This window comes from Streptomyces sp. NPDC048172, from assembly GCF_043202595.1.
GTDB lineage: Bacteria > Actinomycetota > Actinomycetes > Streptomycetales > Streptomycetaceae > Streptomyces.
In genome coordinates this window covers 1,178,261-1,218,798 of sequence record NZ_JBIDAT010000001.1, presented here as the reverse complement: position 1 = coordinate 1,218,798, position 40,538 = coordinate 1,178,261, and the positions used below count along the sequence as shown (strand labels likewise).

Sequence of the window (40,538 nt, the reverse complement as noted above, 5' to 3'; positions counted from 1 at the left end):
GGGGGGGCCGGCCGGGGGGGGGGGGTGGGGGGCCCGCCCGCTCTGGGGCCCCCCCGCGCCCGGGGCCCCCGGCGGGGCCGGGCGGTGGGGGGGGTGCGCGCCCCCCGCCGCAACGGCACCTACGGATACCTGTACGGGATACCTGTACGGCTACCTGCGGACACCTGCGCCCTAGCAGTCCCGCAGCTCGGGCGACTGGTTCAGCAACTGCCCACGGACAGAGGTGAAGCGCGTCAGACGCTCGTCCACCGAGGGGTCGAGCGGGAAGACCGCCACCCGGTGACAGTTCTGGAACGCGAGCCGCACCCCGAAATGGCGCTGCAGGGCGCCGCGAATGGCGTCACTCGCAAGCGCCCGCAGGAGCTGGCCACGGGCCTGCTCGTCCGGGGGCGGTGTCTGATTGTCGGCGAACTCCCCGCCGTCCACCTTCAATTGCGCGACGAGCGAGCTGATCATCTCCCACGCGTACGGGAGAGAGGTGCGGACGCAGTCGACGAACGCCGCCTCATCCACCTCGCCACGCTCAGCTTGCTCCAGAAGCGCAGGTGGGACGTCGAGCGACATGGGTTCTCCTCTCGCAGACCCGGCCCGGAGGCCGGGGTCTCTAGGGGGTATCGCCCTCTCTGCGGGCCCCGCGACCCGGGAGGTTCCCCAAGCCGGAGGACCGTGGGGAGGGCCCTGGGGACACCACCGCGTAATCGCGCAACCTCGGACGGCGACGCCCCCGCCTTAACCGTAAGGGTCGAGGGCGTCACTCAGCATGAGAATCGAAATACTCGCTGCACGTGCCGCAACGGGCGTTCCGGGGGCGAATCGCGCCGAAGCCGCCGGGTCCAGTAGCGTGACCGACCATGCGTCTCGTCATCGCCCGCTGCTCGGTCGACTACGCCGGCAGGCTCACCGCACATCTCCCCTCGGCCCCGAGGCTCATCCTCGTCAAAGCCGACGGCTCCGTCTCCGTCCACGCGGACGACCGCGCGTACAAGCCGCTCAACTGGATGTCCCCGCCCTGCACGCTGAAGGAGCAGGACGAGGGCGACGGCGCCCGCTGGACGGTGGAGAACAAGGCGGGCGAGAAGCTCATCATCACGATGGAGGAGGTCCTGCACGACTCCTCGCACGAGCTGGGCGTGGACCCGGGCCTCATCAAGGACGGCGTGGAGGCGCACCTCCAGGAGCTGCTGGCCGACCGGATGGAGACCCTGGGCGAGGGCTGGACGCTGATCCGGCGCGAGTTCCCCACGGCGATCGGGCCCGTGGACATCCTCGGGCGGGACGCCGACGGGACGACGATCGCCGTCGAGATCAAGCGGCGCGGCGAGATCGACGGGGTCGAGCAGCTCACGCGCTACCTCGAGCTTTTGAACCGGGACCCTCATCTGGCTCCCGTCGAGGGGGTGTTCGCGGCGCAGGAGATCAAGCCGCAGGCTCGTGTCCTCGCCACTGACCGTGGCATCCGGTGCGTCACCCTCGACTACGACGCCCTCAGGGGTATCGAGGACGACAAACTCCGCCTCTTCTGACCCCGCATCCGGAGAAGAGGGCCGCGCCCGGGGAGCCCCGGGCCGTGCTTCGCGGGGCGCGCCTGCGTCGTGGCTGGCCGCGCAGTTCCCCGCGCCCCTGGCTCTCCCTGCAGCGCTTGGGAAGTCTGCGCAAGGCGCAGGGTTGGCAAGCGCAGCCCCCCACGCCGGGTGCCCCGGTGCAAGGGCCGGGTTCGGGGTGCCCCGGGCTGTGCTTCGCGGGCTGCGAGTGCGTCGTGGCTTGTCGCGCAGTTCCCCGCGCCCCTTAACGGGCAAGCCCAGAAGTCTTGAACCGGGCGAGCGCCGACGTGTCGTGGCCCGGCGTGCACGTGGCGGGGCCGCAAGTGGGGCAGCCCTCATGCGTTCTCGGCGCCCACCGCGTTCAGCACCGGCAGGTTCGCCGCGCGGCGGGCGGGGAGGAGGGAGGCCAGGACTCCCAGGGCGACCGTCGCGAGCAGGGCCAGCGTCAGGTGGGGCCAGGGGATGACGGGGGTCGCGCCCGGCTGGGTGGCCACCGCCGTGAGGGCCGTGGCCGTGCCCGCCGCGAGGCCGAGGACCGCGCCGAGGGCGCAGATGAGCAGGGACTCCAGGCGGATCACCGAGGCGATGCCCCGGCGGTCCATGCCGATCGCGCGGAGGACGCCGATCTCGCGTGTCCGTTCGTGCACGGCCATCGCCATCGTGCCGACCACGCCGAGCGTGCCGATCAGGACGGCGATGCTGAGCAGCGCCGAGACGAGGTTCAGGAGCGTCTCGTACGGCCGTGCCGCCTCCCGTGCCGCGTCCGCGCGGTCCTGGACGAGCAGTGCGGGGTTGTCGAGCGTGTCCCGGATCCGGTCGCGGACGGCCTCGGCCTGGCCGGAGGCGGCGCGTACGACGATCTCGTCGGGCCGTTCGCCGGGGCGCGCGGCGGTGAGGGGGACGAGCGCGGAGCCGAGCCGCTCGGGGCCCTCGTACGTCGCGACTACGCGGCGCTCGCCGACCTTCGAACCGACCTTCCAGCCCCGGGAGTCGGCCTCCTCCTGGCTGACCGCGACCCCGTGGCGACCCAGGCGGTCCAGCGTGCCGTCGATGAGCGTGAGGTCCGCCGCGCGGGCGGCCGTACGGGGGTCCACCGCGGTCGCCGCGAGCTCACGGTCGCCGCCGAGCGGGACGCCCGTGGACACCGTCGGGGTGACGGCCTCGGCGCCGGGGACGCGGGCGACGCGGCGCGCCGTGCCGTCGCCGACCTCGGCGAAGTCGACGGCGGTGACGCGCAGGTCGGACACCATCTCGCGGGCCGCGTCGCGTTCCGCCATGCCGCTCAGCGAGGACGTGCCGATGCCCGCGGCCGTGATGAGCCCGAGGCCGATCATGAGGGCCGAGGCGGTCGCGGCCGTACGGCGTGGGCTGCGGCGGGCGTTCTCGACGGCGAGCGTGCCGCGTACGCCCGCGATGCGGCGCAGCGGGCCGCGCAGCACGGCGCCGAGGCCGACGGCGAGCCACGGGGTGAGGATGATCAGGCCCGCCATGAGCACCGCCCCGGCGACCGTGACCATGTCGAGGTCGGGGGTGTCGCTGAGGTACCACAGGAGCAGCGCGCCGAGGCCGGTGACGGCGCAGCCCAGGACGTTGCGGCGGCGCAGCGCGGCGGGCGTGGCCGGGACGTCGGTCCGGAGCGCGGCCATGGGCGAGACGCGTGCGGCCCGGCGCGCCGGGACGTACGCCGCGAGCGCGGTGACGCCGACGCCGACCGCGAGCGCGGCCAGCCCGGCCGGGAGGGAGACGAAGGACAGCGGCACGTCCACGGCGCCCTCGTTGACGGGGAACCAGGCCTTCATCGCCGTCGCGAGCGCGGCGCCGAGCGGGTAGCCGAGGACGGAGGCGGCGGTGCCGACGAGCAGCGCCTCGCCGAGGACGAGCCGCAGGACGTGGGCGCGGGTGGCGCCGACGACGCGGAGCAGGGCGTGCTCGCGGGCGCGTGCCGCGGTGAGCATGGCGAAGGTGTTGGCGACGAGGAAGCCGGCGACGAGCAGCACGACGGAGGCGAAGCTCAGCAGCAGCCCCGTCGTCTTGTCGCCCTCGGCGCCCGCCTCCGCCGCGGCCGTGGCGCGTGCCTCGGTGCGGGTGACGGCCTCGGCGTCGCGCGGCAGCACCTTCTGCGCGCCCGCCGCGAGCCGCTCCTCCCCCGCCTGCCCGGTGCCGGGCGTGGCGGCCAGGGAGATCGCGGTGAGGCCGAACTGGCGGCGCGCCGTGGCCTCGTCGAAGGCGGTCAGCGCGCCGCCGGAGGCGACGCGCGCGTCGTCGTCCGCGGTGAGGAGGCCGACGAGCCGGACGTCGCGCGCGTCCCCGTCGACGACGACGCGGATCCGGTCGCCGACCCGGTGGCCCGCGCGCTCGGCGGTGCGCCGGTCGAGCGCGACCTCCCCGGCGGCGTGCGGGCCCCGGCCCTCGGCGAGCGGGTAGCGCGGGTCCGAACCGTTCCTCCCCGGCGCGTAGTTGACGCCCACGCTGTCCATGCGGGAGCCGACGAGCGTGCCGTCGGTCCCGGCCACGAACGTGCTGCCCTCCGCCGTGGCGCGCACCCCGGTGGCGCCCGGGAGCGCGCGCAGCCGCTCCGGCAGCCGGGCGTCGAGCTGCGGCTTCCCGTTGCCGCCTGCGGGGGCCTCGGCGTCGGAGGACGGGGTGATCGTGACGGCCGTGTCGGGCGGTACGGTGCCGCGGGCCCGCTCGACGGCGGTCCGCGCGGACTCGCCGTACAGCAGCGAGCCGGTGACGAACGCGACGCCGAGCAGGACGGCGAGGGCGGGCAGCGCGAAGCGGGACGCGTGCGCCCGCAGGGAGCGCAGGGGGCGCGCCACGGCGCGCAGCGGGCGTGGGGCAGCGGGCATGGGGGCCTCGGCGGGACGCGGGTCGGGCGGTGGACCCCTCGATCCTGTGCGGCGGCGGCCCCGCGGCGGATCAGCCGTCCAGCCGACCGGACGGCGGGGCCGGGGCCCCGTGTCGTCCGAAAGTTCGAGGTGGGCGCCGCGGCCCGCCCGTAACGTGAGGCAGCATGATCCCCGCCCAACCGCTCCGCTCCCCACTCCGCCGGGCGCTGCTCGCCGTGGCGGCTCTCCTGGTGCTGGCCCTGCTCGTCGCCGAGGGATCGGCCACGGGGTACGTGCCCACGGCCGTCGCGACCGTCGTCACGGGCGCGCTGTGCGTGGCGGCGCTCGTGGTCCCCGTCGAGCGCTTCTCCTGGACCGCCGCCGTCGCCGTGACGGCGTCCGGCGTGCTGTCCGTGGTCACCATGCGGCTCAGCCACCGTCCCGAGGTCACGTTCGGCGCGGTGGAGCTGGGCGCGCTGCTCTTCATCGTGACCCGTGCCGTACGGCGCGCGCGCCTGGTGACCGCGGCACTGCTGTCGGCCGCGAGCGGGCTCGCCGCCGGTCTGCAGCCGCTGCGGCTGCCGCGCACCGAGTACGGCGACGTGGGCCAGATCGCCGAGCCCGTGATCTTCTTCGCGCTGGTGCTCGCGTTCGTCCTCGGCCTCTACCTGCGACTGCTGGACACCTTCCGCTCCCGCGAGCGCGAGGCGGACCGGCAGGCGCAGCGCCTGGAGTACGCGCGGGAGCTGCACGACTTCGTGGCGCACCACGTCACCGCGATCGTCGCGCAGACCAAGGCCGTGCGGTACGCCACCGCGAAGGGCCACGCGCCCGCGCCCGACGACCTCGACCGGATGATGGCGGGCATCGAACGGGCGGGCTCCCAGGCCATCGAGTCGATGCGCGGCATGGTCTCGGTGCTCCGCGCGCCCGGCGAGGGCCCGGCCACCACCCGCCCCTCGGGGGACCTGGACGGGACGCTGCGGGCCCTCACCGAGGAGTTCACGGCGGCGGGGCCCGCGAGAGCCGAGCTGACTCTCGCCCCGGAGGTGACGGAGCCCGGTCGCGGACTGCCGCCCGCGCTGACCACGGCGGCGCACCGGCTGGTGCGCGAGTCGCTGACCAACATCCGCAAGCACGGCGAGGGCGTGGGACGGGTCTCCGTGGACGTACGGCCGACGCCCGAGGGCACCTTGGCCGTGACCGTCACGGACGACGGCCACGCGCCGCCGTCCGAGAAGGCGGGGAAGGCGGGGTCCGGGCGTTCCGGATTCGGGCTGACGGGGCTGGCCGAGCGCGTGGAGGCGCTGGGCGGGACCTTCGCCGCGGGGCCGCGCGAGGACGGAACGCCGGGATGGCGGGTCGGCGCCGAACTGCCTCTGGGATCATGGGAACGGTGAACGCCAAGACGATCCGCGTGCTCCTCGCCGACGACCAGGAAATGGTCCGGGCCGCCTTCCGGATGATCCTGGAGGCGCAGCCCGACATCCAGGTCGTCGCGGAGGCCGCCGACGGCGCCACCGCGGTCGCCGAGGCCCGCCGCCTGCGCCCCGACGTCTGCCTGCTCGACATCCGGATGCCGGAGCTGGACGGGCTGGAGGCCACCCGGCAGCTCGCGGGCCCCGAGGCGCGCGACCCGCTGAACGTGCTGATCGCGACCACCTTCGACCTCGACGAGTACGTGTACCGGGCGCTGCGCGACGGGGCGTGCGGCTTCCTGCTGAAGGACGGCTCGCCCGCGCTGCTCGCCGAGGCCGTGCGCGCGGCGGCGCACGGCGACTCGATGATCTCCCCGTCGATCACGGTGCGGCTGCTGCGCCACATGACCCCGCCGGAGCCCGCACCCACCCCGGCGCCCGCTCCCCCGCCCGCGCGCGGCCCCGTGGAGCCGCTGACGGAGCGGGAGTTGGACGTCGTACGCCTCGTGGCGCGCGGGCGGACGAACGAGGAGGTCGCGGCGGAGCTGTACGTCACCCTGTCCACGGTCAAGACGCACCTGGGCAACGTGCAGCGCAAGCTCGACGCGCGCAACCGCGTCGAGATCGCCGCGTGGGCGTGGGAGTCGGGTCTCTGCGGCTAACCGCGGAGACCCGCTGTCAGACCGCCGCCGAACCGGAGCCGGAACCCGAGCCGGACCCCGGGCCCGAGCCCGAGGGGCTGCCCTCGGTCGGCGGGTCGTCCGTGTCGCTCGGCGACGGGTCGTCCGTGGGCTTCGTCGGCGGATCGGTCGGCTTCGTCGGCGGGTCCGTGGGCTTGGTCGGGGGGTCCGTCGGTTTGGTCGGCGGGTCCGTGGGCTTCGTCGGCGGGTCGGTCGGCCGCGACGGCGAGGCGTCGGAGGAGCTGGGGGGCTGCTCCGGCGACTCGGAGGTCTCCCGCGTCGCGGACGGGCGCTCCGGGCTGGCCGGGGGCGTCGTCCCCGCGGCGGGCTGCTGCGAGCGGGTCGTGGACCCGCCGGTGGTGGAGGCGGGCTTGTCCGCGTTCAGCCCGTCCCCGCCCTCGCCCTGGGACGCGGACTGCTCGGGCTTGACGGTGTCCGGCTCGCCGCCGTCGCCCGAGGTGGTGCCGAGCGTGACGATGGTGCCGAGGACGGCGGCGAGGAGCGCGCCCGCGCTCGCCGCGAGGACGTTCCGCTTGCTGCCGTGGAAGGCGAGCCTGCGGCGGGAGGACGACGCCCCCGGCACCGAGGCCGTCACCGCGGCGGACGAGGAGGTCGTCGCGGGCGGCGAGATCACCGTCTGCGGGATCGCGGGCGCGGGCGGCGGCGTCGACTCCTCGGCGGCCTCGGGCGGCCGTACGGCGCCGGTCTGCGACTGCGAGAGCCCCGAGGGCGCCGGCGGCACCACGGCCGTCTCGTGCTCTCCCAGCCGGTCGGAGACGAGGGTGAGCGCCCGGCGCCCGGCGACGACGCCGCGCTGCTCGGCGAGCGTGCCGCGCAGCCCGAGCGAGGCCTCCAGCTCGGCGCGGGCCCGCTCCGGCTGGCCGGTGCTGAGCGCGAGGACGCCCAACTCGTGGTGGAAGTAGGCCTCTTCGGCGACCTCTCCGGAGAGCCGCGCGGCCTCCTGCCCGGCGCGCAGCACCCGCTCCCAGGCGGACCAGCGCAGCCCGGCCGCGAGGACGGGCGCCGCGGTACGGGCGAGGAGCACGGCGGTGCTGGCGTGCCCGGCGCGCTGCGCGCCGCGCACGGCGGCGAGGATCGCGTCGGACTCGGCGGCGGCGCGCTCGGGCGAGACCGAGGGGTGCCCGGTCCACCAGGCGTAGTGCTGGGCGGCCGCGAGCGCGCAGGCGGCGGTGCCGTCGGCGGCGCTGTCGGAGGGACCGGCGTCTCCGCCGGAGCCCGTGCTTCGCGCGTCGGCCGCCGCGTCGCTCTCGGCGAGCTGCTCGGCGACCCCGGCGGCCAGCCGGTGGTGGGCGCCCGCGAGGGTGATCAGCCCGGCGTCGGCCAGTTCGGCGACGGCCTCGTCGGCGTGCGGGTCGCCGGTGAGCGCGGGCAGGTGGCTGTGGTGCGGGAGTTCGCCGTCGAGCGCGAGGGCGAAGCGGAGCGCCTGGCGGGCGTTCCCGGAGAGCCCGGCGACGGCGGCCGGGACGAGCGCGGCCCCGGTGGAGGCGGCGGGCGGGCGGCCCTGGTCGCGCAGCAGCGCCCCGGCCTGGACGAAGCGCAGCGCCAGCCCCTCGGAGTCGAACCACAGGTCCGCGGCCCAGTCGGCCTCCTCGTCGGTGAGGGGCCGGTTGACGGCGTGCTCCAGGAGTTCGAGGCAGGCGGTGCGGCTGATCCCGGCGAGGAAGACCTCCTCGACGTGCGCGTCCGCGGACGGCGCGGCGATGTCCGGGGTGGTGGCGAGGAGGAAGGCGCACTCGGGGGTGGCCTGGAGGAGCTCGTCGAGCGCGGCGCCGCCGAACTCCAGGTCGTCCACGACGACGACGGCACCGACCGTGGCGAGCGCCTCGTCCAGCTCGGCGCGCCCGGGGCGGTGCAGCGGGGCGTGGTGGACGGCGGAGAAGAGGTCGTGGAGCAGGTCGGACGGGGTGCGGTGGTAGCCGCTGAGGCGGACGACGCCGTCGGGCGCGAGCTCGTCGACGTCCTCGGCGACCGCGTCGAGCAGGGCGCTGCGTCCGGCCCCGGAGGGCCCCGTCAGGCGTACGGAACGGCCGCGGGAGAGCAGGCGGCCCAGCCGCTCACGCTCCTCCTCGCGCTCCAGCAACGGTATGTGCACGGCCGCGCGGGCCCCCGGAAGCCGGGGCGGTACGTGGGGCGCGGGGCGTTCGTCGGGGTCGAGTTTCTCGGGTCTGCCCGGCCGTTCGACCGGCGGGCAGGGTTCTATCTCGCTGCCGTCGACGGGATTGACCGTCAGCAGGTATTCGGCCGCGACCAGTTGCGCCGTGCGCGCGAGTCCGCCGCTCCCCTGCTCGTACGCCTTTCCGCCCTCGTACTGATCCATCGTCGGTTGCCCCCCAGTTACGGTGCCGCGCCCGGCCTCGGTACTGCGTGACCGCCAGGGCGGCCACGTCGGCACGGCACACGGCCCAGTATCCCGAAGCCGCAGCGGCGTCGCGCGGGCCGGGACGTCATGGCTTTGTGAGGATTTGGACGCCGGACTCCCCGGAAGGGGCAGCTCCGGCCGCTCCTCCCTCGATCGCGAGAATCCTGTGCAGTCGCGTGGCCACGAGCAGGCGCTGCATCTGCGGAGGGACCTCCCGCAGGACGAGCCGCCGGCCGCAGCGCCCCGCGCGCCGGTGCGCTCCCATGATCACGCCGAGCCCCGTGGCGTCCCACGAGTCGAGCTCCGCGAGGTCCAGCACGAGGTCGCCGTCGCCGGAGTCGACGGCGCTGTGCAGGACCGAACGGGCGTCCGCGGCGCTGCGGACGTCGAGACGACCCCCGACGACCAGCTCGGCGTGGTCGCCCCTGATGTGCATATGTTGCTCCCCGAGAAGTGTCCGCGTGCGTGAACCTGTGAGCCGTGCACCTTTGCGTATACGTGTTTCACCACAACTGACTGCCGAAGGGGCAGCGAAGTTGCCGTCCGTGCTCGAACCGATACCGAGTTCACCCTCCCGAGGGAGGGCGTTCCCGGCGGACGCGCTCAGTGCGCGTAGAAGCCCTGTCCGCTCTTGCGCCCCAGGTCACCCGCGTCCACCATGCGCCGCATGAGTTCCGGCGGCGCGAACTTGCCGTCCTTGGACTCGGTCCAGATGTTCTCCGTGGCGTGCAGCAGGATGTCGACGCCCGTGAGATCGGCGGTGGCGAGGGGGCCCATGGCGTGGCCGAAGCCGAGCTTGCAGGCCGTGTCGATGTCCTCGGCGGAGGCGACGCCCGACTCGTAGAGCTTCGCGGCCTCGACGACGAGGGCCGAGATCAGCCGCGTCGTCACGAAGCCCGCGACGTCACGGTTGACGACGACGCAGGTCTTGCCGGTGGACTCGGCGAACTCGCGTGCCGTGGCGAGCGTTTCGTCGCTCGTCTTGTGGCCGCGCACCAGCTCGCACAGGCCCATCATCGGCACGGGCGAGAAGAAGTGCGTGCCGACGACGCGCTCGGGGCGCTCCGTGGCCGCCGCGATCTTGGTGATCGGGATCGCGGAGGTGTTGGAGGCGAGCACGGCCTCGTCGCGCACGATCTTGTCGAGGGCCGCGAAGATCTCCCGCTTGACCTCGATCTTCTCGAAGACGGCCTCGACGACGATGTCCGCGTCGGCCGCGCCGTCCAGCTCGGTGGTGGTGCTGATGCGCGCGAGCGCCGCCTCGGCGTCGGCGGCGTCGAGCTTGCCCTTGGCGACGAACTTGTCGAAGGACGCCTTGATGCCGTCGGTGCCGCGGGTCAGAGCCTCGTCCGTCACGTCTCGGAGCACGACGTCCCAGCCCGCCTGGGCCGAGACCTGCGCGATTCCGGAGCCCATGAGTCCGGCTCCGATGACGGCGAGCTTCTTCGCCACGGTTTTCACCCTCCACCGTTGATTCTGCTTGTCCGTTGGGCGGACACTAGCGTTTCTCACTGGGCCATGGGCCGTGAAGAGACACGTATCACGTCTCACATGGCGGACATCACATTCGCTCAGCGCCCCGCGCGTGTCGCGTAGTTGAGGAACGCGTCGGTCGTCAGGGTCTCGAACGCGTCGAGCTTGGCGAGCGACTCGCGCGCGACCTCGTCCTTCGACCTCCCCTCGGCGATCCCCCGGACGGCGGCACGGAAGACGACATTGCTGACGTGGACGAGCTGGCTGGCGACCAGCTCCGGCAGCGGGTCGCCGGGCTCGGCGCCCGTCTCCTCCTGGAGCGTGACGCGCAGCCTGTCGGCCGTGCGCTGCTGCATCATCATCAGCCGGGCGATCAGCGCGGGCGACTCCCGGACGACGCGCATGAAGTCGTCGTACCCCTCCATCATCCCGGCGTAGAGGCTGCGGTCACGGATGTCGCGGCGCATCCCGCCGAGGATCGCGTCGGCGGCGGACTCGCCGGGCTCCCGGTCGCGCACGGCGCGCGCGGGGCGGTCGACCATCTCCTCCTCGCGGTCGAAGAAGAGGTCCTCCTTGGCCGGGAAGTAGTTGTAGACCGTGTTGACCGAGACGTCGGCGGCCTCCGCGATCTCGGCGACGGTCACCGCGTCGAAGCCGCGCTCCAGGAACATCCCGGTGGCGACGTCCGAGATCCGCTCCCGCGTCTCCCGCTTCTTCCGCTCCCTGCGGCCCTCGGTGGGGGCTGTACCGACCATGGCCCCATCGTAGGCGCCCGATGGGGACGGTGAAATTTTGGAGGCGTTGCAAAATTTAAGTCTCTCTGTTTTTCTGTTCCGCATGCCACCCGTCATCCAGACCTCCGGGCTGACCCGGACCTTCCAGACGAAGAACCGCACCGTCGAGGCCGTGCGCGGCATCGACCTGACCGTCGAGAGCGGCGAGATCCTCGGCTTCCTCGGGCCCAACGGCGCCGGGAAGACCACGACCCTCCGCATGCTCACCACGCTGCTGCCGCCCACCTCCGGCACCGCGACCGTCGCGGGCCACGACCTCGCCCGCGACCCGCGCGGCGTCCGCTCCCGGATCGGGTACGTCGCGCAGTCGGGCGGCGTCGACCCGAACGTCACCGTGCGCGAGGAGCTGACGACCCAGGCCCGGCTCTACCGGCTGCCCCGCGCCGAGGCCGAGGCCCGCACCGCCGAACTGGCCGGGGAGCTGGACCTGACGGAGCTGCTCGACAGCAAGTGCGCCGCCCTGTCCGGCGGTCAGCGCCGCCGCCTCGACATCGCCATGGGCCTCACCCACCGGCCCGGCGTCCTCTTCCTCGACGAGCCGACGACCGGGCTCGACCCCGGCAGCCGCGCCGACCTGTGGGAGCTGATCCGGCGGCTCCGCGCCGACCGGGGCATGACGGTCTTCCTCACCACGCACTACCTCGACGAGGCCGACGCGCTCGCCGACCGCCTCGTCGTCGTCGACCAGGGGCGGATCGTGGCCGAGGGGACGCCCGCCGAGCTGAAGTCCACGTACGGGGGCTCGCCGGGCGCGAGCCTCCAGGACGCCTTCCTCGCCGTCACCGGGCGCGGCCCGGCGGCGCGCGACGAGACCCCGGCGGCGGTGTGACCGTGTCCCACGTCCTCGCCGACACCGGCGTCATCGCCGGACGCTACGTCCGCCAGACCCTCGGCTCCCGCGTCGGGCTGCTCTTCGGGCTGCTCCAGCCGATGCTCTTCCTCGTCCTGTTCGGCCCGCTGCTGGAGGACGTGCCGCTCGGCGGCTCCGGCGACTCCTGGCAGACGCTGGTGCCGGGGCTGCTGGTCCAGCTCGGGCTGTTCTCCTCGGCGTTCGCCGGATTCTCGATCCTCATCGAGAAGCAGTACGGGGTGGTGGAGCGGATGCGTGTGACGCCCGTCAGCCGCCTCGCGCTGCTGCTCGGGCGGATCGTGCGCGACGTCCTCCAGCTGCTCGTCCAGTCCGTGCTGCTCGTCCTCGTCGGCTTCGCCTTCGGGCTGCGCGCGCCCGTCCTCGGGGTGCTGCTCGGCTTCGTCTTCGTCGCGGTGCTGGCGGCCTCGCTCGCCTCGCTGTCGTACGCGCTGGCGATGCGCGTGAACAGCCCGCAGGAGTTCGCGCCCGTCATCAACTCCGTCAACATGCCCGCGATGCTGCTCTCCGGCATCCTGCTGCCGATGTCCCTGGCGCCCGGCTGGCTCGACGGGCTCTCGCACGCCGTGCCGTTCCGCTATCTCGTGGACGCCGTGCGGGCCGCGTTCGTCGGCGAGTACGGGGACGGCTCGGTGGCCACTGGTGCCCTGGTCGGCCTCGCGCTGGCGGCCGTCTCGATGGCGTGGGGCACGCGCCTCTTTCGCCGGGCGGGAGCGTAGACGTTCCCGGCGCTTCGTGGCTGGACAGGGGTTGCCCCGCCTGTCCCTCGCAGACCGCGGGTTGTGGGTGGTTGCTCGCGCAGTTCCCCGCGCCCCTGCGGGGCGCTCCGAGGAGTGCCCCGTACCTCTAGGGGCGCGGGGAACTGCGCGACAAGCCACAACACAGGCGCGGCCTGCAACGCGCCGGACGGGGCAGCCCCTGCCCAGCCCAGAGGAGACGGCGTGGCAGCCCGCAGGGCTACGCTCGGGCCCATGGTTAACCTCACGCGGATCTACACCCGTACCGGCGACAAGGGCACCACGGCGCTCGGCGACATGAGCCGTACCGCCAAGACCGACTCCCGCATCGCGGCGTACGCCGACGCGAACGAGGCCAACGCCGCGATCGGGGTCGCCCTCGCCCTCGGAGACCTGGACGAGGAGCTCAAGCCGGTCCTCACGCGCGTGCAGAACGACCTCTTCGACGTGGGCGCCGACCTGTCCACGCCGGTCGTCCCCGACCCCGAGTTCCCGCCGCTGCGCGTCGAGCAGGAGTACATCGACAAGCTGGAGGCCGACTGCGACCGCTTCCTCGCCGGGCTGGAGAAGCTGCGCAGCTTCATCCTCCCCGCCGGTACGCCCGGCGCGGCCCTGCTGCACCAGGCGTGCACGGTCGTACGCCGCGCGGAGCGCTCGACCTGGGCGGCCATGGAGGAGCACGGCGAGACCATGAACCCGCTCACCGCGACCTACCTCAACCGCCTCTCGGACCTGCTCTTCATCCTCGCCCGCACCGCGAACGTCTCGGTGGGCGACGTGCTGTGGGTGCCGGGGGGCGAGCGGTGAGCGATCCCGTACGGGCCGTCACGCCCGTCGTCCTGCTCGACATAGGCGGCGTGCTCGTGCCCAACACCGTCCCCGGGCTCACCGAGAACTGGAGCGCCCGGCTGCGACTGTCCGAACGGGACTTCCTCGCCGCCCTCTTCGGCGGCAGCGACGAGCAGGTCGGCATCGGCCGCGTCACCGAGCCCGAGTGGTGGGAGGTGGTGCGCGGGCGGCTCGGCGTCTCCGCCGCGACCGCCGCCGAGATCGAGCGGGAGATGACGACCCCGTACCCGTACGACGCCACGCTCGTCGACTGCCTGCGCGGGCTGCGCGAGCGCGGCGCGGCGCGCACGGGGCTGCTCAGCAACGCCTGGCCGCACGCCCGTCGGCTCGTGGAGGCCGCGGGCATGCTGGACGTGGTCGAGGACGTCGTGCTCTCCTGCGAGGCGGGCTGTGCCAAGCCGGACCCCCGCGTCTACGCGCTCGCGCTGCGCCGGGTCGGCGGCCCGGAGGCCCCGCGCGCGGCGCTCTTCGTCGACGACACCCCGGCGAACGTGGAGGCGGCGCGGGAGCTGGGGATGCGGGGGCATGTGCACACGGACGCCGAGAGCACGGCGCGGTGCGTCGAGGCGTTCGTCCAGGAGCACAGCGCCGGGGAAGGGGGCGCGGAATGACGCACAAGCATCCCTCTCTCGCGCTGGCGACGGTCACCCTCGACTGCCGGGACGCGCACGAACTCGCCGCGTTCTACCAGCGGCTCTTCCCCGACTGGCACGTCGAGGCCGCCGAGTCCGAGTGGGTGCTGATGCGGCCCCCGGGCGAGGGCACGGGGCTCGCCTTCCAGGCCGAGCGCTGGTATCGGCCGCCCGTGTGGCCCGAACGGGACGGGGAGCCGCACAAGATGGCGCACCTGGAGCTGCGCGTGACGGACCTCGCGGCGGCGACGGCGCACGCCGTGAGCGCCGGCGCCGTCCTCGCCGGGGAGCAGCCCCAGGACGACGTGCGGGTGCTCTTCGATCCCGCCGGGCATCCGTTCTGCCTCTTCGCGGGGTGAGGCCAGCGAGGCCCCGTCAGGCGCGGAAGGCCCGCTCGATCCAGTCGACCGCGAAGCGGACGAGCGGCGCCGCGTCGAGGAGATGGCTCTCCCCCGCGCCCACCCGGCCGCTCACGCCGACGCCCGCCGCGAGCGCGTCGCGCGCGATGACGGCGAACGGCCACTCGCCGTCCGGGACCGCGTCCAGCGCCTCGTAGTCGAACGCGCCGTCCTCCGAGTCGATGTCGCGGAAGCGGCGCCAGACCCGCTCCCCCGCCTCGTCCCGCACCGGCTGCTCGTACTCGACCCAGCGCTTCCCCGGCGCCTCGGCCAGCGCCTCCGCGTGGTGCAGGAGCGTGAGGGAGTCGAGGGGCGCGCCCAGCAGCAGCACGCGCCCGCCCTTTTCGGCCAGTCGCGCGAGCGGGGTGCCCGGGCCGTGCGGATGGTCCCAGGGGTGCGCGGCCATCAGCTCCTCGGCGTCCGCGCCGACGGCGGCGAAGCTGACGTCCGGGTGCCTGCTGCGCACCGCGCCGGGCCAGCGGCGCAGGGCCTCCGGCAACCGCCCGTTGGCGTGGTCGGCCTCGCTCACCTCCGGGTCGAACGCCGGGTGTCCGGCCCGTATCGCCGCCTGCCACTCCTCGGGCCAGGTCGTCCACTCGTAGGGCGGGGCGTCGTTCCACCCCGCGTAGACCATCAGCGTGCCGCGCGGGCCCACGGCGTCCTGGAGCGCGGAGATCACGGTGGGCGCCCCGCCCGCGACGTAACCCAGCGCGGACAGCTCCGTGTGGAACATGACGAGGTCGCCCTCGCGCACGCCGAGTTCCCGCAGGTCCGCCGCGATACGGCGGCGGGTCACCGGCCCGCCCGAACGCTTCAGCAGCTCCAGCTCGTCCATCGTCGCCCCTCTCCCGGCCCGCCTCGTACGGGCATTCCACCCGAGCGGAGAATCGTCAGCGTACGCGGCCGTTCCGGCCGTCCCCACCGAATAAGGGAGCACGCCCTGCACCCCGGCATATGTCCCGTACGCCCGGAGCGACCGTGGGCGGAGTGATCACCGGCTTCGCGGTCATCGCCACGGTCATCGCGACCGGCTACGTCCTCGGCCGCTACGAGCTGCTCGGCACGGGCGGACGCCAGGTCCTCACCAACCTCGCGTTCCATGTCGCCACCCCGGCCCTGCTCTTCGAGACCCTCGCCACCACCGACCTGCACGTCATCGCCTCGGGCCCGCTGCTGATCACCGCGCTCAGCACGCTGTCGGCGGCCGGGGTCTTCGTCGCGGTGGCGGCCGTACGCCGCTGGCCCGTCGGGCAGTCCACGGTGGGCGCCCTGTGCGCGAGCTACGTCAACGCCGGGAACCTCGGCATCCCCATCGCCGCCTACGTGCTGGGCGACGCCTCGCTCGTCGCGCCCGTGCTGCTGCTCCAGCAGCTCGTGATCGGGCCGTGCGCGCTGACCGTACTGGACCTGTCGACGTCGCAGCCCGGCGGCGAGGAGCCGGGGCGGCGGCGCGTACTGCGGCTGCTGACCACGCCGTTCCGCAACCCGGTGGTCATCGGCGCGCTCTCCGGCGTCGCCGTCTCGGCGAGCGGACTGGAGCCGCCCGGGCCCGTGCTGGAGCCCTTCGAGCTGATCGGCGGGATGTCCGTACCGGCCGTGCTCCTCGCGTTCGGCATCTCGCTGCGCGGCAGCGCGGCACCGGCGCGCGGCCCCGAGCGCGTCCCGGTGCTGCTCTCCGTCGCGCTGAAGACGGTGGGGCAGCCCGCGGTGGCGTGGGCGCTCGGGGCCGGGGTCTTCGGGCTGTCGGGCAAGGCGCTGCTGACGGTCGTGGTGACCTCAGCGCTTCCCGCGGCCCAGAACCTTTTCACGTACGCCTCGCGCTACGGCACGGGCGTCCGGCTGGCCCGCGAGTCGGTCCTGCTCTCGACCTTCCTCTCCGTGCCCGTACTGCTGAGCGTCGCGGCGCTGCTCGGGTGAGGACGCGGGCACCGGGGAGGGGTCCTTCTTCGGCCACAGCGTGTAGCTCAGGGCGATGACCACGCTGATGACGACCACCGCGCCCATCCGGATCTGCCAGCCCCGCAGGGACTCGCTCTGGCCGTCGTCGCCGACGTACCAGATGGCGCACTGGAGCAGCACCGCGGCGATCGCGGCGGCGCCGACCGAGCGGGCGCACAGCTTCCACTCGTGCACGGCCCGCGCCGTCCCGTACCGCGGCGGCTTGGGCGGGCGGGGGCCCTTGAGGACGCGGTGCACGAAGTGGCCGTCGGCCCACTTCACCATGTAGTGGCCGTAGGTGACGCTGAAGCCGATGTAGGCGGCGGCCAGGCCGTGCTTGAAGTCGGGCTCGGCGCCGTTCTTGAGGTCGATCGCGGTGACGACCAGGAGCACGACCTCCAGGAGCGGCTCGCAGAGCAGCACGGCGGCGCCCGTACGCGGCATCCGCGCGAGGTAGCGCAGCCCGAGCCCCGCGGCGAGCAGCACCCAGAAGCCCACCTCGCAGATGACGATCAGTGTGACGATCATGAGCGGGACGCCCCTTTCGCATACGGCCCTGCCGGACCCCTCCAGCTTCGCCCGCACGACCCGGCGCACACGTCGTCAGCAGCGACGATTCACCCGCGCCCGGCACTGCACCGAAAGATGCAGTGCCCGCTCCCCCCACTTCGTCCCGCAGGCCGAGGAGCGGCCCATGCCGCCGCGCATACGGTAGTGACCAGCCGGAGAAACCCGGGAAACGCGCCGCCGAGGGGGAACGGACACGATGTCGAAGGTCATGAAGGAAACCGTCGAAGGCGTGGTCCTGCTGCTCGTGGGGCTGGCGCTGTGGCAGTTCGCGGACGGGGTGGAGACCCCGGTGATCACGCTGACCAAGGTGGGCCTGGTGCTCGCCGTGGTCGGGGCCGTGACCCTGCTGCACGCCGCCTGGCTCGCCGCACGCGAGCCGAAGGGCGCCGAGCGCCGCTGAGCGCCCCGGCCATGACCCGTGCTGAGATGGGAGCCATGCCGCTACGCCCCGTACACCGCCCGCACCGCGACGACTGGCTCGTCGCGGCGGCCGGGCTGGCGGGCGGCCTGCTCCTGTGGGGCCTGGATCTCTACAACACGCCCGCCCTGGTCCCGGGGCACCGCTGGCTGACGCTGCTGCCGCTCGCGGTGATGTGCGTCGCGGTGCTGGGCCGGCGGGTCGCGCAGCCGTGGGCGCTGCTGCTGGCCATCCCGACGATGGTCGCCGACTCCGTGATGGGCACGCTGCTGGCGACGCTGCTGATGTTCACGGACGTGGTGTACGCGGCGGTGCTGTACGGCTCCGCGCGGCTGGCCAGGACCGTGCTCCCCGGCGCGATGATCTTCACCGTCGCGGCGACCGTGACCGCCGTCGCCGTGTTCCGCGAGCCGCAGGCGCTGCTCCTCGGCGCGATCGCCGCCGGGATCACGGTGGCCCCGGCGTCGACGGGCGCGCTCGTACGCACCCACAAGAACGAGGCGGCCGCCGAGCGGCTGCGGGCCGAACAGACCGCGCTGCTGGCCGAGATGGACCGTACGCAGGCGATCAACGCGGAGCGCTCCCGGATGGCCCGCGAGCTGCACGACGTCGTCGCCAACCACCTGTCCGCCATCGCCATCCACTCCACCGCCGCGCTCTCCCTCCAGGACGCGGGCACCACCACGCGCGACGCGCTCGGCGTCATCCGGGAGAACAGCGTCCAGGGGCTGGCCGAAATGCGCCGTCTCATCGGACTGTTGCGGGACGCGGAGGGGGCCGAGGAGTCCCCTGCGACGCCCTCGCTGGACGGCATCGAGGCGCTGCTCGACCGGGCGCGCGCGGCGTCCGAGGGGCTGGAGTTCACGCTGCGCGACGAGCGGGAGAGGGACGGCGACGGGACGCCGACGCCGGTGCCCGCGCCGGTCGAACTCGCGGCGTACCGCGTAGTGCAGGAGGCGGTCACCAACGCCCTCAAGCACGCCTCCCCCGGCGCCGTCACCCTCCGCCTCGCCCGTACGGACGACGGCGGGGCGCTCGCCATCCGCGTGACCAGCCCCCTCTCCGGGCACGACGACGTCCCCCGCGCCCCCGGCTCGGGCGCCGGGCTGATCGGCATGCGGGAGCGCGTGGAGCTGCTGCGGGGCGAGCTGACGACCGGGCCCGCGACGGCGGACGACGGGGCGAAGATCTGGGAGGTGCGGGCCGTGCTGCCCGTACGGGAGCAGGACGAGGGGAAGGAGCGGAACAGGTGAGCCAGGCACCGGAGGGAGCGGGGGGAGCAGAGGGAGCCGGGGGCATCCGCGTCGTCGTCGCCGAGGACCAGCGGTCCGTACGCGCGGGGCTGGTGCTCATCCTGCGGGGCGCTTCCCCGCCCATCGAGGTCGTCGGCGAGGCGGGGGACGGCGAGGAGGCACTCCGCCTCGCCCGCGAACTGCGCCCGGACGTCGTCCTGATGGACATCCAGATGCCGCGCGTGGACGGCGTGACGGCGACCCGCCGCATCACCGCCGAGGGCCTCGCCGACGTCCTGGTGCTCACCACCTTCGACCTCGACGAGTACGTCTTCGGGGCGCTGCGCGCGGGCGCCTCGGGGTTCCTCCTCAAGGACAGCGAGGCGGCGGCCGTCGTCGAGGCCGTCCGTACGGTCGCGCGCGGCGAGGGCATGATCGCCCCGGCGGTGACCCGGCGCCTGATCGCCGAGTTCGCGGGCGGGGGCGCGGGCCGCGCCCGTACGCCGTCGGCCGGGGATCCCCCGGGACTGGCGGACCTCACCCGCCGCGAGCGGGAGGTGCTCGGCTGCGTCGGCGAGGGGCTGTCGAACGCCGAGATCGCGGCGCGGCTCACGATGGCGGAGGCCACCGTGAAGACGCACGTCAGCAGGCTGCTGACCAAGCTGGAGCTGCGCAGCCGCACCCAGGCGGCGATCATGGCGCAGGAGCTGGGCATCGGGGCTCCCTGACGGGCCGGGCGGCCCCAATTTGGTCCAGACCTATTGACCGAGTGGTACAGACCACTTAATCTCCCGCTCACTGCGGTGAGCGTGGCCCCACACGTGCTCGCATGGCGGCGCAGGTCCTTCCCGTTTCTTCAGATCCCCTTCAGGATCTTCTTCTGGATCGAGGAGCACCCCCGTGAGATCTGCAACCGCACCACTGGTCAGCCGGTTACGGCAGTTGAGACACGCCAGACGCAAGACCCTGGCCTCCGTCATGGCGCTCGCCCTCTCCTTCGGCCTCCTCACCGGCGTCGGCCTGGCGGCCTCCCCCGACAAGCGCGAGGCGGACGGCGCGGACGGCGCCAAGGCCGCCGCCACCGCGACCGCCACCTACACCAAGGTCTCCGACTGGGGATCCGGCTTCGAGGGCAAGTGGACCCTCAAGAACACCGGCTCCACGCCGATCAACGGCTGGACCGTCGAGTGGACCTTCCCCTCCGACACCAAGGTGACCTCCTCCTGGGACGCCACGGTCACCAACTCCGGAAACACCTGGACCGCCAAGGACAAGGGCTGGAACGGCACCCTGGCCCCTGGCGCCTCCGTCTCCTTCGGCTTCAACGGCACCGGCGGCGGCGCGGCGACCAACTGCAAGCTCAATGGCGCCTCCTGCGACGGCACCCAGCCCGGTGACGAGCTGCCCTCGGCCCCCGGCACGCCCGCCGCGAGCGACATCACCGACACCGGAGTGAAGCTCTCCTGGACCGCGGCCACCGACGACAAGGGCGTCAAGAACTACGACGTCCTGCGCGACGGCGCGAAGGTCGCCACCGTCGACGGCCTCACGTACACCGACACGGGCCTGACCAAGGGCACCGACTACGCGTACACGGTCCGCGCCCGCGACACCGCCGACCAGGTCGGCCCGACGAGCGGCGTGCGCCAGGTCCGTACGACCGGCGGCGGCGACCCCAACCCGCCCGGCGACAAGGTGAAGATGGGCTACTTCACCAACTGGGGCGTCTACCAGCGCAATTACCACGTCAAGAACCTGGTGACCTCGGGCTCCGCCGACAAGATCACCCACATCAACTACGCCTTCGGCAACGTCCAGGGCGGCAAGTGCACCATCGGCGACTCCTACGCCGACTACGACAAGGCGTACACCGCCGACCAGTCCGTCGACGGCAAGGCCGACACCTGGGACCAGCCGCTGCGCGGCAACTTCAACCAGCTCCGCAAGCTCAAGCAGAAGTACCCGCACATCAAGATCCTGTACTCCTTCGGCGGCTGGACCTGGTCCGGCGGCTTCGGCGAGGCCATGAAGAACCCGGCCGCGTTCGCCGACTCCTGCTACAAGCTGGTCGAGGACCCGCGCTGGGCGGACGTCTTCGACGGCATCGACCTCGACTGGGAGTACCCCAACGCCTGCGGCCTGACCTGCGACACGAGTGGCCCCGCCGTCATGAAGGACATGATGAAGGCGTTCCGCGACCGGTTCGGCAGCAACAACCTGGTCACCGCCGCGATCACCGCCGACGGCTCCGACGGCGGCAAGATCGACAAGGCCGACTACGGCGGCGGCTCCCAGTACGCCGACTGGTACAACGTGATGACGTACGACTTCTTCGGCGCCTGGGACGCGAAGGGCCCCACGGCCCCGCACTCCCCGCTCACGTCCTACCCCGGCATCCCGCAGCAGGGCTTCAACTCCGACGCCGCGATCCAGAAGCTCAAGGCCAAGGGCGTCCCCGCGAAGAAGCTCCTGCTCGGCATCGGCTTCTACGGGCGCGGCTGGACCGGCGTCACGCAGAAGGAACCCGGCGGCACGGCCACGGGCCCCGGGCCCGGAAAGTACGAGCAGGGCATCGAGGACTACAAGGACCTCAAGGACCGCTGTCCGTCCAACGGAACGGTCGCGGGCACGGCCTACGCGCACTGCGGCAACCAGTGGTGGAGCTACGACACCCCCGCCACCATCGGCACCAAGATGAGCTGGGCCAAGCAGCAGGGCCTCGGCGGCAGCTTCTTCTGGGAGTTCAGCGGCGACACCGGCAACGGCGAGCTGATGACCGCGATCAACAACGGCCTCAAGTGACCGAGTAGCCCCACCCCGTCCCCGGCGGCCGGGGAGGCGGGTCCGCCCCCGCCTCCCCGGTTCGCGCTGCCCGTCTCACTCCCGCAGCGGGACGGCCCGTACCAGCCAGGAGCAGGCGAAGGCGAGCACGGCGAGGACCAGCGCCCCCAGCAGCAGACCGTGCAGCCCTCCGGTGGCCGCCGCGCGGTACGCCTCCCCGTCCGCGAGCGCCGATTCCGTCCTGCTCGCGTAGACCGCGCCCAGTACGGAGATGCCCAGCGACCCCCCGACGGTGCGCAGCAGCGTCACGGTGCCCGTCGCGGCCCCCATGTCGCGGGGCGGCGCGCTGTTCGTCGTGATGATGAGGGTGCTCTGCATGAGCAGCCCGATGCCGATGCCGGGCACGGAGGTGAGCCCCGAGAGGACGGCGGTGGAGGTGCCCGCGCCCACGGGCAGCAGGAGCAGCACTCCCACGACGGCCAGGAAGCCGCCGAGGACCGGATAGACCCGGTAGCTGCCCGTACGGCTGATCAGGTGCCCGGCGGTCAGCTGGGCACCGAGCATGCCGAACATCAGGGGCAGCAGCAGCATCCCGGCCTCGGTCGGCGAAGCCCCCGTGGCGGACTGGAGGTGCTGCGGCAGATAGCCGCTCAGGCCCAGCATCACCGCGCCGACCAGGAAGGAGAGGACCTGCGCGACGGTGAAGTTCCGGTCGGCGAACAGCCGGGGCGGGATGACGGGTTCGGCGGCCCGCCGCTCGGCCCGTACGAAGGCGGCCAGCGCCGCGGCACCGGCGGCGGCGAGGCCCAGCACCGTGGGCGACGTCCAGGGGTACCGGGTGCCGCCCCAGCTCGCGACGAGGCTCAGCGCCAGGATCGCGCAGACCAGTGTGACGATGCCGGGCAGATCGACGCGGGCTCTGATCCGTTCGGTCCGCAGCCGGATCGTGGCGGCGATGACGAGCAGGGCGAGCCCCCCGAGAGGGACGTTGACGTAGAACGTCCAGCGCCAGCTGAGGTGTTCGGTGAGGGCACCGCCGATCAGCGGCCCGCCGATGAAGGCGACCGGCATCATGACCCCGACCATCGACTGCACCCTGCCGCCCTGCCGGGGCGGCACCAGGACGCCGATGACGGCCATGGCGCCGACCATCAGCCCGCCGGCGCCCAGCCCCTGGACCGCCCGGAAGGCGATCAGCTGGCCCATGTTCCGCGAGAGCCCGCTGAGCACCGAGCCGACGAGGAAGAGCACGATCGCCGCCATGTACGCGCCCTTGCGGCCGTAGAGATCCCCGGCCTTGCCCCACAGCGGGGTGGTCGCGGCGGCGGCGAGCATGTACGAGGTCACCACCCAGGGAAGCCCGCTCAGCCCGCCCAGCTCGCCGACGATCGTGGGCAGCGCGGTGCCCACGATCAGGCCGTCCAGCATGGCCAGGAACATGCCGAGCATCAGGCCGAAGACGCCGAGGTGGAGCGGGCCCCGGTGCTGCGGAGGGGGCGTCGCCGCGCTCTCCCGTACGGGGGCGGCCGATTCCGTGACCCTCGCTGCCACAGCTGCCCTCGCTGCCATCGCTGCCTCCCCGGTCTCAGACGGTGTACGGGCGGACGGAACGGGCGTCGCGCAGCGCGAGCGCCCACCAGGTGAGCTGGTCGAGCATCGTCCTGGCCGCGCCGTCGACCGCCGGGTCCTTGGGCCGCCCCGCGTCGTCGAACTGCGTCCACGCGGACTGGAGTCCGACGGAGTCCCGGATGGTGACCGCGTGCAGCTCGGAGAGGACCGGACGGAGCTGCTCCACGGCGCGGTGCCCCGCGGAGAAGCCGCCGTACGAGACGAAGCCGACCGGCTTGGCGTGCCACTCGCGGTGGTGCCAGTCGAGGGCGTTCTTCAGCGCCGCCGGGAAGCTGCGGTTGTACTCGGGCGTGACGAGGACGAAGGCGTCGGCCTCGGCCAGCCGGGGCGAGACCGCTTCGAGCAGCTCACGGTCGGCGGCCGAGGAGGGCGGCTGCCCGAGGACCGGCAGCACCGTCGGCAGCGGGGTCTCGACGAGATCGACGAGATCGCCCTTCAGCCCTCCGTGCCCGGCTATCCGGTCCATCAGCCAGTCGGCCACGACCGGCGCGAACCGGCCCTCCCTGGTGCTGCCGAGCACGACCGCGACCCGCAGATCCGCATGCATGAGAACCCCTCGATGTGTACAACGTATACCGACGAGAACAACGTACACAGCAATGTGTACGTCGTCTACTCCGGATACGATGTACGCGGAACGTCGGTCCAGCAGCGAGGAGGACACCCGGTGGCCGCACGGAAGCAGTCCGCGTCAGAGCCCGAGACGGAGTCCTGTTCCGAGTCCGGACAGCCGGCGAAGATCTCCCTCTGGGAGCGGCTGGAACGCCCCGCGTCCGCGCCCCGCCAGACGCTGACGCCCCGGCGGATCGCCGAGGCCGGTGTCGCCATCGCCGACGCCGAGGGGCCCGACGCCATCACCATGCGCAAGCTGGCCACGAGGCTGGGCGTCGCACCGATGGCCGCCTACCGCTACGTCTCGGGCAAGGACGAGGTCCTGGAGCTGATGGTCGACCTCGTCTACGCGGAGCTGACGATCCCCGAGGGGACCAGCGGCTGGCGCGAGAGCCTGCGCGCGCTCGCCGTGCGGACCCGGGACCTGACCCTCCGGCACCCCTGGCTCACGCTGCTGCCCCCGCGCGCCGAATTCGGGCTCACCCCGCACCGGATCGCCATGACCGATCAGGCGCTCACCGCACTGGACGGGCTGGGCCTGGACATGGACGCGAGGATGACGGCCGTCCGCACCGTCGAGGTCTACGCCCACGGCGCGGCCGGGGACGAGGTCGCGCTCCGGAGGATGATGGCCGACCGGGGCTGGTCGGGCATCGACGAGGTCAAGCGGAGCCTGGCGCCGCAGATGCGGTGGCTGATGGAGAACGACCGCAACCCGGCCTACCTCCGCTATCTGCGGGAAGCCGCCCACAAGGAGGATCCGCAGTGGCGCTTCGAGCTGGGTCTCGAATGCGTGCTCGACGGCATCGGCGCCCGGCTGGGAATCGAGGCGGACGGGACGCCCGGCGGCCCCCGTTGATGTCGCATTTCCGCCAGCGCCCCACCTCGCCGGGCGCCAGTCTTGAACCATGCGCACGCACACCACGATCGACAGCCCCACCGGCCCGCTCACCCTGGTCGCCGACGAGAAGGGCGCCCTGACCGGCGTCTACATGGAGAACCAGCGCCACCGCCCGCCCCAGGAGACCTTCGGTGTCCCCGACCCGGACGCCTTCGGGGAGGTGACGGCACAGCTCCGCGCGTACTTCGCGGGCGATCTCAAGGAGTTCGACCTGCCGCTCGCGCTCGACGGCACCCCGTTCCAGCGCACCGTGTGGCAGGCGCTGCGCGAGATCCCGTACGGCGAGACCGTCTCCTACGGCGAACTGGCCGAGCGCATCGGCAAGCCGAACGCGTCCCGCGCGGTGGGCCTCGCGAACGGCAAGAATCCGGTCAGCATCATCGTCCCCTGCCACCGCGTACTGGGCACCAACGGCTCCCTGACCGGCTACGGCGGCGGCCTCGGCCGCAAGCGATCTCTGCTGGACTTCGAGTCGGGCGCCCGCTCGTTCTAGCCCGTACCCGGCATGCGGGGCTGCGCTTGCCAGCCCTGCGCCTCCGCGCAGACCTCCCAAGCACAGCGGGACTTTGCCGGGTGCCCCTTCAAGGGGCGCGGGGAACTGCGCGAACGGCCACGACGCACCCGCGGCCTGCGATGTGCAGCAAGGGGCCGCCCGTGAGCAGCCGCTAGGCCACGTTCACGCGCTGGCCCGGAGGCGCCGCCTCCAGCCACGCGAGGAAGCCCGTCAGCGCGTCCTCGCTGAGCGCCAGCTCCACCCGGGTCCGTTCGTCCCCGCTGCCCACGGCACACGCGAGCACGACCGCGTCCGACAGCAGCGCCTGCTCCTCCTCGCCCCGGGGGGCACGGCGCTCCAGGACCTCGATGGCCCCGCGCACCAGTTGGCGGCGGGGCCTGAGAGCGTACGAGAAGACGCGGAACCATTCGATACGGTCCGCGTTGTAACGCGCGATGCCGTACGCCCATCCTTTGCCGGTGGGCTCGGCCGCCTCCGCGGCGGGCACGTCCCAGCGCAGATTGCAGTCGAACGTTCCACCGGACCGCTGGATGAGCCGCCGCCGTACCCCGAAGGCGAACAGCCCCGCCACCCCCAGCAGGACGACCGCGCCGCACAGCAGCAGAGCGAGGACCATCTTCACCGACCTCCTCGCTCACTCATCGCATTCGCATCTGTATGGCTTCAGCCGCGGACGGTCCCGGAGAGATTCCCGGGACCACCCGCGGCTGAGTGTGGTCATGGCGTCATGCGCCGAAGACGTCAGCGCACGGCCGTCACCGCTCGCAGCCGGACGTCGGCCCGCTTCTCCGCCTCGGCGTCCGCCTTGGACTTGGCCGACTCCAGCGCGCGCTCGGCGCGCTGGACGTCGATCTCGTCCGTCAGCTCGGCCACCTCGGCGAGCAGCGAGAGCTGGTTGTCCGCGAAGGAGATGAAGCCGCCGTGCACGGCGGCGACCACCGTGCCGTCGCCACTCTCACCGGTCGTACGGATGGTGACCGGGCCGGACTCCAGCACACCGAGCAGCGGCTGGTGGCCGGGCATGACACCGATATCACCCGACGAGGTGCGCGCGACGACCAGGCTGGCCTCGCCCGACCAGACCTTGCGGTCGGCGGCGACCAACTCGACGTGCAGCTCAGCCACTGTGGCTCCTCAGACTGGGATGGGAAAAGGATACGGGGTGCGGAGCGGGCGCGTGCACGGATGCACGCGCCCACCGCTGAACGGCGTCAGGAGACGCCCAGCTCCTTGGCCTTGGCCTTCAGGTCCTCCAGGCCACCGCACATGAAGAACGCCTGCTCCGGGAAGTGGTCGAACTCACCGTCGGCGATCGCGTTGAACGCGGCGATCGACTCGTCCAGCGGCACGTCGGACCCGTCGAGGCCGGTGAACTGCTTCGCCGCGTGGGTGTTCTGCGACAGGAAGCGCTCGATGCGGCGGGCGCGGGAGACCGTGAGCTTGTCCTCCTCGGACAGCTCGTCGATACCGAGGATCGAGATGATGTCCTGGAGGTCCTTGTACTTCTGAAGGATCCCCTTGACGCGCTCGGCGCAGTCGTAGTGGTCCTTCGAGACGAAGCGGGGGTCCAGGATCCGGGACGTCGAGTCCAGCGGGTCCACCGCCGGGTAGATGCCCTTCTCCGAGATCGGCCGGGAGAGGACCGTCGTCGCGTCGAGGTGCGCGAAGGTCGTCGCCGGGGCCGGGTCGGTGAGGTCGTCCGCGGGCACGTAGATCGCCTGCATCGAGGTGATCGAGTGGCCGCGGGTCGAGGTGATGCGCTCCTGGAGCACACCCATCTCGTCCGCCAGGTTCGGCTGGTAACCCACCGCGGAGGGCATGCGGCCCAGCAGCGTGGAGACCTCGGAACCGGCCTGGGTGAAGCGGAAGATGTTGTCGATGAAGAACAGCACGTCCTGCTTCTGGACGTCGCGGAAGTACTCGGCCATGGTCAGACCGGCCAGCGCGACCCGCAGACGGGTGCCCGGCGGCTCGTCCATCTGGCCGAAGACCAGCGCGGTCTGCGGGAGAACGCCGGACTCGTCCATCTCAGCGATGAGGTCGTTGCCCTCACGCGTACGCTCGCCGACGCCGGCGAACACGGAAACGCCCTCGTGCAGCTTGGCCACACGCATGATCATTTCCTGGATGAGGACGGTCTTGCCGACGCCCGCACCGCCGAACAGACCGATCTTGCCGCCCTTGACGTACGGGGTCAGCAGGTCGACGACCTTCAGGCCGGTCTCGAACATCTCGGTCTTCGACTCGAGCTGGTCGAACGCCGGGGCCTTGCGGTGGATGGACCAGCGCTCGGTGATCTCCGACTCGGCCTCGGGCTCGTTCAGGATCTTGCCCAGGGTGTTGAACACCCGGCCCTTGGTGACGTCGCCGACCGGGACGGTGATGCCCGCGCCCGTGTCGGTCACCGGGGCCTGACGGACCAGGCCGTCGGTGGGCTCCATCGAGATCGCCTTGACCATGCCCTCGCCCAGGTGCTGGGCGACCTCAAGGGTCAGGGTCTTCTTCTTGCCGTCCTCGGCCGGGTCGGCGACCTCGACGGTCAGCGCGTTGTAGATCTCCGGCATGGCGTCGACGGGGAACTCCACGTCGACGACCGGGCCGATGACCCGCGCGACGCGGCCCGTCGCCGTGGCCGTCTCAACAGTGGTGGTCATGGTTAGCGGTCACTCCCCGCGTTAGCGTCAGCCAGCGCGCTCGCGCCACCGACGATCTCGCTGATTTCCTGGGTGATGTCGGCCTGGCGGGCCGCGTTGGCAAGCCGCGTGAGCGACTTGATGAGGTCTTCGGCGTTGTCCGTGGCGGACTTCATCGCCCGGCGGGTGGCGGCGTGCTTGGAGGCCGCCGCCTGCAGCAGGGCGTTGTAGATCCGGGACTCCACGTACCGCGGCAGCAGGGCGTCCAGGACGTCCTCGGCCGACGGCTCGAAGTCGTACAGCGGCATGATCTCGGGGCCGTTCTTGAGGGCACCCTTGATCACCTCGGCCGACTCCTCGGCGCTCTTGCTGAAGCTGAGCGGCAGCATCCGGTTGTCCACCGGGGTCTGCGTCATCATCGAGATGAACTCGGTGTAGACGATGTGCAGCTCGTCCACGCCGTCGGCGGCACCGGTGTCCGCCTGGATCGCCTCGATCAGCGGCTCGGCGACGGCCTTGGCGTCCGCGTACGTCGGCTGGTCGGTGAAGCCCGACCACGACTCCTTGACCGGGCGCTCGCGGAAGCGGTAGTAGGACACGCCCTTGGAGCCGACGATGTAGTTGACGACCTGCTTGCCCTCGCCGATCAGCCGGTTGTTCAGCTGCTCGGCCGCCTTGATGGCGTTCGAGTTGTAGCCGCCCGCCAGACCGCGGTCGCTCGTGATGAGCAGCACCGCGGCGCGCGTCGGACGCTCCACCTCGGTCGTGAGCGGGTGCTGGGTGTCAGACCCCTGCGCCACGGCGGTGACCGCGCGGGTCAGCTCCGTCGCGTACGGCTCGGAGGCCGCCACCCTGCGCTGCGCCTTGACGATGCGCGAGGCGGCGATCATCTCCATCGCCCTGGTGATCTTCTTGGTCGCAGTGACGGACTTGATCCGCCGCTTGTAGACCCTGAGCTGGGCACCCATGCTCAGTCCTCGCCCAGCAGCTTGCCGTCGGAGGTCTCGAACTGGGTCTTGAACTTGTCGACGGCCTCGCTCAGCGAGCCGATGGTGTCGTCGGACATCTTGGCGCCCTCGCGGATGCTGGTCAGCAGGCCCGCGTGCTCACGGTGCATGTAGTCCAGCAGCTCGCGCTCGAAGCGGCGGACGTCCTCGACCGGGACGTCGTCCATCTTGCCGTTGGTGCCGGACCACACGGAGACGACCTGGTCCTCGGTGGCGAACGGGTCGTACTGCGGCTGCTTCAGCAGCTCGACCATCCGCTTACCGCGCTCCAGGGCCGACTTCGAGGCGTCGTCCAGGTCGGAACCGAAGGCGGCGAACGCCTCCAGCTCGCGGTACTGCGCCAGGTTCACCCGGAGCGAACCGGTGATCTGCCGGATCGCCTTGTGCTGGGCCGAACCACCCACACGGGAGACGGAGATACCGACGTTCAGCGCCGGGCGCTGGCCCGCGTTGAACAGGTCGGACTCCAGGAAGCACTGGCCGTCGGTGATGGAGATGACGTTGGTCGGAATGAACGCCGACACGTCGTTCGCCTTCGTCTCGACGATCGGGAGACCCGTCATCGAGCCCTTGCCCATCTCGTCGGAGAGCTTCGCGCAGCGCTCCAGCAGCCGGGAGTGCAGGTAGAAGACGTCGCCCGGGTAGGCCTCACGGCCCGGCGGGCGGCGCAGCAGCAGGGACACGGCGCGGTAGGCGTCGGCCTGCTTGGTGAGGTCGTCGAAGATGACGAGGACGTGCTTGCCCTGGTACATCCAGTGCTGGCCGATGGCCGAGCCGGTGTAGGGGGCGATGTACTTGAAGCCGGCCGGGTCGGACGCGGGGGCCGCGACGATCGTCGTGTACTCCAGCGCACCGGCCTCCTCCAGGGCGCCGCGCACGGACGCGATGGTGGAGCCCTTCTGGCCGACGGCGACGTAGATGCAGCGGACCTGCTTGTCCGGGTCGCCCGAGCGCCAGTTGTCACGCTGGTTGATGATCGTGTCGACGCACAGCGCGGTCTTGCCGGTCTGGCGGTCGCCGATGACGAGCTGACGCTGGCCGCGGCCGATCGGCGTCATGGTGTCGACGGCCTTGTAGCCCGTCTCCATCGGCTCGTGGACGGACTTGCGCTCCATGACCGTGGGGGCCTGGAGCTCGAGGGCGCGGCGGCCCTCGGACTCGATCTCGCCGAGGCCGTCCACCGGGGCACCCAGGGGGTCCACGACGCGGCCGAGGTAGCCGTCGCCGACGGGGACGGACAGGACCTCACCGGTACGCGTGACCGGCTGGCCCTCCTCGATGCCGCTGAACTCACCCAGGACGACCGCGCCGACCTCGCGCTCCTCAAGGTTGAGGGCGAGGCCGAGGGTGCCGTCCTCGAACTTCAGCAGCTCGTTCGCCATGGCCGAGGGCAGCCCCTCGACCTTCGCGATGCCGTCACCGGCAACGCTGACCGTACCGACCTCTTCGCGCGAGGCCGCGTCCGGCGTGTACGACTGGACAAAGTTCTCCAGCGCGTCCCGGATCTCATCCGGCCGGATCGTGAGCTCCGCCATCTGGGTTCCCTGCTCTCCTTGTTGGGCCCGTAAAACTTTCGGGGGACTGGGGGTCGTCCCCCAGAAGATTGCCGTGTACGGCCCAACCCGGGCCGCTGTCCTGCATGTTGAGTTGGTGGGTCGCCGGTGGCGCCGCGGTCAGCTCGCCATCCGGCGCTTCGCCTCGCCGATACGGTCCGCGACGGAGCCGTTGATGACCTCGTCGCCGATCCGGACGGTGATGCCGCCGACGACCTCGGGGTCCACGTCGAGGTTGAGGTGCACCCGGCGCCCGTACATCTTGGCCAGTGCCTCGCCGAGGCGCTGACGCTGCCGGTCGCTGAGCGGCACCGCCGAGGTGACGACCGCGACGGAACGGTTGCGCCGCTCCGCCGCCAGCTTGGAGAGGGCGTCGAGCCCTCCCTCCAGGCTACGTCCCCGCGACTGGCCGACAAGGCGCGTCACGAGCCGCTCGGTGGCGGGCCGCGCCTTGCCGCCGAGCAGCGTGTGCAGCAGCGTCCGCTTCGCGTCGGCCGTCGCCGTACGGCTGGCCAGCGCGGAGCGCAGCTCGGCCGAGGAGGAGACGGTCCGGGAGAACCGGAACAGCTCGTCCTCGACGTCGTCCAGCGAGCCGTCCCGCTCGGCGGCGATGAGGTCGGCGGTGTCCGCCAGCTCCTCGACCGCGTCGACCAGGTCGCGCGGCGAGGACCAGCGCGAGCGGACCAGGCCGGAGACCAGGTCGACGGCCTCGCCGCTGACCTGCTCGCCGAGCACGCTCCGCACGAGCTCCGCCTTGCGCTCACCCTCCTGCGCCGGGTCGGTGAGGACCCGGCGCAGCGAGACCTCGCGGTCGAGCAGCGTCGTCACCGCGGCCAGCTCGTCCGCGAGCGCCGCCGCGTCGACCGGCGTGGAGTCGGTCAGCGCGGTCAGTGCCTCACGAGCGCTGAGCAGCGCTTCACGGCTCGCTCCGTTCATCGGGCGGCTCCGCTGGCGTCGGCCTTCTCTTCCAGCTCATCGAGGAACCGGTCGATGGTGCGGCTCTGCCGGGCGTGGTCCTCCAGGGACTCCCCGACCAGCTTGCCGGCGAGCTCGGTGGCGAGCTTGCCCACGTCCTGGCGGAGCGACTGGGCCGCCTGCTTGCGGTCGGCCTCGATCTGGGTGTGGCCCGCGGCGATGATCTCCTCACGCTGCCGCTGACCCTCCGCGCGCATCTCGGCGATGAGCGCGGCACCCTGCTCCTGGGCCTCGGACCGGAGCCGTGCCGCCTCGTGGCGGGCCTCGGCGAGCTGGTCCTTGTACTGCTGGAGTACCTCGGACGCTTCCTGCTGGGCCGCCTCGGCCTTCTCGATGCCGCCTTCGATGGCTTCACGGCGCTCGTCCAGAACCTTGTTGATGCTCGGGAGGAGCTTCTTCCACAGGAAGAAGAAGACGATGGCGAAAGCGATCAGGCCGATGACGAGCTCTGGGATCGGCGGAACGAGCGGGTTCTGCGGAACCTCGGTCTCCGCCATGTGTACCAGGGCGTTCACGTCAGTGCCTTCCGTCGGAAAATGATCAGTTCGCTAGGGGTTCAGCTCTTGAAGACGAAGCCCATGACGATGCCGATGAGGGCGAGCGCCTCACAGAAGGCGAAGCCGAGAATCTGGTTCTGACGGATCAGACCGGCGGCCTCGGGCTGACGGGCGAGCGCCTGGGTGCCGTTACCGAAGACGATGCCGACGCCGATGCCGGGGCCGATCGCGGCGAGGCCGTAGCCGATGGAGCCGAGGTTGCCGGTGACGCCTTCAGCAGCAAGGGACTGGAGAGCGGACATGCCGTTTCTTCCTTCTCTTTCATGGACCGGTGGGGGTTGGCCACCGGACGAGTGGGGGTCGGACAGGAGCCGGGGCTCAGTGCTCCTCCGCGAGCGCACCCTGGATGTAGGTGCAGGTCAGGAGGACGAAGACATACGCCTGGATCACCTGGATGAACAGCTCGAAGGCGATCATCACGACGGTCATGAGGAACGAGACGGCCGAGTAGGCGATGCCGATGCCGTTCAGCATGTACCAGCTCGCGATGGTGAAGAGCACCACCAGCATGTGGCCGGCGAACATGTTCGCGAAGAGCCGGACGGCGTGAGTGAACGGGCGGATCAGCAGGTTCGAGAAGAACTCGATGACCATGACCAGCGGCAGAACACCGCCGAGCGACTTGTCGTAACCCGTGAAGTTCTTGAAGGCGCCCACGAATCCGTGGCGCTTGAAGGTGAGACCGACCCAGGTGATGTAGACGATCAGGGCCAGGCCCAGCGGGATCGAGAAGATCGAGGTGACCGGGAACTGGGCGAGGGGGATGATCGACCAGAGGTTCATCACCCAGACGAAGAAGAAGAGCGCCACCACCATGGGGACGTACTTCTCGCCTTCCTTCTTGCCGATGGTCTCGTAGACCACGCCGCGGCGGATGAAGTCGTAACCGGCCTCGCCCACCATCTGGAGCTTGCCGGGGACCAGCTTCGGCTTGCTGAAGGCGGCCCAGAAGAACCACACGATGGCGAGCGTGCCGACCAGCGCGAGCAGCATCGGCTTGTTGAAGTCGAAGCCACCGACGCTGAACATCGGCTCGAAGACGAACGAGTGGAGCCCGGGAGCTTCAAAACCGCAGCCGTCGAAGATGTGGCAGTCGGTCTTGAAGGCGAGCATCTGGTCAGCACTCACCGTGAGCTCCTTCTGCATGGCGCATGAATACGGCTACCTCGTTGTGTCGGCACGGCGTGCTGCCGCGGAACGGCACTGGTCTTGTGATCGTGCGAAGTCTGGCGAATCGGGAAGCGGCGGCTGTCAGGGAGCGGGATTGTCCGTTCCGTCCCGTGGAACGTGGAATCCCAGGCGTCCCCGCATGCGGCGCCGCAGTTGGCACCGGACGATAGCAGTTGCTCGAACGAGCGCTTATTCCGCCCCTACGAGTCTCCGGGGTCCCTGGCGTCACGAATTCGCCCCAGAGGCGGCGGCCTGCTTGTCGCCCCCCGCGGCGGACTCGGGTTCCACATACATGATCTTGGCTTTCAGATGGGCGCGGCCCTGTGAAGCCACCCAGACCACGGTCGCGCCGAGCAGGGTGAAGGCGAAGGTCTTGGTGTCGAAGAGCGTGGTGTCCTGGAAGACGACCACCACGACGAGAAGCAGGAGGATCTGCACCGTGTACAGCAGCAGACCCATCGCCTGAAAGAGGTGCGGGAACGACTTGGCCGTCCGCTGGAGCACGTAAAGGCCCATCCCCATGAAGAGGATCACCACGAGCGCTCCCGCCGCCGCACCGATCGCTCCCTTGCCGCCTGCGAACACGCCGCTCAGCACGGCGGCCACGACACCTGAGGCGGCGGTCGGGACGGCGCAGTGCAGCAACATGCGAGCGTCGTTCGACTGCATGGGGGTGCTCCGGAGAATTGGGGGTTCGTCTGTCGTCGATGACGAGCGTATCCCCGGCATTGAGGACATACCTCGCGCCGAAGGGCCGGGTCAGTGTGGCCTTTCGGTGTGTCACCGGGTTTCGTGAACGGTATCACAAACTATTTGATGAGGTCTTTACCTACTTCGTGTGCTGCCCGTCACACGGAGGAGTTGGAACATGTGCATCATGCTGACGCCCGAAGGGATGTCTGCTATGGGCGACTTGGTCCGCCCCCGGTGATGTCCTGCGTCACTGGGGGCTGTTGATCTTCTTCGGCCTGCTGAAGTGCTGCCTCTCCCCGATCGCCGTGGCTCCGTGGAGCCCCGCGAGGGCGGGTTCGGGCTCCTTCTCCGCGCCTTCCTCACCGGCCCCCTCAGCGCCCTCCGTGCCCTCAGCGGCCTCGGAGGACGACGACCGCACACGCTCCGGACGTCGGTACCGAGGCGGCACCAGCGCGTACGCCCAACGGGGCACCCGGGGAGTGAACCGCGGCAGCAGCAGGATGCCGAGCCCGGCCGCGCTCAGCAGCACGATCGTGAGCACGATCACGAGGCTGGAGGACTGCACCGAGAAGGCGACGGCGCCGAAGGCGATCAGCGCCGCCCAGAAGTACATGATCAGCACCGCGCGGCTGTGCGAGTGGCCGATCTCCAGCAGCCGGTGGTGCAGATGCCCCCGGTCCGCCGCGAACGGCGAGCGCCCGTTCCACGTCCGCCGCACGATCGCCAGGACCAGGTCGGCGAAGGGCACCGCGATGATCGTCAGCGGCAGCAGCAGCGGCATGTAGAGCGGGATGCTCATGTGGACGGCGCCGCGCACCGAGCCCGCGTTCTCCGCGAGCAGGTCGGGGTCCACCTGGCCGGTGATCGAGACCGCGCCCGCCGCCAGCACCAGGCCGATCAGCATCGAGCCGGAGTCGCCCATGAAGATCCGCGCCGGGTGCATGTTGTGCGGCAGGAAGCCCAGGCACATGCCCATCAGGACGGCGGCGAAGAGGGTGGCGGGGGCGGCGCCCTCGAATCCGTACCCGTACCACATCCGGTACGCGTACATGAAGAACGCGCTGGCGGCGAGGCAGACCATGCCCGCGGCGAGGCCGTCCAGGCCGTCCACGAAGTTCACCGCGTTGATGGTGATCACCACCAGCGCCACGGTGACCAGCGTGCCCTGCAGCGGGGTGAGCGCGACATGGCCCACGCCCGGAATCGGCAGCCACAGGATCGTGAGCCCCTGGAGCACCATCACACCCGCGGCGATCATCTGCGCCCCGAGCTTGACCAGGGCGTCCACGCCCCACTTGTCGTCGAGGACGCCGATGATCCAGATCAGCCCGGCGCCCGAGAGCAGGGCCCGAGGTTCATCGGAAAGGGTGAACACCTTCCCGATGTTGGTCAGTTGCGAGGCCACCAGCAGGCCCGCGCAGAGCCCGAGGAACATCGCGATGCCCCCCAGCCGGGGGGTCGGCTCACGGTGCACGTCGCGGGCTCGCACGGGAGGCGCGGCGCCCGCCGCGATGGCGAACTTCCGCACCGGCCCGGTCAGCAGATAGGTGACCGCGGCCGTGACGCACAGCGTCAGCAGATACTCCCGCACGGGCTCCCCAGGGGTCTCGGTGATCCAGCCAGCAATTCCGGGCTCACAGCCTAAGACACGCCCCCGTGTCCGCCGGTTCTACGTGTGGGCGGGGACACCCGTCAAGGCCGTGACCACGGGGTCGAGCGCGCTGCTGATCTCGTCCCCGACGCTGCGGAAGTACGGGATCGGCGCCCCGTACGGATCGTAGATCTCGTCCGCCTCGGGGCTCGGCGCCAGCAGCCAGCCGCGGAGCGCCGCCGCCGCCTGCACCAGCGCCTGGGCGCGCTCGACGACGCCCTCGGCGGTCCGCGGCGCGGGCAGCGTCGCGGGGTCTATCGCGCGGACCAGCCGCGTGAACTCCTTGAGGGTGAAGGTGCGCAGCCCGGCCGAGTGCCCCATCGAGATGACCTGCGCGCGGTGGTCGCGCGTCGCGGTCAGCACGAGGTCGGCCCGGATGACGTGCTCGTCCAGCAGCTCGCGGCCCCGGAAGCCGTCGGCGTCGGCGCCGCGCTCCAGCAGCACCGCGACCGCGTTCTCCTCCATCGGGGCACCCTCGTGGCCCCAGGTCCCCGCGCTCTCCACGAGGAGGCCGCCCATGCGCATGTCGCCGAGCCGCTCCGTCAGGGCATGACGGGCGAGCCGCTCGGTGATGGGCGAGCGGCAGACGTTGCCGGTCGAGACGTGGAGGATACGGAACGCGCCATCGGCGCCGCTTATGCCGTCGGACTCCGCTGAACCACGCCCTTGAGGGGCAGTCACCGCGGAAAGCCCCCGGCGTGTCGTCCCCGTGGTTCCCGTACGAGCGCGCGCGGCGTCACGAGGCCACCTCCAGGTCGGGTACGACCTTGCGGAGCTCCTCGGCGCTCAGCGCGCCCGCGCGCAGCAGCACCGGCACCTTCGAGGTGACGTCGACGATCGACGAGGGCAGCGCGTCCGGGGTGGGCCCCCCGTCGAGGTAGACGGCGACGGACTCGCCGAGCATCTCCTGCGCGGCGTCGCAGTCCTGCGGGGCCGGATGGCCGCTGAGGTTCGCCGAGGAGACGGCCATCGGGCCGAACTCGGTGAGCAGCTCGATCGCGACGGGGTGCAGCGGCATCCGTACGGCCACGGTGCCGCGCGTCTCGCCCAGGTCCCAGGTGAGCGACGGCTGGTGCTTGGCGACCAGCGTCAGCGCGCCCGGCCAGAAGGCGTCGACCAGCTCCCAGGCCATCTCGGAGAAGTCCGTGACGAGCCCGTGCAGCGTGTTGGGCGAGCCGATGAGGACGGGCGAGGGCATGCCGCGCCCGCGGCCCTTGGCCTCCAGCAGATCGCCGACGGCGTCCGGGCTGAAGGCGTCGGCCCCGATGCCGTAGACGGTGTCGGTCGGGAGCACGACCAGTTCGCCGCGGCGGACGGCCGAAGTGGCCTCGCGCAGGCCGGTCTTGCGGTCGGTCGCGTCGGAGCAGTCGTATCGCCGTGCCATTTACGGCACCTCCCTGCGTGCTGTGGCAAAACGGGGCCGGTTGTTCAGGTCGGGGTGGTCCGCGGCGTCGGCCCAGCCGCGGTCCTCGGTGAAGATCCACGGCACCTGTCCGCCCTGGGTGTCGGCGTGCTCGATGACGACGACGCCGCCGGGGCGCAGCAGCCGGTGGGCCGCGCGCTCCAGGCCGCGGATGGTGTCGAGGCCGTCCTCGCCGGAGAAGAGCGCGAGCTGCGGATCGTGGTCGCGGGCCTCGGGAGCCACATACTCCCACTCGGTGAGCGGGATGTAGGGCGGATTGGAGATCACGAGGTCGACCTGTCCGTCCAGCTCCGTGAGGGCCGTGAGCGCGTCGCCGTGGTGGAGGGTGACGCGGGAGCCCTCGACGTTCTTACGGGCCCAGCCGTACGCCCCGTCGTCCAGCTCCACCGCGTGCACCCGGGAGCGGGGGACCTCCTGCGCGAGGGCGAGCGCGATGGCGCCGGAGCCCGAGCACAGGTCGACGATGAGCGGCTCGGCGACGTCCATCGCCCGGACGGCGTCTATGGCCCAGCCGACCACGGACTCGGTCTCGGGGCGCGGCACGAAGACCCCGGGGCCGACCTGGAGTTCGAGGTAGCGGAAGAAGGCGCGCCCGGTGATGTGCTGGAGCGGCTCGCGGGCCTCGCGGCGGGCCACGGCCTCCCAGTAGCGCGCGTCGAAGTCGGCGTCCGCGACGCGGTGCAGCTCGCCTCGCTTGACGCCGTGCACGAACGCGGCGAGCTCCTCCGCGTCGAAGCGCGGGGAGGGCACGCCCGCGTCGGCGAGCCGCTGCGTGGCCTGCGCCACCTCGGCGAGCAGCACGTTCATGGGTCGTCTCTCCGTCTCACAGCCGTCTCAAGCCGTCTCGATGCTCTCGATGCCGGGTGTCACTGCGCGGCGGCCAGCTTGGCGGCGGAGTCCGCGTCGACGCACGCCTGGATCACCGGATCCAGCTCGCCGTCGAGCACCTGGTCGAGGTTGTACGCCTTGAAGCCGACGCGGTGGTCGGAGATCCGGTTCTCCGGGAAGTTGTACGTGCGCACCCGCTCGGACCTGTCGACCGTGCGGACCTGGCTGCGGCGGGCGTCCGACGCCTCCTTCTCGGCCTCCTCCTGCGCCGCGGCCAGCAGCCGGGCGCGCAGGATGCGCAGGGCCTGCTCCTTGTTCTGGAGCTGGCTCTTCTCGTTCTGGCAGGAGACGACGATGCCGGTGGGCTCGTGGGTGATGCGGACGGCGGAGTCGGTCGTGTTGACGGACTGGCCGCCGGGGCCCGACGAGCGGTAGACGTCGATACGGAGATCGTTGGGGTTGATCTCGACGTCGACGTCCTCGGCCTCGGGGAGGACCAGCACGCCGGCCGCGGAGGTGTGGATGCGGCCCTGCGACTCGGTCGCGGGCACGCGCTGCACGCGGTGCACCCCGCCCTCGTACTTCAGCCGGGCCCAGATGCCCTGGCCGGGCTCGGCGCTGCCCTTCATCTTCACGGCGACCTGGACGTCCTTGTAGCCGCCGAGGTCCGACTCGTTGGACTCGATCAGCTCGGTCTTCCAGCCGTGCCGCTCCGCGTAGCGCAGGTACATGCGCAGCAGGTCGCCGGCGAAGAGCGCGGACTCGTCGCCGCCCTCGCCCGCCTTGATCTCCAGGATGACGTCCTTGTCGTCGCTGGGGTCGCGCGGGACGAGCAGCAGGCGCAGCTTCTCGGTCAGCTCCTCGCGGTGCCGCTCCAGGTCCTTGACCTCGTCGGCGAACTCCGGGTCCTCGGCCGCCAGTTCACGGGCGGTGCCGATGTCGTCCCCGGTCCGCTTCCAGTCGCGGTAGGCGGCGATGATCGGGGTGAGCTCGGCATAGCGCTTGTTGAGCTTGCGCGCGCCCGCCTGGTCGGCGTGGATCGCGGGGTCGGCGAGCTGCTTTTCGAGGTCGGCGTGCTCGCCGATGAGTTCCTCGACCGCCTCGAACATCGTGGGGTCCCTTACATGGAGGTGTGGGCCGGGCCGGAGAAGCACCAAAAGCGCCGGCCGGACCGCCCGGGGCACGGGCGGCCGCGGACCGGCGCTGCAGGGTCGCTACTTCTTGGCGGCGGTGGCGCCCTTGCCGAAGCGGGCCTCGAAGCGGGCCACACGGCCACCGGTGTCGAGGATCTTCTGCTTGCCGGTGTAGAAGGGGTGGCAGGCGGAGCAGATGTCAGCGCGGATGGAGCCGCTGCTGATGGTGCTACGGGTGGTGAACTCGTTCCCACAGGTGCAGCTGACCTGGGTCTCGAAGTACTCCGGGTGGATGTCGCGCTTCAAGGTCTCTCCTAGGTTCGGGAGGGCGCCGGGTCGGGAGACGGGTTGTCCCCCGTGAACCGGGGCCGACGGTCCAGTTTGCCACTGGAGGCCGTACCCCCCAAAACCGGGGGCGGAGGAGATCTATTCCCCGGCCGTCCCCGCCTCGCTCGTCTGCCCCTTGACCTGGCCCTTCTGCCGGACGACGCCCCCTATGTCGGTCTTGTCACCGGCGGAGCCCTTGGTCGCCGCCTTCGGTATCGGCCGGTCGGCCTTGACCGCCGCCCACACCTTCTTCGTCTTGGTGTCGAGGGGCACCACGCGGTTCGGGTTCGCCGGGTCGTACTGCACCGGCAGCGTCGTCATCTGGATGTCGTCCGACTTGATGCCCTTGAGCATCTTCGCCAGGCCCGACAGCTCGCTGACCGAGTCCAGCTCGGAGTCGGTGGTGATGGCGGACGTCGCGGAGTCGGCCATGTCGTAGAGCCGCTTGGGGTTGCTGAACAGGCCGATGCTGTTGACCTGGTCCATCAGCGCCTTGATGAACGCCTGCTGCAGCTGGATACGGCCCAGGTCGCTGCCGTCGCCGACGCCGTGCCGGGTACGGACGAGGCCGAGGGACTGCTCGCCGTTGAGGGTGTGGGTGCCCGCCTTCAGATTGAGGTGGCTGTCCTTGTCCTTGATGGACTTGGTCGTCGTCATCTTCACGCCGCCGAGCGTGTTGATGAGCTTCTTGAAGCCCGTGAAGTCGACCTCGATGTAGTGGTCCATACGGACGCCGGAGAGCGACTCGACGGTCTTGACGGCACAGGCCGGGCCCCCGACCTCGTACGCCGTGTTGAACATGGCGCGCTGCGCGGCGACCTTCTCCCCCTTGGGGGTCGCGCTGCTGTCCCCGTCGCTCTCGCAGCTCGGACGCTGGATGAGGGTGTCGCGGGGTATGGAGACGACGCTGGCCTTGGAGTGGTCCTCGTTGACGTGGACGACCATCGCGGTGTCGGAGCGGGAGCCGCCCTCGTCCTTGCCGTACTTGGCGTTGTCGCCCTCGCGGCTGTCGGAGCCGAGGACGAGGATGTCCATGGAGCCGTTGGGGATGTCCTCGGGGCGGTCGGTGCCGAGCGCGGCGTTGATGTCGACGCCGTCGATGTTGCCGTCGAGCTTGAAGTAGACGAAGCCGAGGCCTCCACCGCCGAGCACGACAGCCCCCGCGACCGTCCACGCGGCGACGCGCATCGCGCGCTGACGGCCGCTGCGCGGCCTGCGACGGCGGCCGGTGGCACGTATGCCCCGGGCGCGGCGCTCGGCCGCTGTATCGCCGTCCTTGCTCTCGCCCGCCATCTTCACTTCCCTCTGTCCTGCCGAATGCTGCGCATCTCGGTTACGCATGGCTGTGTTGTCTGGTGTGGACGCTGTGCTTCGCGGAAGGGTTGCACACCGTGT

General features: G+C 71.7%; 41 protein-coding genes. 15 read left to right on the top strand and 26 right to left on the bottom strand.

The features are described from left to right. Nucleotides 1-171 precede the first annotated feature (171 nt). Nucleotides 172-564 carry an SCO5389 family protein gene (locus tag ACGF3A_RS05595; RefSeq protein ID WP_393726044.1) on the bottom strand — a complete coding sequence of 131 codons (393 nt, stop codon included), beginning with the start codon at nucleotides 562-564 and terminating at the stop codon, nucleotides 172-174. 287 nt (nucleotides 565-851) lie between these two features. Here ACGF3A_RS05595 and nucS point away from each other — a divergent pair, with 287 nt between their 5' ends. Then, on the top strand, nucleotides 852-1,523 hold the full coding sequence (gene nucS / locus ACGF3A_RS05590; RefSeq protein ID WP_344526740.1) for an endonuclease NucS: 672 nt from the start codon (nucleotides 852-854) through the stop codon (nucleotides 1,521-1,523). Between the two features lie 353 nt (nucleotides 1,524-1,876). On the opposite strand, the gene ACGF3A_RS05585 is transcribed toward nucS, so the two are convergent. After that, nucleotides 1,877-4,390, bottom strand: coding sequence for an ABC transporter permease (locus tag ACGF3A_RS05585; RefSeq protein WP_393726042.1), 2,514 nt, complete (start codon nucleotides 4,388-4,390; stop codon nucleotides 1,877-1,879). A gap of 164 nt (nucleotides 4,391-4,554) precedes the next feature. Here ACGF3A_RS05585 and ACGF3A_RS05580 point away from each other — a divergent pair, with 164 nt between their 5' ends. Next, nucleotides 4,555-5,769 (top strand): sensor histidine kinase, encoded by a 1,215-nt coding sequence (locus tag ACGF3A_RS05580; protein WP_393726040.1) that lies wholly within the window; start codon nucleotides 4,555-4,557, stop codon nucleotides 5,767-5,769. After that, nucleotides 5,757-6,449, top strand: a complete 693-nt coding sequence (locus ACGF3A_RS05575; RefSeq protein ID WP_393726038.1) for a response regulator — start codon at nucleotides 5,757-5,759, stop codon at nucleotides 6,447-6,449. The genes ACGF3A_RS05580 and ACGF3A_RS05575 overlap by 13 nt, the downstream gene beginning before the upstream one ends. A gap of 16 nt (nucleotides 6,450-6,465) precedes the next feature. Here ACGF3A_RS05575 and ACGF3A_RS05570 read toward each other — a convergent pair whose 3' ends face one another. From ACGF3A_RS05570 to ACGF3A_RS05555, 4 genes are all read right to left on the bottom strand, one after another. Beyond that, a complete protein-coding gene (locus ACGF3A_RS05570; RefSeq protein ID WP_393726036.1) occupies nucleotides 6,466-8,805 on the bottom strand; it encodes an ATP-binding protein in 2,340 nt (779 codons plus the stop codon). Nucleotides 8,806-8,932: 127 nt separating this feature from the next. After that, nucleotides 8,933-9,283 (bottom strand): STAS domain-containing protein, encoded by a 351-nt coding sequence (locus ACGF3A_RS05565; protein WP_393726034.1) that lies wholly within the window; start codon nucleotides 9,281-9,283, stop codon nucleotides 8,933-8,935. Between the two features lie 167 nt (nucleotides 9,284-9,450). Continuing rightward, nucleotides 9,451-10,299 (bottom strand): 3-hydroxyacyl-CoA dehydrogenase family protein, encoded by an 849-nt coding sequence (locus ACGF3A_RS05560; RefSeq protein ID WP_393726032.1) that lies wholly within the window; start codon nucleotides 10,297-10,299, stop codon nucleotides 9,451-9,453. 119 nt (nucleotides 10,300-10,418) lie between these two features. Then, entirely contained in the window at nucleotides 10,419-11,075 is a 657-nt protein-coding gene (locus ACGF3A_RS05555; protein WP_393726030.1) for a TetR/AcrR family transcriptional regulator, read from the bottom strand. Nucleotides 11,076-11,157: 82 nt separating this feature from the next. On the opposite strand from ACGF3A_RS05555, the gene ACGF3A_RS05550 reads away from it, so the two are divergent. From ACGF3A_RS05550 to ACGF3A_RS05530, 5 genes are all read left to right on the top strand, one after another. Continuing rightward, nucleotides 11,158-11,943, top strand: coding sequence for an ABC transporter ATP-binding protein (locus ACGF3A_RS05550; protein ID WP_393726028.1), 786 nt, complete (start codon nucleotides 11,158-11,160; stop codon nucleotides 11,941-11,943). A 2-nt stretch (nucleotides 11,944-11,945) separates the two neighbouring features. After that, nucleotides 11,946-12,701, top strand: a complete 756-nt coding sequence (locus tag ACGF3A_RS05545; RefSeq protein ID WP_393726026.1) for an ABC transporter permease — start codon at nucleotides 11,946-11,948, stop codon at nucleotides 12,699-12,701. Nucleotides 12,702-12,953: 252 nt separating this feature from the next. Then, the gene (locus tag ACGF3A_RS05540; RefSeq protein WP_393726024.1) at nucleotides 12,954-13,526 is read left to right on the top strand and encodes a cob(I)yrinic acid a,c-diamide adenosyltransferase; all 573 of its coding nucleotides are present in this window, start codon (nucleotides 12,954-12,956) and stop codon (nucleotides 13,524-13,526) included. After that, nucleotides 13,523-14,179 carry an HAD family hydrolase gene (locus ACGF3A_RS05535; protein WP_393726022.1) on the top strand — a complete coding sequence of 219 codons (657 nt, stop codon included), beginning with the start codon at nucleotides 13,523-13,525 and terminating at the stop codon, nucleotides 14,177-14,179. Before ACGF3A_RS05540 ends, ACGF3A_RS05535 begins: the two co-directional genes overlap by 4 nt. Next, nucleotides 14,176-14,559 carry a VOC family protein gene (locus ACGF3A_RS05530; protein ID WP_393726020.1) on the top strand — a complete coding sequence of 128 codons (384 nt, stop codon included), beginning with the start codon at nucleotides 14,176-14,178 and terminating at the stop codon, nucleotides 14,557-14,559. The genes ACGF3A_RS05535 and ACGF3A_RS05530 overlap by 4 nt, the downstream gene beginning before the upstream one ends. 16 nt (nucleotides 14,560-14,575) lie before the next feature. Here the strand turns inward: ACGF3A_RS05530 and aac(3) are convergent, their stop codons facing one another. Further along, on the bottom strand, nucleotides 14,576-15,433 hold the full coding sequence (aac(3), locus tag ACGF3A_RS05525; protein ID WP_393726018.1) for an aminoglycoside 3-N-acetyltransferase: 858 nt from the start codon (nucleotides 15,431-15,433) through the stop codon (nucleotides 14,576-14,578). 143 nt (nucleotides 15,434-15,576) lie between these two features. Here aac(3) and ACGF3A_RS05520 point away from each other — a divergent pair, with 143 nt between their 5' ends. The 5 genes from ACGF3A_RS05520 to ACGF3A_RS05500 all read left to right on the top strand — a co-directional run bounded on the left by ACGF3A_RS05520 (nucleotide 15,577) and on the right by ACGF3A_RS05500 (nucleotide 21,558). After that, on the top strand, nucleotides 15,577-16,515 hold the full coding sequence (locus ACGF3A_RS05520) for an AEC family transporter (protein WP_393726016.1): 939 nt from the start codon (nucleotides 15,577-15,579) through the stop codon (nucleotides 16,513-16,515). A 787-nt stretch (nucleotides 16,516-17,302) separates the two neighbouring features. Next, nucleotides 17,303-17,506, top strand: coding sequence for a DUF5708 family protein (locus ACGF3A_RS05515; protein WP_393726014.1), 204 nt, complete (start codon nucleotides 17,303-17,305; stop codon nucleotides 17,504-17,506). Between the two features lie 11 nt (nucleotides 17,507-17,517). After that, nucleotides 17,518-18,777, top strand: coding sequence for a sensor histidine kinase (locus ACGF3A_RS05510; RefSeq protein WP_393726012.1), 1,260 nt, complete (start codon nucleotides 17,518-17,520; stop codon nucleotides 18,775-18,777). Then, nucleotides 18,774-19,484: a response regulator gene (locus ACGF3A_RS05505; protein ID WP_393726010.1), complete on the top strand. Its 711-nt coding sequence runs from the start codon at nucleotides 18,774-18,776 to the stop codon at nucleotides 19,482-19,484. The genes ACGF3A_RS05510 and ACGF3A_RS05505 overlap by 4 nt, the downstream gene beginning before the upstream one ends. A 250-nt stretch (nucleotides 19,485-19,734) precedes the next feature. Beyond that, nucleotides 19,735-21,558 (top strand): glycosyl hydrolase family 18 protein, encoded by a 1,824-nt coding sequence (locus tag ACGF3A_RS05500; RefSeq protein WP_393727168.1) that lies wholly within the window; start codon nucleotides 19,735-19,737, stop codon nucleotides 21,556-21,558. 75 nt (nucleotides 21,559-21,633) lie between these two features. Here the strand turns inward: ACGF3A_RS05500 and ACGF3A_RS05495 are convergent, their stop codons facing one another. Together ACGF3A_RS05495 and ACGF3A_RS05490 are read right to left on the bottom strand one after the other, a co-directional pair. Continuing rightward, nucleotides 21,634-23,106, bottom strand: coding sequence for an MDR family MFS transporter (locus ACGF3A_RS05495; RefSeq protein WP_393726008.1), 1,473 nt, complete (start codon nucleotides 23,104-23,106; stop codon nucleotides 21,634-21,636). Nucleotides 23,107-23,122: 16 nt separating this feature from the next. Further along, on the bottom strand, nucleotides 23,123-23,713 hold the full coding sequence (locus ACGF3A_RS05490) for an NADPH-dependent FMN reductase (protein WP_393726006.1): 591 nt from the start codon (nucleotides 23,711-23,713) through the stop codon (nucleotides 23,123-23,125). Nucleotides 23,714-23,833: 120 nt separating this feature from the next. On the opposite strand from ACGF3A_RS05490, the gene ACGF3A_RS05485 reads away from it, so the two are divergent. Beyond that, complete coding sequence (locus ACGF3A_RS05485; protein ID WP_393726004.1) at nucleotides 23,834-24,637, top strand: TetR/AcrR family transcriptional regulator; 804 nt, start codon at nucleotides 23,834-23,836, stop codon at nucleotides 24,635-24,637. 49 nt (nucleotides 24,638-24,686) lie between these two features. Then, nucleotides 24,687-25,172, top strand: coding sequence for a methylated-DNA--[protein]-cysteine S-methyltransferase (locus ACGF3A_RS05480; protein WP_393726002.1), 486 nt, complete (start codon nucleotides 24,687-24,689; stop codon nucleotides 25,170-25,172). Between the two features lie 172 nt (nucleotides 25,173-25,344). Here the strand turns inward: ACGF3A_RS05480 and ACGF3A_RS05475 are convergent, their stop codons facing one another. The 17 genes from ACGF3A_RS05475 to ACGF3A_RS05395 all read right to left on the bottom strand — a co-directional run bounded on the left by ACGF3A_RS05475 (nucleotide 25,345) and on the right by ACGF3A_RS05395 (nucleotide 40,436). After that, nucleotides 25,345-25,809: a DUF2550 domain-containing protein gene (locus ACGF3A_RS05475; RefSeq protein WP_393726000.1), complete on the bottom strand. Its 465-nt coding sequence runs from the start codon at nucleotides 25,807-25,809 to the stop codon at nucleotides 25,345-25,347. A gap of 125 nt (nucleotides 25,810-25,934) precedes the next feature. Further along, the gene (locus ACGF3A_RS05470) at nucleotides 25,935-26,318 is read right to left on the bottom strand and encodes a F0F1 ATP synthase subunit epsilon (protein ID WP_393725998.1); all 384 of its coding nucleotides are present in this window, start codon (nucleotides 26,316-26,318) and stop codon (nucleotides 25,935-25,937) included. Nucleotides 26,319-26,404: 86 nt separating this feature from the next. Beyond that, nucleotides 26,405-27,847: a F0F1 ATP synthase subunit beta gene (gene atpD / locus ACGF3A_RS05465; RefSeq protein WP_393725996.1), complete on the bottom strand. Its 1,443-nt coding sequence runs from the start codon at nucleotides 27,845-27,847 to the stop codon at nucleotides 26,405-26,407. Between the two features lie 2 nt (nucleotides 27,848-27,849). Beyond that, nucleotides 27,850-28,794 carry a F0F1 ATP synthase subunit gamma gene (locus tag ACGF3A_RS05460; RefSeq protein WP_393725994.1) on the bottom strand — a complete coding sequence of 315 codons (945 nt, stop codon included), beginning with the start codon at nucleotides 28,792-28,794 and terminating at the stop codon, nucleotides 27,850-27,852. A 2-nt stretch (nucleotides 28,795-28,796) separates the two neighbouring features. Beyond that, the gene (gene atpA / locus ACGF3A_RS05455; protein WP_393725992.1) at nucleotides 28,797-30,368 is read right to left on the bottom strand and encodes a F0F1 ATP synthase subunit alpha; all 1,572 of its coding nucleotides are present in this window, start codon (nucleotides 30,366-30,368) and stop codon (nucleotides 28,797-28,799) included. 138 nt (nucleotides 30,369-30,506) lie between these two features. Next, nucleotides 30,507-31,322, bottom strand: a complete 816-nt coding sequence (locus tag ACGF3A_RS05450; RefSeq protein WP_393725990.1) for a F0F1 ATP synthase subunit delta — start codon at nucleotides 31,320-31,322, stop codon at nucleotides 30,507-30,509. Further along, entirely contained in the window at nucleotides 31,319-31,858 is a 540-nt protein-coding gene (locus tag ACGF3A_RS05445; protein WP_393727166.1) for a F0F1 ATP synthase subunit B, read from the bottom strand. Before ACGF3A_RS05445 ends, ACGF3A_RS05450 begins: the two co-directional genes overlap by 4 nt. A gap of 59 nt (nucleotides 31,859-31,917) precedes the next feature. Then, nucleotides 31,918-32,160: an ATP synthase F0 subunit C gene (atpE, locus tag ACGF3A_RS05440; protein WP_393725989.1), complete on the bottom strand. Its 243-nt coding sequence runs from the start codon at nucleotides 32,158-32,160 to the stop codon at nucleotides 31,918-31,920. 76 nt (nucleotides 32,161-32,236) lie between these two features. Next, complete coding sequence (gene atpB / locus ACGF3A_RS05435) at nucleotides 32,237-33,064, bottom strand: F0F1 ATP synthase subunit A (RefSeq protein ID WP_393725987.1); 828 nt, start codon at nucleotides 33,062-33,064, stop codon at nucleotides 32,237-32,239. Between the two features lie 249 nt (nucleotides 33,065-33,313). Next, nucleotides 33,314-33,757 carry a hypothetical protein gene (locus tag ACGF3A_RS05430; RefSeq protein WP_393725985.1) on the bottom strand — a complete coding sequence of 148 codons (444 nt, stop codon included), beginning with the start codon at nucleotides 33,755-33,757 and terminating at the stop codon, nucleotides 33,314-33,316. A 271-nt stretch (nucleotides 33,758-34,028) separates the two neighbouring features. Continuing rightward, complete coding sequence (locus ACGF3A_RS05425) at nucleotides 34,029-35,372, bottom strand: MraY family glycosyltransferase (RefSeq protein ID WP_393725983.1); 1,344 nt, start codon at nucleotides 35,370-35,372, stop codon at nucleotides 34,029-34,031. 78 nt (nucleotides 35,373-35,450) lie between these two features. Next, nucleotides 35,451-36,113, bottom strand: coding sequence for a protein-tyrosine-phosphatase (locus tag ACGF3A_RS05420; protein ID WP_393725982.1), 663 nt, complete (start codon nucleotides 36,111-36,113; stop codon nucleotides 35,451-35,453). A 55-nt stretch (nucleotides 36,114-36,168) separates the two neighbouring features. Further along, entirely contained in the window at nucleotides 36,169-36,816 is a 648-nt protein-coding gene (locus ACGF3A_RS05415; RefSeq protein ID WP_393725980.1) for an L-threonylcarbamoyladenylate synthase, read from the bottom strand. After that, nucleotides 36,817-37,662 (bottom strand): peptide chain release factor N(5)-glutamine methyltransferase, encoded by an 846-nt coding sequence (gene prmC / locus ACGF3A_RS05410; RefSeq protein WP_393725978.1) that lies wholly within the window; start codon nucleotides 37,660-37,662, stop codon nucleotides 36,817-36,819. A gap of 59 nt (nucleotides 37,663-37,721) precedes the next feature. Then, nucleotides 37,722-38,792, bottom strand: a complete 1,071-nt coding sequence (gene prfA, locus ACGF3A_RS05405; protein WP_393725976.1) for a peptide chain release factor 1 — start codon at nucleotides 38,790-38,792, stop codon at nucleotides 37,722-37,724. A 105-nt stretch (nucleotides 38,793-38,897) separates the two neighbouring features. Further along, nucleotides 38,898-39,122: a 50S ribosomal protein L31 gene (gene rpmE, locus ACGF3A_RS05400; RefSeq protein WP_393725974.1), complete on the bottom strand. Its 225-nt coding sequence runs from the start codon at nucleotides 39,120-39,122 to the stop codon at nucleotides 38,898-38,900. A gap of 120 nt (nucleotides 39,123-39,242) precedes the next feature. Further along, nucleotides 39,243-40,436 carry an LCP family protein gene (locus ACGF3A_RS05395; RefSeq protein WP_393725972.1) on the bottom strand — a complete coding sequence of 398 codons (1,194 nt, stop codon included), beginning with the start codon at nucleotides 40,434-40,436 and terminating at the stop codon, nucleotides 39,243-39,245. Nucleotides 40,437-40,538: the final 102 nt, after the last annotated feature.

Excerpts from the sequence above, each read along its gene's own strand:
- ACGF3A_RS05580 (WP_393726040.1), top strand. The coding sequence starts at position 4,555 with ATGATCCCCGCCCAACCGCTCCGCTCCCCACTCCGCCGGGCGCTGCTC.
- prmC (WP_393725978.1), bottom strand. The coding sequence starts at position 37,662 with ATGAACGTGCTGCTCGCCGAGGTGGCGCAGGCCACGCAGCGGCTCGCC.
- ACGF3A_RS05515 (WP_393726014.1), top strand. The coding sequence starts at position 17,303 with ATGTCGAAGGTCATGAAGGAAACCGTCGAAGGCGTGGTCCTGCTGCTC.
- ACGF3A_RS05450 (WP_393725990.1), bottom strand. The coding sequence starts at position 31,322 with ATGAACGGAGCGAGCCGTGAAGCGCTGCTCAGCGCTCGTGAGGCACTG.
- ACGF3A_RS05415 (WP_393725980.1), bottom strand. The coding sequence starts at position 36,816 with ATGGCACGGCGATACGACTGCTCCGACGCGACCGACCGCAAGACCGGC.
- ACGF3A_RS05475 (WP_393726000.1), bottom strand. The coding sequence starts at position 25,809 with ATGGTCCTCGCTCTGCTGCTGTGCGGCGCGGTCGTCCTGCTGGGGGTG.
- ACGF3A_RS05495 (WP_393726008.1), bottom strand. The coding sequence starts at position 23,106 with ATGGCAGCGAGGGCAGCTGTGGCAGCGAGGGTCACGGAATCGGCCGCC.
- ACGF3A_RS05445 (WP_393727166.1), bottom strand. The coding sequence starts at position 31,858 with ATGGCGGAGACCGAGGTTCCGCAGAACCCGCTCGTTCCGCCGATCCCA.
- atpE (WP_393725989.1), bottom strand. The coding sequence starts at position 32,160 with ATGTCCGCTCTCCAGTCCCTTGCTGCTGAAGGCGTCACCGGCAACCTC.
- ACGF3A_RS05575 (WP_393726038.1), top strand. The coding sequence starts at position 5,757 with ATGGGAACGGTGAACGCCAAGACGATCCGCGTGCTCCTCGCCGACGAC.
- ACGF3A_RS05595 (WP_393726044.1), bottom strand. The coding sequence starts at position 564 with ATGTCGCTCGACGTCCCACCTGCGCTTCTGGAGCAAGCTGAGCGTGGC.
- ACGF3A_RS05565 (WP_393726034.1), bottom strand. The coding sequence starts at position 9,283 with ATGCACATCAGGGGCGACCACGCCGAGCTGGTCGTCGGGGGTCGTCTC.
- ACGF3A_RS05585 (WP_393726042.1), bottom strand. The coding sequence starts at position 4,390 with ATGCCCGCTGCCCCACGCCCGCTGCGCGCCGTGGCGCGCCCCCTGCGC.
- nucS (WP_344526740.1), top strand. The coding sequence starts at position 852 with ATGCGTCTCGTCATCGCCCGCTGCTCGGTCGACTACGCCGGCAGGCTC.
- ACGF3A_RS05530 (WP_393726020.1), top strand. The coding sequence starts at position 14,176 with ATGACGCACAAGCATCCCTCTCTCGCGCTGGCGACGGTCACCCTCGAC.
- prfA (WP_393725976.1), bottom strand. The coding sequence starts at position 38,792 with ATGTTCGAGGCGGTCGAGGAACTCATCGGCGAGCACGCCGACCTCGAA.
- ACGF3A_RS05460 (WP_393725994.1), bottom strand. The coding sequence starts at position 28,794 with ATGGGTGCCCAGCTCAGGGTCTACAAGCGGCGGATCAAGTCCGTCACT.
- ACGF3A_RS05550 (WP_393726028.1), top strand. The coding sequence starts at position 11,158 with ATGCCACCCGTCATCCAGACCTCCGGGCTGACCCGGACCTTCCAGACG.
- atpB (WP_393725987.1), bottom strand. The coding sequence starts at position 33,064 with ATGCAGAAGGAGCTCACGGTGAGTGCTGACCAGATGCTCGCCTTCAAG.
- atpA (WP_393725992.1), bottom strand. The coding sequence starts at position 30,368 with ATGGCGGAGCTCACGATCCGGCCGGATGAGATCCGGGACGCGCTGGAG.
- ACGF3A_RS05490 (WP_393726006.1), bottom strand. The coding sequence starts at position 23,713 with ATGCATGCGGATCTGCGGGTCGCGGTCGTGCTCGGCAGCACCAGGGAG.
- ACGF3A_RS05500 (WP_393727168.1), top strand. The coding sequence starts at position 19,735 with ATGGCGCTCGCCCTCTCCTTCGGCCTCCTCACCGGCGTCGGCCTGGCG.
- ACGF3A_RS05510 (WP_393726012.1), top strand. The coding sequence starts at position 17,518 with ATGACCCGTGCTGAGATGGGAGCCATGCCGCTACGCCCCGTACACCGC.
- ACGF3A_RS05430 (WP_393725985.1), bottom strand. The coding sequence starts at position 33,757 with ATGCAGTCGAACGACGCTCGCATGTTGCTGCACTGCGCCGTCCCGACC.
- ACGF3A_RS05395 (WP_393725972.1), bottom strand. The coding sequence starts at position 40,436 with ATGGCGGGCGAGAGCAAGGACGGCGATACAGCGGCCGAGCGCCGCGCC.
- ACGF3A_RS05540 (WP_393726024.1), top strand. The coding sequence starts at position 12,954 with ATGGTTAACCTCACGCGGATCTACACCCGTACCGGCGACAAGGGCACC.
- atpD (WP_393725996.1), bottom strand. The coding sequence starts at position 27,847 with ATGACCACCACTGTTGAGACGGCCACGGCGACGGGCCGCGTCGCGCGG.
- ACGF3A_RS05480 (WP_393726002.1), top strand. The coding sequence starts at position 24,687 with ATGCGCACGCACACCACGATCGACAGCCCCACCGGCCCGCTCACCCTG.
- ACGF3A_RS05570 (WP_393726036.1), bottom strand. The coding sequence starts at position 8,805 with ATGGATCAGTACGAGGGCGGAAAGGCGTACGAGCAGGGGAGCGGCGGA.
- ACGF3A_RS05555 (WP_393726030.1), bottom strand. The coding sequence starts at position 11,075 with ATGGTCGGTACAGCCCCCACCGAGGGCCGCAGGGAGCGGAAGAAGCGG.